The sequence below is a fragment of the Lacrimispora sinapis genome, from assembly GCF_043633585.1.
Classification (GTDB): Bacteria; Bacillota; Clostridia; order Lachnospirales; family Lachnospiraceae; genus Lacrimispora; species Lacrimispora sinapis.
On the sequence record NZ_CP141832.1, the window covers coordinates 1,152,001 to 1,209,671 of the forward strand.

General features: G+C 44.6%; 52 protein-coding genes, 4 tRNA genes and 3 pseudogenes (2 of these 59 only partly in view). 45 read left to right on the plus strand and 14 right to left on the minus strand.

Annotation, left to right across the window (positions count from 1 at the left end):
- The 3 genes in view from VIG27_RS05285 to VIG27_RS05295 are tightly spaced (each overlapping or abutting the next) and all read right to left on the minus strand, a layout consistent with a single transcriptional unit that may run on beyond the window.
- A protein-coding gene (locus VIG27_RS05285) for a manganese catalase family protein (RefSeq protein WP_394525843.1) crosses the window boundary here: on the minus strand, window positions 1-576 show its 5' portion. 45 nt of this gene lie to the left of the window's left edge; the window shows 576 of its 621 coding nt (coding positions 1-576); its start codon is at window positions 574-576; its stop codon lies off the left edge, out of view.
- A complete protein-coding gene (locus VIG27_RS05290; protein ID WP_394527415.1) occupies window positions 576-872 on the minus strand; it encodes a spore coat protein CotJB in 297 nt (98 codons plus the stop codon). The genes VIG27_RS05285 and VIG27_RS05290 overlap by 1 nt, the downstream gene beginning before the upstream one ends.
- A complete protein-coding gene (locus tag VIG27_RS05295; protein ID WP_394525844.1) occupies window positions 872-1,069 on the minus strand; it encodes a spore coat associated protein CotJA in 198 nt (65 codons plus the stop codon). Before VIG27_RS05295 ends, VIG27_RS05290 begins: the two co-directional genes overlap by 1 nt.
- A 197-nt stretch (window positions 1,070-1,266) precedes the next feature.
- On the opposite strand from VIG27_RS05295, the gene VIG27_RS05300 reads away from it, so the two are divergent.
- The 22 genes from VIG27_RS05300 (at window position 1,267) to VIG27_RS05405 (ending at window position 20,115) form a co-directional block, all read left to right on the plus strand.
- On the plus strand, window positions 1,267-2,187 hold the full coding sequence (locus VIG27_RS05300) for an NYN domain-containing protein (protein WP_394525845.1): 921 nt from the start codon (window positions 1,267-1,269) through the stop codon (window positions 2,185-2,187).
- A gap of 231 nt (window positions 2,188-2,418) precedes the next feature.
- Window positions 2,419-2,491, plus strand: a tRNA-Val gene (locus tag VIG27_RS05305).
- Window positions 2,492-2,526: 35 nt separating this feature from the next.
- Window positions 2,527-2,600, plus strand: a tRNA-Met gene (locus VIG27_RS05310).
- A gap of 132 nt (window positions 2,601-2,732) precedes the next feature.
- Entirely contained in the window at window positions 2,733-3,659 is a 927-nt protein-coding gene (locus tag VIG27_RS05315; protein WP_394525846.1) for a diacylglycerol/lipid kinase family protein, read from the plus strand.
- A gap of 35 nt (window positions 3,660-3,694) precedes the next feature.
- The gene (gene ispF / locus VIG27_RS05320) at window positions 3,695-4,237 is read left to right on the plus strand and encodes a 2-C-methyl-D-erythritol 2,4-cyclodiphosphate synthase (protein WP_394525847.1); all 543 of its coding nucleotides are present in this window, start codon (window positions 3,695-3,697) and stop codon (window positions 4,235-4,237) included.
- Between the two features lie 27 nt (window positions 4,238-4,264).
- Window positions 4,265-5,668, plus strand: coding sequence for a cysteine--tRNA ligase (gene cysS, locus VIG27_RS05325; protein WP_394525848.1), 1,404 nt, complete (start codon window positions 4,265-4,267; stop codon window positions 5,666-5,668).
- The gene (locus tag VIG27_RS05330; protein ID WP_394525849.1) at window positions 5,653-6,111 is read left to right on the plus strand and encodes a Mini-ribonuclease 3; all 459 of its coding nucleotides are present in this window, start codon (window positions 5,653-5,655) and stop codon (window positions 6,109-6,111) included. Before cysS ends, VIG27_RS05330 begins: the two co-directional genes overlap by 16 nt.
- Window positions 6,108-6,845: a 23S rRNA (guanosine(2251)-2'-O)-methyltransferase RlmB gene (gene rlmB / locus VIG27_RS05335; RefSeq protein WP_394525850.1), complete on the plus strand. Its 738-nt coding sequence runs from the start codon at window positions 6,108-6,110 to the stop codon at window positions 6,843-6,845. The genes VIG27_RS05330 and rlmB overlap by 4 nt, the downstream gene beginning before the upstream one ends.
- Before the next feature lie 20 nt (window positions 6,846-6,865).
- Complete coding sequence (locus VIG27_RS05340; protein WP_394525851.1) at window positions 6,866-7,849, plus strand: transglutaminase-like domain-containing protein; 984 nt, start codon at window positions 6,866-6,868, stop codon at window positions 7,847-7,849.
- Between the two features lie 31 nt (window positions 7,850-7,880).
- Entirely contained in the window at window positions 7,881-8,933 is a 1,053-nt protein-coding gene (locus VIG27_RS05345; RefSeq protein WP_394525852.1) for a type II secretion system F family protein, read from the plus strand.
- A gap of 11 nt (window positions 8,934-8,944) precedes the next feature.
- Window positions 8,945-9,265: a hypothetical protein gene (locus VIG27_RS05350; RefSeq protein WP_394525853.1), complete on the plus strand. Its 321-nt coding sequence runs from the start codon at window positions 8,945-8,947 to the stop codon at window positions 9,263-9,265.
- A gap of 14 nt (window positions 9,266-9,279) precedes the next feature.
- On the plus strand, window positions 9,280-9,771 hold the full coding sequence (locus tag VIG27_RS05355) for a DUF4860 domain-containing protein (RefSeq protein ID WP_394525854.1): 492 nt from the start codon (window positions 9,280-9,282) through the stop codon (window positions 9,769-9,771).
- Entirely contained in the window at window positions 9,764-10,174 is a 411-nt protein-coding gene (locus VIG27_RS05360) for a hypothetical protein (RefSeq protein WP_394525855.1), read from the plus strand. Before VIG27_RS05355 ends, VIG27_RS05360 begins: the two co-directional genes overlap by 8 nt.
- A gap of 13 nt (window positions 10,175-10,187) precedes the next feature.
- Window positions 10,188-10,682: a short-chain dehydrogenase gene (locus VIG27_RS05365; protein ID WP_394525856.1), complete on the plus strand. Its 495-nt coding sequence runs from the start codon at window positions 10,188-10,190 to the stop codon at window positions 10,680-10,682.
- Window positions 10,679-11,746, plus strand: a complete 1,068-nt coding sequence (locus VIG27_RS05370) for a type IV pilus twitching motility protein PilT (protein WP_394525857.1) — start codon at window positions 10,679-10,681, stop codon at window positions 11,744-11,746. Before VIG27_RS05365 ends, VIG27_RS05370 begins: the two co-directional genes overlap by 4 nt.
- Window positions 11,747-11,809: 63 nt before the next feature.
- Window positions 11,810-12,763: an L-lactate dehydrogenase gene (locus VIG27_RS05375; protein ID WP_394525858.1), complete on the plus strand. Its 954-nt coding sequence runs from the start codon at window positions 11,810-11,812 to the stop codon at window positions 12,761-12,763.
- 158 nt (window positions 12,764-12,921) lie between these two features.
- Window positions 12,922-12,994: transfer RNA gene (locus VIG27_RS05380), tRNA-Thr, on the plus strand.
- Between the two features lie 80 nt (window positions 12,995-13,074).
- Window positions 13,075-15,621: a transglycosylase domain-containing protein gene (locus tag VIG27_RS05385; protein WP_394525859.1), complete on the plus strand. Its 2,547-nt coding sequence runs from the start codon at window positions 13,075-13,077 to the stop codon at window positions 15,619-15,621.
- Window positions 15,622-15,760: 139 nt separating this feature from the next.
- A complete protein-coding gene (gltX, locus tag VIG27_RS05390) occupies window positions 15,761-17,221 on the plus strand; it encodes a glutamate--tRNA ligase (RefSeq protein WP_394525860.1) in 1,461 nt (486 codons plus the stop codon).
- A gap of 74 nt (window positions 17,222-17,295) precedes the next feature.
- Complete coding sequence (locus VIG27_RS05395) at window positions 17,296-19,137, plus strand: ATP-dependent helicase (protein ID WP_394525861.1); 1,842 nt, start codon at window positions 17,296-17,298, stop codon at window positions 19,135-19,137.
- A gap of 18 nt (window positions 19,138-19,155) precedes the next feature.
- Window positions 19,156-19,680, plus strand: a complete 525-nt coding sequence (locus tag VIG27_RS05400; protein WP_394525862.1) for a cob(I)yrinic acid a,c-diamide adenosyltransferase — start codon at window positions 19,156-19,158, stop codon at window positions 19,678-19,680.
- 102 nt (window positions 19,681-19,782) lie between these two features.
- A complete protein-coding gene (locus tag VIG27_RS05405; protein WP_394525863.1) occupies window positions 19,783-20,115 on the plus strand; it encodes a DUF1292 domain-containing protein in 333 nt (110 codons plus the stop codon).
- Window positions 20,116-20,182: 67 nt separating this feature from the next.
- On the opposite strand, the gene VIG27_RS05410 is transcribed toward VIG27_RS05405, so the two are convergent.
- Window positions 20,183-20,746 carry a hypothetical protein gene (locus VIG27_RS05410; RefSeq protein ID WP_394525864.1) on the minus strand — a complete coding sequence of 188 codons (564 nt, stop codon included), beginning with the start codon at window positions 20,744-20,746 and terminating at the stop codon, window positions 20,183-20,185.
- 103 nt (window positions 20,747-20,849) lie between these two features.
- On the opposite strand from VIG27_RS05410, the gene VIG27_RS05415 reads away from it, so the two are divergent.
- Complete coding sequence (locus VIG27_RS05415; RefSeq protein WP_394525865.1) at window positions 20,850-22,253, plus strand: RsmB/NOP family class I SAM-dependent RNA methyltransferase; 1,404 nt, start codon at window positions 20,850-20,852, stop codon at window positions 22,251-22,253.
- Here the strand turns inward: VIG27_RS05415 and VIG27_RS05420 are convergent.
- Window positions 22,216-23,136 (minus strand): RluA family pseudouridine synthase, encoded by a 921-nt coding sequence (locus tag VIG27_RS05420; protein WP_394525866.1) that lies wholly within the window; start codon window positions 23,134-23,136, stop codon window positions 22,216-22,218. The two genes, VIG27_RS05415 and VIG27_RS05420, sit on opposite strands and share 38 nt — an antisense overlap.
- A gap of 88 nt (window positions 23,137-23,224) precedes the next feature.
- Between VIG27_RS05420 and VIG27_RS05425 the strand changes: the two genes are divergently transcribed.
- Both VIG27_RS05425 and VIG27_RS05430 read left to right on the plus strand, forming a co-directional pair.
- The gene (locus VIG27_RS05425; protein ID WP_394525867.1) at window positions 23,225-23,494 is read left to right on the plus strand and encodes a U-box domain-containing protein 56; all 270 of its coding nucleotides are present in this window, start codon (window positions 23,225-23,227) and stop codon (window positions 23,492-23,494) included.
- A gap of 32 nt (window positions 23,495-23,526) precedes the next feature.
- Entirely contained in the window at window positions 23,527-24,402 is an 876-nt protein-coding gene (locus VIG27_RS05430; RefSeq protein WP_394525868.1) for a YitT family protein, read from the plus strand.
- Window positions 24,403-25,152: 750 nt separating this feature from the next.
- Here the strand turns inward: VIG27_RS05430 and VIG27_RS05435 are convergent.
- A complete protein-coding gene (locus VIG27_RS05435) occupies window positions 25,153-26,391 on the minus strand; it encodes a DNA polymerase Y family protein (RefSeq protein WP_394525869.1) in 1,239 nt (412 codons plus the stop codon).
- A gap of 111 nt (window positions 26,392-26,502) precedes the next feature.
- On the opposite strand from VIG27_RS05435, the gene VIG27_RS05440 reads away from it, so the two are divergent.
- Both VIG27_RS05440 and VIG27_RS05445 read left to right on the plus strand, forming a co-directional pair.
- Window positions 26,503-27,819, plus strand: a complete 1,317-nt coding sequence (locus VIG27_RS05440) for a D-alanyl-D-alanine carboxypeptidase family protein (RefSeq protein ID WP_394525870.1) — start codon at window positions 26,503-26,505, stop codon at window positions 27,817-27,819.
- A 69-nt stretch (window positions 27,820-27,888) separates the two neighbouring features.
- The gene (locus VIG27_RS05445) at window positions 27,889-28,731 is read left to right on the plus strand and encodes a tyrosine-protein phosphatase (RefSeq protein WP_394525871.1); all 843 of its coding nucleotides are present in this window, start codon (window positions 27,889-27,891) and stop codon (window positions 28,729-28,731) included.
- A gap of 169 nt (window positions 28,732-28,900) precedes the next feature.
- Here VIG27_RS05445 and VIG27_RS05450 read toward each other — a convergent pair whose 3' ends face one another.
- Window positions 28,901-30,490: a potassium/proton antiporter gene (locus tag VIG27_RS05450; protein WP_394525872.1), complete on the minus strand. Its 1,590-nt coding sequence runs from the start codon at window positions 30,488-30,490 to the stop codon at window positions 28,901-28,903.
- Between the two features lie 141 nt (window positions 30,491-30,631).
- Between VIG27_RS05450 and VIG27_RS05455 the strand changes: the two genes are divergently transcribed.
- The 15 genes from VIG27_RS05455 (at window position 30,632) to VIG27_RS05525 (ending at window position 52,821) form a co-directional block, all read left to right on the plus strand.
- Complete coding sequence (locus VIG27_RS05455) at window positions 30,632-31,477, plus strand: YitT family protein (protein ID WP_394525873.1); 846 nt, start codon at window positions 30,632-30,634, stop codon at window positions 31,475-31,477.
- Between the two features lie 133 nt (window positions 31,478-31,610).
- Entirely contained in the window at window positions 31,611-32,189 is a 579-nt protein-coding gene (locus VIG27_RS05460) for a hypothetical protein (protein ID WP_394525874.1), read from the plus strand.
- Window positions 32,190-32,460: 271 nt separating this feature from the next.
- Entirely contained in the window at window positions 32,461-33,915 is a 1,455-nt protein-coding gene (locus VIG27_RS05465) for an acyl-CoA carboxylase subunit beta (RefSeq protein ID WP_394525875.1), read from the plus strand.
- 17 nt (window positions 33,916-33,932) lie between these two features.
- The gene (locus VIG27_RS05470) at window positions 33,933-34,685 is read left to right on the plus strand and encodes a sodium pump decarboxylase subunit gamma (RefSeq protein WP_394525876.1); all 753 of its coding nucleotides are present in this window, start codon (window positions 33,933-33,935) and stop codon (window positions 34,683-34,685) included.
- A 21-nt stretch (window positions 34,686-34,706) separates the two neighbouring features.
- The gene (locus VIG27_RS05475; RefSeq protein WP_394525877.1) at window positions 34,707-35,117 is read left to right on the plus strand and encodes a biotin/lipoyl-containing protein; all 411 of its coding nucleotides are present in this window, start codon (window positions 34,707-34,709) and stop codon (window positions 35,115-35,117) included.
- 80 nt (window positions 35,118-35,197) lie between these two features.
- On the plus strand, window positions 35,198-36,610 hold the full coding sequence (locus VIG27_RS05480; RefSeq protein ID WP_394525878.1) for an oxaloacetate decarboxylase subunit alpha: 1,413 nt from the start codon (window positions 35,198-35,200) through the stop codon (window positions 36,608-36,610).
- 194 nt (window positions 36,611-36,804) lie between these two features.
- Window positions 36,805-39,081, plus strand: coding sequence for a dockerin type I domain-containing protein (locus tag VIG27_RS05485; protein WP_394525879.1), 2,277 nt, complete (start codon window positions 36,805-36,807; stop codon window positions 39,079-39,081).
- Between the two features lie 24 nt (window positions 39,082-39,105).
- Entirely contained in the window at window positions 39,106-40,875 is a 1,770-nt protein-coding gene (locus VIG27_RS05490) for a cadherin-like beta sandwich domain-containing protein (RefSeq protein WP_394525880.1), read from the plus strand.
- Window positions 40,876-41,199: 324 nt separating this feature from the next.
- Window positions 41,200-41,586 (plus strand): GntR family transcriptional regulator, encoded by a 387-nt coding sequence (locus VIG27_RS05495; protein WP_394525881.1) that lies wholly within the window; start codon window positions 41,200-41,202, stop codon window positions 41,584-41,586.
- Between the two features lie 22 nt (window positions 41,587-41,608).
- Window positions 41,609-42,181, plus strand: coding sequence for a UvrB/UvrC motif-containing protein (locus VIG27_RS05500; protein WP_394525882.1), 573 nt, complete (start codon window positions 41,609-41,611; stop codon window positions 42,179-42,181).
- Entirely contained in the window at window positions 42,174-43,208 is a 1,035-nt protein-coding gene (locus tag VIG27_RS05505) for an ATP--guanido phosphotransferase (RefSeq protein WP_394525883.1), read from the plus strand. The genes VIG27_RS05500 and VIG27_RS05505 overlap by 8 nt, the downstream gene beginning before the upstream one ends.
- Before the next feature lie 16 nt (window positions 43,209-43,224).
- Window positions 43,225-45,675: an ATP-dependent Clp protease ATP-binding subunit gene (locus VIG27_RS05510; protein WP_394525884.1), complete on the plus strand. Its 2,451-nt coding sequence runs from the start codon at window positions 43,225-43,227 to the stop codon at window positions 45,673-45,675.
- A gap of 100 nt (window positions 45,676-45,775) precedes the next feature.
- Window positions 45,776-46,189, plus strand: coding sequence for an endosialidase (locus VIG27_RS05515; protein WP_394525885.1), 414 nt, complete (start codon window positions 45,776-45,778; stop codon window positions 46,187-46,189).
- 67 nt (window positions 46,190-46,256) lie between these two features.
- Window positions 46,257-47,624: a DNA repair protein RadA gene (gene radA, locus VIG27_RS05520; RefSeq protein WP_394525886.1), complete on the plus strand. Its 1,368-nt coding sequence runs from the start codon at window positions 46,257-46,259 to the stop codon at window positions 47,622-47,624.
- Between the two features lie 193 nt (window positions 47,625-47,817).
- Entirely contained in the window at window positions 47,818-52,821 is a 5,004-nt protein-coding gene (locus VIG27_RS05525) for a pectinesterase family protein (RefSeq protein ID WP_394525887.1), read from the plus strand.
- 304 nt (window positions 52,822-53,125) lie between these two features.
- On the opposite strand, the gene VIG27_RS05530 is transcribed toward VIG27_RS05525, so the two are convergent.
- The 3 genes from VIG27_RS05530 to VIG27_RS05540 form a co-directional block, all read right to left on the minus strand.
- On the minus strand, window positions 53,126-53,698 hold the full coding sequence (locus VIG27_RS05530; RefSeq protein WP_394525888.1) for an NAD(P)H-dependent oxidoreductase: 573 nt from the start codon (window positions 53,696-53,698) through the stop codon (window positions 53,126-53,128).
- 2 nt (window positions 53,699-53,700) lie between these two features.
- Window positions 53,701-54,045 carry a flavodoxin family protein gene (locus VIG27_RS05535; RefSeq protein WP_394527417.1) on the minus strand — a complete coding sequence of 115 codons (345 nt, stop codon included), beginning with the start codon at window positions 54,043-54,045 and terminating at the stop codon, window positions 53,701-53,703.
- A 308-nt stretch (window positions 54,046-54,353) separates the two neighbouring features.
- Window positions 54,354-54,692 (minus strand): winged helix-turn-helix domain-containing protein, encoded by a 339-nt coding sequence (locus VIG27_RS05540; RefSeq protein ID WP_394525889.1) that lies wholly within the window; start codon window positions 54,690-54,692, stop codon window positions 54,354-54,356.
- Between the two features lie 260 nt (window positions 54,693-54,952).
- On the opposite strand from VIG27_RS05540, the pseudogene VIG27_RS05545 reads away from it, so the two are divergent.
- The 3 genes and pseudogenes from VIG27_RS05545 to VIG27_RS05555 form a co-directional block, all read left to right on the plus strand.
- Window positions 54,953-55,621 (plus strand): annotated as a pseudogene (locus VIG27_RS05545) (type IV secretory system conjugative DNA transfer family protein); the annotation flags it as partial.
- A gap of 5 nt (window positions 55,622-55,626) precedes the next feature.
- A pseudogene (locus VIG27_RS05550) lies at window positions 55,627-55,767 on the plus strand (IS1182 family transposase); the annotation flags it as partial.
- Between the two features lie 108 nt (window positions 55,768-55,875).
- Window positions 55,876-56,181 (plus strand): transposase, encoded by a 306-nt coding sequence (locus VIG27_RS05555; protein WP_394525890.1) that lies wholly within the window; start codon window positions 55,876-55,878, stop codon window positions 56,179-56,181.
- A 151-nt stretch (window positions 56,182-56,332) separates the two neighbouring features.
- Here VIG27_RS05555 and VIG27_RS05560 read toward each other — a convergent pair whose 3' ends face one another.
- From VIG27_RS05560 to VIG27_RS05575, 4 genes and pseudogenes are all read right to left on the minus strand, one after another.
- The gene (locus VIG27_RS05560) at window positions 56,333-56,530 is read right to left on the minus strand and encodes a hypothetical protein (RefSeq protein ID WP_394527640.1); all 198 of its coding nucleotides are present in this window, start codon (window positions 56,528-56,530) and stop codon (window positions 56,333-56,335) included.
- Window positions 56,433-56,696: pseudogene (locus VIG27_RS05565) on the minus strand (small, acid-soluble spore protein, alpha/beta type); the annotation flags it as partial. The pseudogene VIG27_RS05565 and the gene VIG27_RS05560, both read right to left, overlap by 98 nt.
- 112 nt (window positions 56,697-56,808) lie before the next feature.
- Window positions 56,809-57,411, minus strand: a complete 603-nt coding sequence (locus VIG27_RS05570) for a DUF4397 domain-containing protein (protein WP_394525891.1) — start codon at window positions 57,409-57,411, stop codon at window positions 56,809-56,811.
- A 210-nt stretch (window positions 57,412-57,621) separates the two neighbouring features.
- A tRNA-Trp gene (locus VIG27_RS05575) sits at window positions 57,622-57,671 on the minus strand; it runs 21 nt beyond the window's last position.

Consider the following 57,671-nt stretch of genomic DNA (forward strand, 5'->3'; position numbering starts at 1 on the left):
GAAATAGTAGAAGTTTTTCGCATCTAAATCAGATTTGATTTTTTCAAGGGCCTCTCCAAACCTCTGGAAATGCACCACTTCTCTTGCACGAAGGAATTTCAGTGGTTCCCGTACGTCTGGATCTGTGATGATACGAATTAAGTTATCATAGGTGGTTCTTGCTTTCTGTTCTGCGGCAAGGTCCTCGATCAAATCGGTGATGGCATCGCCTTTGGACTGAAACTCGCATGCATTGAAGGGAACTCCGGCAGCGGCAGTCGGCCAGAGCGCGGTGGTATGATCAATATAATATGCATCAAACCCTGCGGTTTTTGCCTGTTCCGCAGACAAGTTTTTCGTCAGCTGATAGATAATGGAACAAATCATTTCAAGATGACCCAGTTCTTCTGTCCCGATATCGGTCAAAAGTCCTCCCACTTCTTTGCATGGCATGGTATATCTCTGGGAAAGATACCGCATAGAAGCAGCTAATTCTCCGTCAGGACCGCCGAACTGGCTGATGACCAGAGAGGCAGTTTTAGGACAGGTCTCTTTAATGTTTACCGGGAACTGCAGTCTTTTTTCATAACTCCACATTATACATTACCTCCTTCCCACGGCAGGGGACCATCGGCCCAGGTGAAATGCTTCTGCCCTGGGTATTTTGTGTTGATGTCATTTTTGTTATTGGTATCCGGGCAGACACAGTCCATGGTGAGAGGTTCAAAATTTTCTGCGTAGTTTTTTAACAGCTGCTTTCTCTGTTCCATGGCTTGCTTAAATGCAGTCAGCGCTTCCTGATCCACTGGATGAGTATCCAGATACAAGGTTAAGTCGTTGACCGTAAAACTGATTTCTGTAATTTGTTTTAAGAGATTATTGCGGTCTGCCATCATGCCTCACCTCCCGTAACATAGAAGGGAAGATTCAGGCTTGGAAATATGGTGCCGTTTTTTAAAGCTGCTGCCGGGTCATAGGGCTGTTCCCAAGGCTGCATAGGCACAGTAGCAATTGCAAGCTGAACCGTTGCCGATGGTGTTGCAGGACATGGTTTTGTTTTATCATTTCCGCATGAAGTCGTTGAATTCATAAAAACACTCCTTTCAGTTCTGTCATTCATCCTTCTTTTTTATTATGAACATAAGAATGAAAAATACATTGCAAAAATTCTCCCATATTAACCACCGTAATGTTATTGTAATAAATGGAAAAATGAAATATAATGAAATGGAATACGAGGGAAAAGACAGAATATGGAAAAACAAATTAAGACGGGAGAGCAGAGGTTTGAGTGACAAAAAATTTGCAGTATTAATTGATTCTGATAATATATCAGCCAAGTATATTACATGTATTCTGGATGAGATGACACGATATGGTGTCATTACCTACAAACGGATTTACGGTGATTGGACAAGCGCCCAGATGGGCAAATGGAAGATGGAGCTTTTAGAAAATTCCATCACTCCCATTCAGCAGTTTTCCAATACCGTTGGAAAGAACGCAACTGACTCCGCACTTATTATTGATGCGATGGATTTACTTTATACGGACAATGTAGATGGATTCTGCATCGTATCCAGTGACAGCGATTTTACCCGCCTTGCCAGCAGGCTTAGGGAATCCGGAAAAGAAGTCATCGGAATGGGGGAGGAAAAAACACCCAAATCCTTCCGCGCGGCCTGCACGGTTTTCACCAACTTAGAGGTGCTTCTCGATCAGGATGAAGAAGGAACCGGCGGCGGAGCCATTGGAAAACAAGTGATTGAGCAGGATATTGCATCCATTATTTTAGAAAATGACGATAAAAACAAGGCGACCGGACTGGGTGAGATCGGCAACCGACTTGTAAAAAAATATTCTGATTTTGATGTGAGAAATTATGGCTACAGCTCTTTGTCAAAATTTCTGGAAGAGATGGACAGCTTTGAACTGAGAAAATCCAATAATGTGGTGACCGTCCGCATGAAGGATAACCGCACAAAACGGCAGGAGCTTGACGATTATGCGGTGAAGTTAGTCAAAGGCAGCGGCAAAAACGGTATGGAGCTTGCAGCTCTGGGCAATGGAATGCACCGGAAGTTTGCAGATTTTAAAGTTAAGGATTACGGCTATTCCACATTTTCCAAATTTGTACACAGCATTGTGCAGCTGGAAGTGCGGGAGAATAAAAACAATAATAAAGCCGTGTTTTTGAAAAAAGAATAATCACTTGCCATCCGGGAAATCATAATATTTCACGGATGGCTTCTTTTTTAGCTGTAATTCAAAAGGTATAGTTGGAAGATACCGGCAGAAAACCCAGTAACAATCAGGCTTTCAGAGATATGGGGGAAAAAGGAAAAAAATTGACAAAAAAGTGTTGACAATTGATACAATTCATATTATACTAATGAAGCAGTCGGGAACGAGAGAAAAACAAACGTCCGGACAAGCACTGGGATCTTAGCTCAGCTGGGAGAGCATCTGCCTTACAAGCAGAGGGTCACAGGTTCGAGCCCTGTAGGTCCCATTGGTAAACAAAGCGTTTACTTCACAATTTCATATGGCGGAATAGCTCAGTTGGCCAGAGCACACGGTTCATACCCGTGGTGTCGAGAGTTCGAATCTCCCTTCCGCTATTGATAACCCTGTAATCATAAGATTACAGGGTTTTTTGTACGACAGGAAGCGACAGCCTTTTTCCATTTTTTTTATATTCATTTTTGCTGTTTTATGATATACTAACAAATAGCAAAAAGTGGAGGGATTCCATGTATTATTTTATTGTAAACCCCAACTCACGCTGCGGACGTGGACAAACTATATGGAAAAAGCTGGAAGATACGTTAAATGCTTCCGGAGTGGAGTATCAGGCTTTCTTAACAGAGAAGCCGGGAGATGCCAGAATCTTTGCCAGCCGGCTGACAAGCGGCTGTAAAGAATCCATAGTCATCATCGCTGTAGGCGGAGACGGAACAGTGAACGAGATTTTAGATGGGCTTTCCTTCTGTGGTTCTATTACATTAGGGTATATTCCTGCCGGATCAGGTAATGATTTGGCAAGAAGCTTAAAACTGCCGGGGAATCCGGTTCGGTGTTTAAAGAAGATTCTGCATCCAAAATATTATAAGCTGATGGATTACGGGGTTCTGACTTACGGAGACGGAGAAGTCGCCCACAGACGGTTCAGCGTAAGCGCCGGCATCGGAATGGATGCGGCTGTTTGCCATAACATTTTATTTTCAAAAACCAAAAGACTGCTCTATAAGTTCCATGTCGGACGCCTGGCTTATCTCCTGGTGGGGCTCAAGCAGCTAATGCTGGCAAAGCCGTCAAAAGGGTATATTCTTTTGGATGGGGTTCAAAAGGTGGAATTTAACCACGCGTATTTTATATCTGCACATATTCACCCCTATGAAGGGGGAGGATTTAAGCTTGCTCCGGATGCCAGCTTTGAAGATGGGAAACTTACGGTTTGTATGATGAATACCAGGAAAAAGCGGAAGCTTATTCCATTTCTGGCCTGCTCCCTATTAGGCAAAAGATCCTCCAATATGGGGATTCGTTTCTATACCTGTAAAGAGATTATGATTCATATGGAGCAGCCCCTGGCGGTTCATACCGACGGAGAAAGCTGTTTTTGCCAAAAAGATGTACAGATTCACTGTATCAGTAAAAAATTGCGGGTGATTGTATAGCAATGTTTGTATATATATAGAAGAAAGGATAAATTATGAGAATTGGACAGGGATATGATGTTCATAAATTAGTAGAAGGAAGAGATTTGATTATCGGAGGCGTAAAGATTCCGTACGAAAAAGGACTTATGGGCCATTCGGATGCAGACGTATTGATCCATGCGGTCATTGATGCACTGTTTGGTGCGGCCGGATTAGGGGATATCGGAGAGCATTATCCGGATCATGACCCTCAGTATAAAGATGTTTCCAGCATGGAACTGTTAAAGCTGGCAGCAGGACTTTTAGAGGAAAAGGGATATATTGTCGAGAACATTGATGCAACGGTCATTGCTCAGAAGCCAAAGCTTCTGGCTTATCGTCCCCAGATGATGGAGAACATTGCAGATGCGCTCAATCTGCCGGTGGGAAAAGTGAACGTAAAAGCGACTACAGAAGAAGGGCTTGGATTTACGGGAACAGGAGAAGGCATTTCCGCTCAGGCGATCACTCTTCTTACGTCTGTAGAGGATTATTGCTATGATGACAATATCATGAGAGCGGATTGCGGCAGCTGCGGAGGCTGCTGTAAGAAATAGGAACTGGTAAGACAGGAGGGAATTATTATGAAGGTTTTTAATACATTATCCAGACAAAAGGAGGAATTTGTGCCGATAGAGCCATCAAAGGTCAAGATGTACGTCTGTGGCCCTACGGTATACAATTATATACACATCGGCAACGCAAGGCCTATGATCGTATTTGATACGGTGCGGAGATATTTTGAATATAAAGGCTATGAGGTTAATTTTGTCTCCAATTTTACCGATGTAGATGATAAGATCATTAAAAAGGCAATTGAAGAAGGGGTAGATGCAGATGTCATATCAAAACGCTATATTGAAGAATGCAAAAAAGATATGGAAGCCCTGAATGTAAAGCCGGCCACAAGGAATCCTCTGGCAACGGAGGAGATCTGCGGAATGATTGATATGATAAAGGAACTGGTTGATTCCGGTCACGCCTATGCAGCAAAGGACGGAACTGTTTATTTCCGTACCAAAGCGTTTGAAGGTTATGGTAAACTTTCCCATAAGAATCTGGAAGACTTGCAATCCGGTTTCCGGGAAATCAAGGTGACCGGGGAAGACGGCAAGGAGGACCCTTCGGATTTTGTTTTATGGAAGCCGAAAAAAGAGGGGGAGCCTTACTGGGAATCTCCATGGTGTGAAGGCAGACCGGGATGGCATATTGAATGTTCCGTTATGTCAAAGAAATATCTTGGGGATCAGATTGATATCCATGCAGGGGGAGAGGATTTAATATTCCCTCATCATGAGAATGAGATCGCCCAAAGTGAAGCAGCCAATGGAAAAGAATTTGCAAAATACTGGATGCACAATGCATTCTTGAACATAGACAATAAAAAGATGTCCAAATCTCTTGGGAATTTCTTTACGGTCAGAGATATTGGCGAGAAATATGATCTGCGGATTCTGCGTTTCTTTATGCTCAGTGCTCATTACAGAAGTCCTCTTAATTTCAGTGCCGAATTGATGGAAGCTTCCAAGAACGGCCTGGACCGGATTCTGACAGCTGTGGATAAGTTAAAGGATCTTCAGGCCAAAGTAAAGACACAGACTCTTCGTGAAGGCGAGGATAAAAAGCCTGTGGAAGAACTGGTTGTCAAATTCGAGACTGCGATGGATGATGATTTTAACACAGCAGATGCAATATCCGCTATTTTTGAATTAGTAAAGTTAAGCAACTCCACTACCGATGAGAACAGTTCTGCAGAATATGTGAGTTTCTTAAAGGAAACCATTGAAATGCTTTGCGATGTTCTGGGCATCATCACTGAGAAGAAGGAAGAAATTCTTGACGATGAGATCGAGGCCATGATCGAAGCAAGGCAGCAGGCCAGAAAGGATAAGAATTTTGGCCTGGCAGATGAAATTCGCGGAAAATTACTGGATCAAGGAATTGTTCTGGAGGACACCAGGGAAGGTGTAAAATGGAAGAGAATATAATTTCGCTGTCTGGTTTTTCTGATTTATTTAAAGAAACACTGCATTTAAAAGAAGTGGATATAAAAAGCTATTCCCCTCTGGCTCTGGCTTATATCGGAGACGCCGTTTATGAGGTGATCATCCGCACCAAGGTGATGAACCATGGAAGCACTCAGGTCAACAACATGCATAAAAAAAGCGCTAAGCTGGTCAATGCAGGAACACAGGCGGACATCATCCGCCGGCTTTTGGAGGAGGAAGATTTAACGCCGGAAGAGATCGCTGTTTACAAGCGTGGACGCAATGCCAAATCCGTGACCACGGCCAAACATGCCACAATGGCAGATTATCGGACCGCCACCGGATTTGAAGCCCTTTGCGGTTATCTGTATTTAAACGGTGAATTGGAACGGCTCATAGCCGTAGTGGGCAAAGGACTTGAAAGAATAGGAGAACTGGAATGATAGAGGAATTTACCATAGAAGGAAGAAACGCAGTATTGGAGGCGTTCCGTTCCGGAAAGACGATTGATAAGCTTTATGTACAAAAGGGAGTCCAGGATGGCCCCATTCAGTCCATTGTCCGGGAAGCGAAAAAGACGGATACCATCGTCAATTTCGTAGAGCGGGAGCGGTTAGACCAGATGTCAGAGGAAGGCCATCACCAGGGGGTGATCGCTCATGCAGCGGCCTATGAATATGCAGAAGTGGAAGATATGTTAAAGGCTGCAGAAGAAAAAGGGGAACCGCCGTTTCTGTTCCTGCTTGATGGGATTGAAGATCCCCATAATCTGGGTGCCATTATCCGTACCGCCAATTTAGCCGGAGCCCATGGCGTGATTATTCCAAAACGCCGGGCGGTAGGACTGACCGCTACGGTTGCCAAGACTTCTGCCGGCGCCTTAAACTATACACCGGTTGCAAAGGTAACCAATTTAACTGCTGCCATGGAGGAACTGAAGGCAAAAGGTATGTGGTTTGTCTGTGCCGATATGGGGGGAGAGACCATGTACCGCCTGAATTTAAAAGGGCCTATCGGCCTTGTCATCGGCAGTGAAGGAAACGGTGTCGGAAGGCTTGTGAAGGAAAACTGTGATATGGTTGCCTCCATTCCGATGAAAGGGGATATTGATTCTCTGAATGCTTCTGTAGCAGCAGGAGTACTGGCTTATGAGATCGTGAGACAGCGCTTGGGATAACGTACAAGGAGAAAATAAGTATGAAAAAACGAGGTGCGGCTTTTGCGGCAGTTTGTGGGGGTATATTATTAGCCATCAACGGCTGCGGCCCGAAGGGAAGCATTACTGCAGCAGATAATACAAAAGAAAGCATTGAATGGAAAACCGTAGTAAGTATAAAGGATGAAGGGGTTCCTCTATCTTCCAAACCGGAAGGCAAAAGTGTGAAAAAGCCCCAGGCTTCGGGAACCGTAACGTTTAGAAGTAATTCTGTCACCCTTGATGCATCCAATGCAAGCCATGGCTATGTAATGGTACAGTATACAGGAAATGCTTCCAGAATAAAAGTACAGGTCATAAAAAATGGCGGTGAGACTTATACCTATGATTTAAATGCAAGATCCGCCTATGAGGTGTTTCCCCTGACGGAAGGAAACGGAACCTACACGGTCCGTGTTCTGGAACAGGTACAGGGAACCCAGTATGCCATAAAGTCGAGCAATCAGATTCCGGTAAAACTGGTCAATGAGTTTGAACCATTTCTTTATCCGAACCAGTATGTGAATTTTACTTCGGAAAGTGCGGTCGTTAAAAAAGGAGCGGAACTTGCAGCCCCGGCGGCAGATTCTCTTGCCGTTGTCAATAACGTTTATAACTATGTAGTCAATAATTTTACGTATGATACGGCACTGGCCAATTCGGTACAGACCGGGTATCTGCCCAATGTGGATCAGGTGCTGGCGAAGAAAAAAGGGATCTGCTTTGATTATGCGGCAGTGATGACTGCCATGCTCAGATCCCAGGGGATTCCTACAAAGCTTGTGGTAGGCTATACAGGAAGCCTTTACCATGCCTGGGTCAATGTTTATATTGAAGGCCAGGGCTGGGTGGATAACATCATTTATTTTGATGGCAATGACTGGAAGCTCATGGACCCTACCTTTGCTTCATCAGGGGCCAATGATCCGGCGATCAGGGACTACATCACCAACAGCTCCAATTATAAGGGGAAATATACTTACTAAAGAAATTACATAGGAATAGGAGAGACGATATATGGCTAAGGATGCGAAAAAAATATATTCCTCAAGGGAAATTTCCGCTTTCTGCCTTCAGATATCCCTTCTTCTTCATGCTGCAATCCCTCTTGATGAGGGATTGTCTGTTATGGCGGAGGATGCGGTATGGGATGAAGAAAAAAAACTCCTGATGCAGATGGCGGAAGAAGCAGAACTTGGAAGCCCGTTTTCAACCGTGCTGGAACATGCGGGAGTGTATCCTTCTTATGTGGTCCGAATGGCAAGGCTTGGAGAGGAAACCGGCAACTTGGACCAGATCATGGAATCTCTGGCAGATTATTATGAGAAAGAATATTTGCTTTTTAAAAATTTAAAACATGCGGTGACGTATCCTTTGATCATGATTACCATGCTTTTGGTGGTACTGTTTGTCTTGTTTACAAAGGTCATGCCCATATTTGAACGGGTATATGAACAGCTGGGGACAGAGATGTCGCCGGTTTCTCTTGCTGCCACCAGACTGGGAAGTATTTTCTCGGGAGCAGCTCTGATTCTGGGAGGGGTTCTTGCAATCGTGATTTTCCTGGTTTGGAGTTTCGGAAAATACGGAAAGAGAATTCCTGCGGCAGAGCGGTTTTTGCAGTGGATCAAAAGAAAGAATAAGATCGCACTTGCGATAGCTAATCGGCGTTTCACTGCGGTTATGGCACTGACTTTAAAAAGCGGACTGGATCTGGAAAAGGGAATGGAGCTTGCCGGCAGCCTGGTTGAAAATAAGTCTGTGGAGGAAAAGATCAAACATTGCTCCGCAGAAATGGAAGCAGGGACCGACTATTATACGGCTATGAAGAACACGGGAATGTTTAAGGGATTCTATGTGCAGATGATCAAGGTAGGCACAAAGAGCGGGCGGCTGGACAGCGTGATGGAAGAGATTTCAAAAAATTATGAAGAAGAAGCGGATATGGCCATAGAACATCTGGTCAGCCGGTTTGAACCGACCGCAGTTGCCGTTCTTGCAGTAGCAGTGGGACTGATCCTCCTGTCTGTTATGCTGCCGCTTGTGGGTGTTTTATCTGCCATCGGTTAGGAGGCGTTTCAATGAGGAATGGAAATTCTCTAAAGGAAATGATTGGAAGTGTGATCCCTCTGGCTGTATTTGCGGGGATGATCGCTTTATTTATCTCTGGAATCCTATTATTTTCCCGTAAAACGGATTTAAAAGGTGCTGAAACTCTGCGGGATGCCCTTCGGAGAGCATCGGTCCAGTGTTATGCCATAGAAGGAAGATATCCGCCCAGTGTGGAATATCTGGAAGAAAATTACGGAATACAGATTGACAAAGAACGATATGATGTGTTTTACAACGGCTTTGCCTCAAACTTCATGCCGGATATTACCGTCAATCTCCATGAACAATGACCGGGAGGTGGAAAATGAGCGGGAGAGAAGATCAAAGAGGCCGGCTGGCAGGTGCTCTTTTTACCCTTTTACTGTTTTTAGTATTTGTATTAAGCGCTCTTTTTCTGGTGCTCATCGGAGGAAGGGTTTATGAGAATATTAATACACGGGCGGAGAATACCTACCGGGAAGATGTGGCATTAAGCTATATTGCCAACAAAGTGAGACAGGGAGATAAAGAAGGGGCCGTCTCTTTAAAGGAAGAGTCAGGAAGAACCATTTTAGAACTGAAACAGACCATCAACGGAGCTGTTTATGTGACAGACATTTATTATCAGGATGGTAAATTATGGGAATTATTTACCGATGGTCAAAGCGGGCTTTCCGTAGGAGATGGCAATGCGATCCTCTCATGCAGTCCGGTTTCCATGAAGATGGAAGGAAAGCTTCTCTATATAAAGACAGAAGGAGATTTTGGAAGCTCTGTCTGGTTATCCTTAAGAAGCGGAGGATATGAAGATGAATAGAAAAAGCCATTCCGGAGTATTTATGATGGAGATGACAGCGGTTGTCTTTTTCTTTATCCTTTGTGCGGGAATCTGTATTCAGACTTTTGTTAAGGCGGATTCCATAAGCCGGGAGGCAGCGGACCTAAACCGGGCGGTTTTTCTTGCTCAAAGCACAGGAGAGGTTTTTAAAGCAAACGGCAGACAAGGGCTTATGGATACATTTTCTGTCTATGGGCAGAAGCATGATGGAAAATCTCTTTCCCTGGGATTTGATAAAAACGGGAATCCATGTGAAGAAGATCAGGCGGTATTCATTGCAGACGCAGAGTTTCCTTTGGATACGGAACTGGCACTGACCGTTAAAAAGGGAAGAAAAGAATTGTATACCCTTACGGTAAAACGGCATGAGAGCAAAGATTGACGGAGGTGGATTCATGGCGAAACAGGAAAACGGTTACAGAGCCAATATAGGAGGTCCTTCCCTTATTCTGATCTTCATTGTCATGTGTCTTGTGACATTTGGAATGCTGTCTTTGAGCACTGCAAAAAGCGAACATAATATGGCAGAGCGAAATGCCTCTGCCATAACCGAATATTACCGGGCAGACGGGAAAGGGGAAGCCTTTTATCAGATGGTCCTTAATAAAGTCAGGGAGGTGAAGGAGAAGGGACAGGGACAAACTGGAACTCAGGATATGCTGGCTCAGGAACTGGGGAATTACTACCATAAAGAAGAGCAAACGGTGGTTACCCAGATTCCCATGCCCCATTCCCAGGCCCTTTTCATCGAGCTGGTTCCTAGCTTTGAAGGAAAAGGAGAGGTACGAATTTCCAAATGGAATGTGATACCGTCTGAAGATTATGAGATTGATCATTCCATGGCAGTGTGGACTGGGGAAGATTTAAAAAAGCAGGAGACGGGAAAATGAAGGTAGAGGATTTGTTAAGTGCTGCTGTGGCACAGAATGCATCGGATATTTTTCTGGTGCCGGGGATGCCCTTTTCTTATAAAATCGGAAGCAGGATCGTTTATCAAAACGAAGAAAAGCTGTTCCCTGCACAGATGGAAGCGTTGATTGAGGAATTGTATGTACTGGCGGGTAATAGAAGCATGGATAAAGTAAGGGAACATGGTGATGATGATTTTTCCTTTGCACTTTCCGGTGTTTCCAGATTCCGTTCCAGTGTTTTTCGCCAGAGAGGTTCCCTGGCAGCTGTGATCCGGGTGGTCACCTTTGATCTGCCGGATTACAAAGAACTGCACATTCCTGAAACGGTTATGGGCATTTCCAAAATGACAAAGGGATTCGTGCTGGTGACAGGCCCTGCGGGAAGCGGAAAGACAACTACCCTGGCCTGTATCATTGATAAAATAAATAACACCAGGAATGCTCATGTAATTACTCTGGAAGATCCTCTGGAATACCTGCACCGCCATAAACAGAGCGTGGTGACCCAAAGAGAGATCACAACGGATACGGACAGCTATGTGACCGGACTGCGGGCGGCTTTAAGACAGGCTCCCGATGTGATCCTGGTGGGAGAGATGAGAGATTACGAGACCATCCGCATCGCCATGACGGCTGCGGAAACCGGCCATCTGGTGATCTCCACCCTTCACACCGTTGGGGCTGCCAATACCATTGACCGGATCATCGACAGTTTTCCTCCCAATCAGCAGCAGCAGATCCGGATGCAGCTTTCCATGGTGGTTCAGGCAGTGGTTTCCCAGCAATTGATTCCCACACTCGACGGAGGCGTTGAGCCGGCATTTGAGATTATGTTTTTCAACAATGCCATCCGGAATATGATCCGTGAAGCAAAGACCCATCAAATTGATTCTGTCATAGCTACCGGACAGGCAGAAGGTATGGTCTCCATGGACTCCAGCCTTTTAAACCTGTATAAAGAAGGAAAGATCACCAGAGAAAACGCTGTAATATACAGCAGCAACAGTGAATTGATGGTTAAAAAAATAGAACGGGGAATATAAATGTGCATAGTTTCCCTGCCGCAAGATAAAATAACTATATTAATGACAGGAGTGTGATTGATTATGAGAACAGATAAAAGAAAAGTTGCATTGGTCGGTACCGGTATGGTGGGAATGAGTTATGCCTATTCCATGTTGAATCAGGGCGTTTGTGATGAACTTGTTTTAATTGATATTAACCGGAAGAGGGCGGAAGGGGAGGCCATGGATTTAAATCATGGACTGGCTTTTTCCGGTTCCCACATGAAGATCTATGCCGGGGAGTACAAAGACTGTACGGATGCGGATATCGTAGTGATCTGCGCCGGAGTGGCTCAGAAGCCTGGAGAAACAAGGCTTGATTTATTGAAACGCAATGCATCCGTATTCCGTTCCATTGTCCAGCCTATCACAGAGTCAGGATTTAATGGATTGTTCCTGGTGGCAACCAATCCTGTGGACATTATGACAAGAATTACTTATGAGATATCCGGTTTCAATCCAAAGAGGGTAATTGGAAGCGGGACCACTTTAGATACGGCAAGACTTCGGTATCTGCTTGGGGAATCTCTACGGGTGGATCCGCGAAATGTCCATGCTTATGTAATCGGAGAGCACGGGGACAGTGAGTTTGTGCCATGGAGCCAGGCAATGATTGCGACAAAGCCCATCCTATCCCTTTGCGGAACCGGAGGAGAAGAGGATATGGTGAGCCGGCAGGAATTAAAGCGGATTGAAGAAGAGGTACGTACAGCTGCATACAAAATCATAGAAGCCAAGCAAGCCACTTATTATGGGATCGGTATGTCTCTTACCAGAATCACCAGAGCTATTTTCGGAGATGAAAACAGCGTCTTTACCGTATCGGCCATGTTAAAGGGAGAGTATGGACAGACCGATGTATATGCAGGAGTTCCATGTATCGTAAACCAAAACGGAATTCAGCGTGTGCTTCCATTAACTCTGACAGAAGAAGAGGCGAACCGGTTTAACAGTTCCTGCCAGACCCTAAAGGAAAGCTTTGAAGGTATTTTATAAAAAAGCTTCCAATCAGGCCAAAGTTACCGGCGGTTCAGCAGGCAGAATTTTGAAGTTTTTGCTATTGTGTACATTTTAGTAAATAATTTAAAAAAATGTTGACAAACAGATTTTCCCATGCTATGATATACGAGGTTCAAGCGAGGAACCATTCATAAGCTGATGTGGCACAGATGGTAGCGCACCTCATTGGTAGTGAGGAGGTCACGGGTCCGATTCCCGTCATCAGCTTTGAAAAACAAACGGGAAGTCTTAGTTAAGAGACTTCCCGTTTTTGTCATATGCAAAGAATAAGAAGGAGGCACATCGAAATGGAGAAACGAAAAAAGAAGAAGAAAAGTATGTGGTCTGTATTTTTTAAGCCCATAAAAATCATTCTTTTCGTGTTTCTGGCGGTTATGGTTTTAGGGTGCCTGGCCGGCGGTGCCGTATTTTTAAAATATCAGGATGAGATCCTGGCCTGTAAAGAAAAGGCCGATTCCATTATGAGTAAGACAAGCAAGACCGACTTTTCCCAGCCTACGGATACGAGAATCTTTGATTCTTCCGGGAATTTAATCGGAACCATCAATTCCGGCCATTATGAGTATGTTCCTATTTCGGAGATCAGTGAAAATCTCCAGAAAGCTTATGTGGCACAGGAGGACAGAAGATTCTATAAGCACCATGGCATTGATTATCAAGGCCTGCTTCGTGCAGGTCTGGTATATATTAAGAACAAGGGGACCATTACCCAGGGCGGCAGTACCATTACCCAGCAGGTAATTAAGAATACCTATCTGACGCAGGAACGGACCTTTCAGAGAAAGCTGACCGAATTTTTTGCGGCCCCTCAGATGGAGAAAAAGTATACAAAGTCAGAGATTTTAGAATTTTACTGCAACACCAATTTTTATGCCAACCGCTGTTACGGCGTATCGGAGGCCAGCCGCTATTATTTCGACAAAGATGCCAAGGATTTAACCATATGGGAAGCGGCGACACTGGCCGGCATCAGCAACAATCCTTCCAAGTATGATCCGGTGGCCCATCCTGAGACTTCTCAGAAAAAAAGAGACCAGATCATCAACAATATGGCAAAAAACAAGATGATCACGGAAGAAGAAAGAGATTATGCATTGGCCCAGCCCTTAACCGTTGCAAAGATTTATGAGCCTGGCACAAAAGAGAATTACCAGACCAGTTATGCCATTCATGCAGCCACGTTAGAGCTGATGAAGAACGATGGTTTTGTATTTAAATATGTGTTTGCAAACAAAGCTGCATATGATGCATACAAAGAGCAGTATCAGGAAATTTACCAGTCCAAAAGTGATATGATAAGGAACGGTGGATTTGAAATACATACAAGCCTTGATTCCGACATACAGAATTCTCTGCAGAGCACCATTGATGAGCGTTTGAAAGGTTTTAAAGACGTTCAGAAAAATGGAAAATTCGCATTGCAGGGAGCCGCTGTCTGCATTGATAACCGGACCGGCTACGTGGTCGCCATCGTAGGAGGCCGGGGAACTGATGATGAATACAACAGAGGCTTTTTGAGCAAACGCCAGCCAGGTTCCACCATTAAGCCATTGATTGACTATGCGCCCGCCTTTGAAACTGGATTTTATTATCCTTCCAGGCTGATGAATGACCACTTATTTGATAAAGGACCTAAAAACAGCGGAGGAAAGTATTATGGTGCTGTTTCCGTCAGAGAGGCATTGAACCGAAGCTTAAATACGGTGGCATGGCAGGTGCTTGCAGATATCGGGGTGGATAAGGGAATCGGATATCTGGGGAAAATGCATTTTACCGGATTGAGCTACATGGATAACGGCAATTTCAGTATGAGCATCGGAGGTTTTACAGAAGGTGCCCGTGTGATTGACATGGCAAAAGGATATTCTGTTTTGGCTAATAAGGGAATGTACAGCAACCGGTCCTGCATCACCAGTATTAAAAGCCAGTATGACGGAGAAATCTATAATGAAAGCCAGGCCGATGAAAGGATCTTTACCGAAGATACCGCTTATATGATTACGGATGTGTTAAAAGGAACGCTGGAGAAACCTTACGGTACCGGTTACGGCCTTGGCCTTTCCGTTCCGGCTGCAGGCAAGACCGGTACGACCAACAGCAGTAAGGATACCTGGTTCTGCGGGTATACCAAGTATTATACCACCGCCATTTGGGTAGGATATGATACACCGAAGGCAATGCCAGGGGTATATGGAAAGACCTATTCGGGAAGAATCTGGCATGATTTTATGAAGAACATCAATAAAGACCTTCCGCCCTTAGACTGGGATATGCCGTCCACGGTCTATCTGTCCAATGTGGATTCCAGAGGAGAGAAGACCACCAGTGAAACCGGAGTCAAAGATCTGTTTTCTTCCGTGGCAGAGGCCGCGGCAAAAGCCGATGCGGTAAAATGGAGGGAAGAGGAAGAACGGAAAAAGCTGGAATCCCAGTCCCAGAAAAATCTGGAAGATTCTGTGGCTGCACAGCAGGCTGTGGAACAGGCAGCTGCCTCTCTCCAGTCACTGATTGGAGAGCTTAACGGTCTGAAATACCGGGACAGCACGACAGCGGAAAAGGTAAACACCGCTCAGTCCCTGCTTGCCCAGTTGAACGGAACCCAGTATTATGACAGTCTGAAACCGCAGCTTGATGAGGCGGTCAGCTATGTATCCTCCCTTCCGGAGAAAGAGGATTCCACCAAGCCTCAGGAGATCGGTCCGGGAATGACAAAGCCTTCGGAGACTGCACCTGCAGTATTCCCCGGTGATATTGATTCGGGAGTGGGGGCAGAGCCGGGCTTTAGCCCCGGAGATTTTGAAGATGGTGTCCAGTCCGCAGGACCTGGCATGTAATCGTAAGATAATTTCCCCAAATCATTGTTTTTTTAAGTGGTTCGGTATATAATGGGCTATGCGGCTTTGGGATTTTGCCGCATGGCTGGTACTTTTTATCAGCCCATCATAAGAAAGAAGATATAGGAGTGTGTTCACAATGAGTAAAATAAGAACAAGATACGCACCGAGTCCTACAGGCCGCATGCATGTAGGGAATTTGAGAACCGCAATGTACGCGTACCTGATAGCTAAACATGAAGGCGGTGATTTTCTTCTCCGCATTGAAGATACAGATCAGGAGCGTTACGTGGAAGGCGCTGTCGAGATTATTTACAGAACCCTGGCAGAGACAGGTTTGATCCATGACGAAGGTCCTGATAAGGATGGCGGTGTGGGACCATATGTCCAAAGTGAGCGCCAGGCCTCCGGTATCTATTTGGATTATGCGAAAAAGCTGATCGAAAAAGGAGAAGCATATTACTGCTTCTGCAGCCAGGAAAGACTGGAATCGTTAAAAAAGACCGTAGATGGACAGGAAATCATGACTTATGACAAGCACTGTCTCCATCTTTCAAAAGAAGAAATAGAAGCAAATCTGGCAGCAGGTATCCCTTATGTCATCCGCCAGAATAACCCAACCGAAGGAACAACCACGTTCCATGATGAGATTTACGGCACTATTTCCGTAGATAACTCAGAACTGGATGATATGGTACTGATAAAATCCGACGGATATCCTACCTATAATTTTGCAAACGTTGTGGATGATCATTTGATGGGGATCACCCATGTGGTAAGAGGCAATGAGTATTTATCCTCTTCCCCTAAATATAACCGCCTTTATGAAGCCTTTGGCTGGGAGGTGCCGGTCTATGTCCATTGTCCTCTCATCACCAATGAGGAGCATAAGAAGCTGAGCAAGAGAAGCGGACATGCCTCCTATGAGGATCTGATCGAGCAGGGCTTTATCTCGGAAGCGGTCGTTAATTATGTGGCTTTGCTTGGCTGGTCTCCGGAGAGCAATCAGGAGATATTCTCTCTTCAGGATCTGATAAGAGAGTTTAATTACCATAACTTAAGCAAATCTCCGGCTGTCTTTGATATGGCAAAGCTTCGGTGGATGAACAGTGAATATATGAAATCCATGGATTTTGATAAATTCTATCAATTGGCTGAGCCTTATTTAAAGGCAGTGATTAAGAAGGATCTGGATTTAAAGAAGATCGCAGCTATGGTAAAGACGAGAATCGAAATTTTCCCGGATATTGCGGACCAGGTTGATTTCTTTGAGACGCTGCCGGAATATGATATTTCCATGTATACCAATAAAAAGATGAAGACAAACAGCGAGACGGCTCTTTCTTTACTGCAGGATATCCTTCCCATTCTGGAAGCACAGGAGGATTACAGCAATGATGCACTTTATAGTACTCTGTCCAAATATGTGGCAGAGAAAGAGTGTAAGACCGGCTTTGTGATGTGGCCGATCCGTACGGCGGTATCCGGCAAGCAGATGACTCCTGCCGGCGCAACGGAGATCATGGAAGTCCTGGGAAAAGAAGAATCCTTAAATCGAATCAGAAAGGGAATCCATCTTTTGAGCAATGGGGCTTTATAAGAGAAAGAAAGAGAAAAGCAGAGGCTCCGGCAGTGACCGGGTCTCTGCTTTTCTTGTGCACAATGGAGGAAGGAATGAAGGAATTTACATACGAAGGAGCGCAGAAAGAGGCCATCCTTCACCAAAAAGGCCCTATGCTGGTTCTGGCAGGACCGGGATCAGGAAAAACATTTACCATCACTCACCGAATTTGTTATCTGATCGAACATTATGGCGTAAATCCATCCAATATTCTGGTCATCACATTTACAAAAGCGGCGGCATCGGAGATGAAGGACCGTTTTGAAAAGCTGATGGAAGGGAAAGCAGCATCCGTCAGCTTTGGGACGTTCCATGCCATATTTTTCCGTATTTTAAAATTTGCCTACCGGTACGATGCCCGTAGCATTGTGAGAGAGGAACAGAGGATTCAATATATTAAGGAAGAAATGGACCAGTGTAAGATGGAAGTGGAGGATGAAGCGGATTTTGTCAGTTCCATTTTGTCAGAAATCAGTTCTGTGAAAGGGGAAATGATCGGGCTTAATCATTATTACTCCAAAAACTGTTCGGAAGAACTGTTCAAGCAGCTTTATTGCGGTTATGAAGACAGGCTTCGGCGGGCAGGACTGATTGATTTTGATGATATGCTTGTAATGTGTTATGAATTATTTACGCAGAGAAAGGATATTTTGCAGGCATGGCAGAAAAAATATCAGTATATCCTTATTGATGAGTTCCAGGATATCAACCGGGTGCAGTATGAGATCGTTCGGATGCTGGCGGCACCGGAAAATAATTTATTTATTGTAGGAGATGACGATCAGTCCATTTACCGGTTCCGGGGAGCCAGACCTGAAATCATGCTGGGATTTGAAAAGGATTATAAGGATGCAAAAAAAGTACTGCTGAACATTAATTTCAGAAGCACCAGGGAAATTGTAGAGACAGCCGGAAGACTGATCGTTCATAATGAGATGCGGTTTCCGAAAAATATCGTAACCAAAAAGGGAACCGGAAAACCGGTGATCACCAGAATGTGGCAGGATCCGAAAGAAGAGACCATGGAGATCGTACAGGAGATCATGGATTATAAAAAGGCCGGATTTGCCTGGAAAGACATGGCAGTTCTTTACCGCACCAACCTTGGCCCCAGAATGCTCATTGAAAAGCTGATGGAATACAACATCCCATTTTCCATGAAAGATTCGGTTCCCAACTTATATGACCACTGGATCTGTAAAAATATCACCGCCTATATCAAAGGGGCCATGGGGGATTTAAGCAGAGGGAACGTATTCCAGTTCTTAAACCGTCCCAACCGTTATGTGAGCCGGGATGCGCTTGATGGAACCACGGTCAGCTGGGAGTCTGTGAAGTCCTTTTATCAGGATAAAGGATTTATGGTGGAAAGAATCGAACAGCTGGAATATGATCTTAAAATGATTCGGAATATGGCACCGGTTGCCGCCGTAAATTATATCAGAAAAGCAGTGGGCTATGATGATTACATCCGGGAATATGCACAGTACCGCCGGATGAAGCCGGAGGATCTGTTAGAGATATTGGATCAGTTAAAGGAAAGTGCGGCAAACTATCCCACCTTTGATGAGTGGTTTCGTCATATGAAGGAGTATGGGGAAGAACTGAAGGCCCAGGTACAGGCAAAGGAACGCAGCACCGACGGAGTTGCCCTTATGACCATGCACAGCTCCAAGGGTCTGGAATACCGGATCGTATATATTTTAGATGCCAATGAGGGGGTAACGCCCCACCACAAGGCAGTCCTGCCTGCGGATATAGAGGAGGAACGGCGGATGTTTTATGTTGCCATGACAAGAGCCAAAGAACGTCTTCATGTCAATTATGTCCGTGAGCGGTACAGCAAAAAACAGGAGGTCTCCCGTTTCGTCCGGGAGTATCTGGAACGGGATTAACAGGAGGGAGAGATGATTATGAAATCCTGCATACACATTTACTGTGGAGATGGAAAGGGAAAAACGACTGCGGCCGTTGGATTGTCAGTGCGTGCCTGCGGAAGCGGAAAGAACGTCCTTATTACCCGTTTTTTAAAAACCGATCATTCGGGAGAGGTGAAGGCATTACAGGCATTGCCTGGAATTACGGTCACTCCCTGTGAACGGAGCTTCGGTTTTTTTACAAAAATGTCGGAAGCTCAAAAAGCAGAGGCAAAGGTCTATTATTCAGAATTGCTTGAAACCACCTTGCAAAAGGCGGTTGAGGGAGCGTATGATCTTCTTGTAATGGATGAAATCATGGCGGTATGCAATTATGGTTTGGTGGAGGAAAAAGTTGTCCTTGATTTTTTAACCAGCCGGCCAGAAGGACTTGAAGTCGTTCTCACAGGAAGAAATCCTTCGGATAAGCTGATGGAAATGGCAGATTACGTGTCTGAAATAAAAAAAATCAAGCACCCCTACGACCGGGGAATTGCTGCAAGACGGGGAATTGAATATTGAACGCGAAATCCCTTGATTTTTGACGAATTGTTTGATAGAGTGGAGAAAGGCATACAAAGTACGCCATGACAACTAGATTAATTTAAAAAGAGAGGTATCAGGATGGCACAGGATCCTAATTTAGAGCGCGATGAGATGGAACCCCAGGAGGAGATGACAGTTACACTGACCCTTGATGACGGATCAGAGCTGGAATGTGTGGTACTTACCATTTTCACGGCAGGCGAAAGGGACTATATTGCCCTGCTTCCCATGGATGGCCCTGAGGCAGAAGAAGGCGAGGTTTATCTGTATCGTTATTCTGAGAAAGAGGACGGACAACCGGATCTTGAGAATATCGAAGATGATGATGAATATGAAATCGTTGCAGATGCCTTTGATCAATTACTGGATGAAGCAGAATATGATGAGCTGGTAGGCGAAGACGAGGAATAAGCAGTTGAGAGCCGGGGCAGGCCCTTTTAAGGGCAGGTCCCGGTTTTGGATTATATAGAATCTAATGCTATCGGAATATAAGTCTGTAGGCGTATAATTTGCCGTAGAGTTTTTGCAGCAGAATGGCACAGGAGAGGACAAAGAATATTTCCAGTGCGGTGCTTACAATGCCTGTGAAAAGAAAGAGCAGAGCGGATAACAAAGTTATTCCCACAAGGCCCAGCAGGTATGGACCATAAGCAATATGATTCATGCAGTACAGTTTCCAGATGATCATATAAAGGCAGATAAGAAGAGAAATTGATGACATAAAGGATAACACCACATGCAGAACTGATTGAAGAGGCTGGGAATCGGGGAGATAAGGAGTCAATACCCCCATGGCCAGGAACAAAAGGGCAAAGATACTGATAGCCTTTTCTTTTTCGTTCCGGGGCAGGCTGTATATGATCTGCTTCAGAACATAATAAAAGTAAGTCCCTACAATAATACCCCAAATGAGGAATAAGTTTTTCCGGCTGGATATATTCCCCAGTACGGAAAAATTCAATGCAAACCAATCAGTCCCCCAGGCAAAGAGGATGGTATAGAGGGGGATGATAATGTAAGCGGTAATGGTTATTAAGAGCATGCTACACCTCCCAAAGATTATCTCTTACTATTCTGTCAATATCCTGGGAAAATAACAGTAGAATTTGATATTTTATAAAAAATTTAAAGTCAGAGGAAAAACAATGATTCAATTACCGGATGCATTCAGCGAAAAAATGAAACATCTTTTAGGAGATGAATATGATTCTTTTATAAGCAGCTATGAAAAAGAGCGGGTTCAGGGGCTTAGAAGAAACCCATTAAAGGTTTCAGAAGAAGAATTTGACCGGATGTGCCCCTTTGAACTTAAAAAAATTCCATGGGTCAGAGAAGGATATTACTATCACGCAGGAGATCGTCCGGGAAAGCATCCTTACCATGAAGCCGGTCTGTATTACATTCAGGAGCCAAGTGCCATGGCGGTGGTAGAGCTGTTAGATCCCCAACCTGGAGAGCGGATTCTTGACTTATGTGCGGCACCGGGAGGAAAGACCACCCACATCGCGGGCAGAATGGAAGGAAAGGGCTTTCTGGTAAGCAATGAGATTCATCCTGCCAGGGCGAAAATCCTCTCTCAGAATGTGGAACGCTTTGGAATCGGCAATGGGGTGGTGACTAATGAAGATTCCGGCCGTTTATCAGCACGCTTTCCCTTGTTTTTTGACCGGATCGTGGTGGATGCACCCTGTTCCGGGGAAGGCATGTTCCGAAAGGATGAGGCAGCAAGGCTCCAGTGGTCCCCCGAACACGTTGCTATCTGCGCCAGACGGCAGGAAGAGATCCTGTCAAATGCAGCGGCTATGTTAAAGCCTGGAGGAACCATGGTCTACTCCACCTGTACATTTTCTCCGGAAGAGAATGAACAGGTGATAGAAGCATTTTTACTTGCAAATCCTGAATTTTCCATTCTGGATATGGGAGAACGCCAGGGGCTTTCCAACGGACGCCCGGAATGGAGCAAAACCGGGCGCAGCGATCTAAGCGGGACCTATCGGATATGGCCCCATCAATCAGACGGAGAGGGACATTACCTTGCAGTATTAAAAAAAGAAGGAACCTGTGACGGCCCGTTAAAGCGCACCGATCCTTCCTACTGTACGGACCCGTCCGTAAGAAAAGAGGCGGAAGGATTCCTGAAAGAATTTTTGGTTGAGCCAGACCAATATCTAACGCGGAAAGAGTACATTCTTTTCGGGGAACAGCTTTACTTAATCCCGCCGGAAATGATAGATTTCAAAGGCATGAAAATCGTCCGCCCCGGCCTTCACATAGGTACCATAAAAAAGAACCGGTTTGAACCTTCCCATGCTCTGGCACTTTTCCTGAAAAAGGAAGAAGTAAAGCAATGGGCTGATTTTCCAGCTGATGGAGTGGAAATGGTCAAATACTTAAAAGGAGAGACACTCTCTGAAGAAGCCTCTCCCCGTTCCCAGCTTTCAAAAAAAGGCTGGGTCTTAATGAACACGGACGGTTTTTCCATTGGCTTTGCCAAATTGTCGGGCGGAATTTTTAAAAATCACTATCCCAAAGGCCTTCGGTGGATGTGATTCCGATGAACTGCATATCATTTGGTAGGGGTGCCTCAAAGGAAAGAGGCACCTTTTTTATGGGGTGAAGAAAATCAAGGCGGAAAGAATGAAGTGCCTGCCTTTTAATATACCGGTAATCCGGATGATAAAGAAAATCTCCAGGCAGAGGAAATCCAAGGAATTTTAAATGAACCCGGATCTGATGGGTGCGCCCGGTCTCCAGGCAAAGCCCGGCAAGAGAATGTCCGGTAACAGGGTCATAATAAAGCCGTTTATAGTGAGTACGGGCTTCCTCCCCATTTCCATCCACACACCGTTCAATGGTGGAGCCCTCCACTCTCTTGATCGGCATGTCAATGGTCCCTTTTTCCGGCAGTTTCCCGCAGACGACGGCCAGGTATCTGCGGTGGATCTCCCTCCGTTTCACCATGTCGGAAAGGATGCATGCGCTTAAAGGATTTTTAGCCAGGATCAATAGTCCGGTCGTATCCCGGTCCAGCCGGTTAATGGCCCGGTAAACAAAACTTTCTCCTTTTTCTTTGAAATAATGGGCAACTCCATTGGCCAGAGTATGGTCAAAATTTCCCTGTGATGGATGAATCGGAACACCGGCTTCCTTGTTCACAACTAACAGATGTTCATCCTCATAAACGATATGAAGCGGCATAGGAGTGGCAACAATATGCTTTGAGCTTTCCTCCTCATTTAAAAGAACCGTAAGAGTCTCTCCACACTCCAGCCGATGTGTGGTATAAACCAGTTTCCCGTCAATGGTCAGCCCATTTTCCGTATTTCTCAAATGCCGGATCAGCCCCCGGGAATATCCCTGATCGAAAAGATATTGTTCCACGGTCATTTCTATCTGTGGTTGTGTTATGCGGTAAGTCATTGTCATTTTCATAAAGGGATTCTATCATGGCGTTATGGGATTGACAAGAAAAAACGAAAGGTTATAATTAGCTAGTAGAAAATAAAGGAGGACATAAATCATGTTTAATCAGGATATTTATGAATCAATAGAAAAAGAATTTGAAAAAAATCGGATAGAAGAAGATGTAGAAGAAGTTTTATTGGATCTGTCAGAAGCTTTGGCCGATCAAGGAATTATGGATAAAGAAGTGACTTTAAAGGAATCCTATGGAAGGACACCGATTGAAGTGACAGGAATCTGTTCCGAAGATGAAGGAGAAGAAACGGTTCTGATAAAGACCTTAAAAATCGGCAAAAAAGAATTTGTAATTGAAGATTATTTTCTCTGATAGGAAAATCAGAAAATGGAGGCCGTATACGTATGAAAGCAATCAGACAGGAATACCCGCCGAAAGAATTGGGAATGGATCTGCTATTTGATCTGGTGGGAGCATTATTATTCAATATTGGAATTTATAACTTTGCGGTAAATGCGGAGTTTGCACCTGTAGGAGTATCAGGTATTGCCTTAATCCTTCGCTTTCTTTTCGGAATTCCCATGGGAATTATGTCCATCGTCTTAAACATTCCTATCATTTTAGTAAGCTATAAGCTTTTAGGAAAGCGTTTTTTGCTTCGCTCTATGAAAAGTATGTTGATTTTTGCTCTTGTACTCGATTATGTGGTACCCCTGTTTCCCGTTTACCATGGAAACCCTCTGTACGCGTCGGCATGTACGGGAATATTCTCCGGATTAGGCTTGACCATCGTCTATTTAAGAAACTGCTCTACCGGGGGAACCGATTTCCTGGTCATGGCAATCCGCAAGATATTCCCTCATTTCACCATCGGACAGATATCCCTGGTCATCGACGCCATTGTCATTTTAGCCGGCGGACTGGTTTTCCGCAACGTAGATGCAGTTATTCTGGGTTTAATATCCTCTCTCGTAACAACCATGGTAATTGATAAAATCATGTACGGACTGGGTGCCGGAAAACTGGTCTTTGTCGTGACCTCCCATGAAAAAGAAGTGGCTCATCAAATTGAAGAAGCCACCGGACGAGGCTGTACCTTTATAAAAGGCCAGGGGTCCTATTCCCTGGCTGAAAAGAATATCGTTCTGTGCGCATGCAACAACAGCCAGGTTGTACCAATTAGACGGGCCATTCATCAGGTGGATGAAGAGGCATTCCTGATTATAACGGATTCTAATGAAGTTTATGGGGAAGGGTTTAAGTCGATTGGGGGGATGTGATGTGAGGAAATGGAAAGGGGAGTTGCTGGGGAAAATGAGGGAAGGGTTCCGGTTACGCTCATGTTTCGGACGGGATAGGTGTAAGGGAGATGGCACGGAAAAATGAGGGCACCGACACCATTCATCGAGTTTTCTTTATGAAAACTCGATTCAGGGCGTCTAAAAAACGGACTTTGTGTGTCCGTTTTTTACCCTCATTTTCCCGTACCATCTCCCTAACGCCTATCGACGTCCTGCAAAATTCGCTGTAACCGGAACCCTTCCCTCATTTTCAGCTGGGTTGTGTCGTTCCATTTCCGCTGAGCGTGTTGGCGGGGGAGAAAAGCTAAAGACGTAAAAACATAAAGACGTAAAAACATAAAGACTAAAGACTAAAGATTAAAGACTAAAGACATTAGTCAATAGTACATGAATCATACAGCTTTTGCTTTTTCTTTTCTTCTCCATGCCTTTCTAAGTTTTTTATAAAGCTAGCCGGAAAGAAGGGGGAGGGGGAGTTGGGGAGGGTGGTTTGCAGGCAGATATGGAACTTCTTAGGTCGGAAGGGTGCAAAAAATATGGGTGCAGGTTGGCTTCAAAGCCAACCTGTAAGGAAACCCGGAGCGCGAATTTCTTTCAGAAATTCGGGCGGAGTTTTCCGGTCCCATATTTTTTGTGCCCTTCCGGCCTTAGAAGTTCATCTGCCGAAACCCCGCCCTCCCCAACTCCCCCTCCCCCTTCTTTCTCACAACCTCCCCCAACAAAAAAATCTCACAAATGCTTCCCCTTCCCTGTCACATGCTCCACAATCTTATCCTCCTTCAAAAAACTCGCCCTCATCACACTATCCATCCCAAATTTGTTCCGTATATGGTCCACAGCCTTTTCCATCTCCTTCATCTTCCGCGACTGTTCCGATTCAAACAGGCTTAGCTGGCTGTACCCGTCTTCGGTGATCTTTGTGGCCCGCACACCAATGAGCCGCAAAGGCGTCCCGTCCCAGAATTCTTTTAGAAGTTTGCAGGCATGTTCGTAAATGATAGCGGTGGAATCGGTAGGGTTGTTTAAGGTCGTCTGGTGAGACTGGCTGTGAAAATCCCAGTCTTTGATTTCCACGCATACGCAGTCGCAGAGAACATGGTCGTGGCGAAGCCTTGCGCCTACGGTTTCACATAGGGAAAGCAGGACCTGGCGGGCAGCATCATAGTCATCAATGTCCCGGGAGAGGGTGGTGCTGTTTCCGTATCCTTTGTATATGGGGTCCCGTTCACCTACCGGGGAGTTGTCGATGCCGCAGGCATAATCGTGGATGAGGAGGGCATATTTCTCGCCCAGGAGATGTTTTAAGTAATTTACGTCACAGGCGGCTAAGTCTCCGATGGTATGGATGCCAATGCTTTTCATCTTGTTTTTGGCGGAATGGCCTACAAAAAACAGTTCTCCGATGGGAAGCGGCCACATTTTTTTTGCTATCTCATCGGCGAATAAGGTGTGGCATAGATTGGGCTTTTTAAAATCGGAGGCCATTTTTGCCAGCAGCTTGTTGGGAGCAAGGCCCACGTTTACCGTAAAACCAAGCTCTGATAAGACCCTTTCCCGGATCTGGTTTGCCACCGTTAAGGGAGGACCGAAAAGATGGATGGTGGAGGTCATATCAAGAAAAGCTTCATCAATGCTGAACTTTTCAATATCAGGGGTGTAATCGGATAAAATTGCCATTAACTGCCGGGATTTTTCTGTGTAAATTTGAAAATTGGCTGGTACTACGGTTAGCCCGGGGCATTTTTTTAAGGCCTGGACAATGGGCTCGCCGGTGGTTATTCCGAACTTTTTGGCCGGAGTGGATTTGGCTAAAACAATTCCGTGTCTTGAGGCGGCATCTCCCCCTACCGCCGATGGGATGGTTCTTAGATCCAGCGCTTTTGGGTCTTTTTCCAGACGGTAGACAGATTCCCAGCTTAAAAATGCAGAATTTACATCAATATGAAAAATCAGTCGTTGAGGTTCCATGATATTCTCCTTTCGTTTTTTTATTATACCGAAAATACGTTCGGAAAGTAAAGGGAATAATTAAAAAAACTACGGAATAGGATAAAATAAAGTCAAGCGGGAGGCTCTTTCATGAGGCATGTCATAGGGGGTTTTCTGGCAGTGATAGCCTTTGTCCTGGTTTTTAAGACGGGGACATGGGTATTTCGGCTGGCAGAAGGAGAGACTGTCAATGGGAAAGTAACGGTAGAAGAAGAAAAAGATAAAAACCAACCGGTCCAGACAAAGGATGAATTAAATCTTCATGCTCAGTCAGCGGTTTTGATGGATGCCCTGACCGGCCGCATTCTATATGGGAAAAATGAGGATCTGGTACGCCCCATGGCCAGTACTACAAAGATCATGACCTGTATCATAGCACTGGAACATGGAAATCTCTCCGATACGGTGACAGCCAGTCAGAAAGCAGCGTCTCAGCCCAAGGTCCATCTTGGGGTCTATAAAGGGGAAACATTCCTCTTGAAGGATTTGCTTTACAGCCTGATGCTGGAATCCCATAACGATTCAGCCATGATGATTGCCGAGCATGTGGGGGGAAGCATGGAGGGCTTTGCAGCCCTGATGAATCAAAAGGCAAGAGATTTGGGATGCAGCAATACATATTTCATTACGCCAAACGGACTGGATGCCAAGGAAGAAAAAGATGGACAGGTGAAGGAACACGCCACCACAGCAGCAGATTTAGCCAGGATCATGAATTACTGCATCGGCCAGTCTCCCAAGAAAGACGAATTTCTGGAAATAACAGGAACCCAGAATTATTCGTTTCAGGATCTGGAAGGAAAACGTTCCTTTGGATGCAACAACCATAATGCTTTACTGACTTCTATGAGCGGCGCATTTTCCGGAAAAACAGGATTTACCGGAGGGGCCGGATATTCTTATGTGGGTGCATTAAAAAATGAAGGAAGAGTTTACACCATTGCCTTGTTGGGCTGTGGCTGGCCTCCTCATAAAACATATAAATGGTCGGATGCAAGGAAATTGTTTCAATATGGTCTGGATCGTTTCCATTATAGAGAGGTATACCAGGAAACAAAGTTTGGGGACATTCTTATAAAAAATGGAATTCCGCCTTCCGGCAGACTGGAAGATCCGGTGATGGTGCCCTGTGATATCGGCAAGTCGGAAGAACGAAGCTTAAAAGTTCTCCTGGCAGATGATGAAAAAGTAACGGTAGATATAGAACTTCCAAAAGAATTAAAAGCTCCGGTAAAAAAAGGGCAGACCGTTGGAACCGTAATTTACCGGCTGAACGGGGAGGTGTTAAAAACCTATCCGGTTTCTTTGCTGGAAGGGGCAGACCGAATCACCCCATTGTGGTATGTAAAGACCATCATCAAGAATTATCTTTCCATGCCGGGAATTGGGTGCATATTTTCTTCCTAATAACGAATCCGTATGTTATACTGGAGAAAGTTACTGGCTTTGTATTTGCATGAGGAGGTCAACAGAAAGATGAAAGAAACAATGAGCAGCATCGGGCGTATTCCTTTAGAGAAGCTTCCCAATACCAGAGACTTGGGAGGATTGAAAACCACAGACGGCAGATCCATTCTTCCCAACAGGCTGATCCGCAGCGGAGCTTTATTTGGAGCCACGGATAACGATATTAAAATACTGACGGAGCAGTACGGTCTGGGAACTGTGATTGATTTCCGCACAGATACGGAACGCAGACAAAAACCCGATCCTGAGATTCCTGGGGTTATCAATATTTTCAATCCCATACTTGATGAAAAGACCGTAGGGATCACGTTTGAAGAGGAAGAGAGAAGAGAGAGGGAAGAACCGAAAGAAATTTTTGCAGGTATCATGGATCATGCAGTGACTCTTGGGGGAAAACCGGAGCAATACATAAAGAAGCTTTATGAGGACCTTGCACTCAGTGACTTTGCAGCCAGACAGTACGGACGATTTTTTGATCTCCTGCTGGAAGCGGATGAGAGAGCGGTGCTGTGGCACTGCAGTGCAGGGAAGGACCGGGTCGGCATTGGAACCGCACTGCTTCTTTCTGCACTTTCAGTGGACCGTGACACCGTTATCAATGATTTTGTAGTGACCAATACCTATGTTACGGATGGAGCAGAAAAGATTTCTTTGCTGGTAAAAGAAAAAACCGGGGATCATACCCTTGCGGAATGTGTGCGGGTGCTTTTAACCGTTTCAGAGGATTATATCCTTCATGCATTTTCAGCAATGGAGAAATGTTCCGGAACCATAGATGCTTACCTGACGGAACGCATTGGCCTGTCCACGGATAAAAAACATAGGCTGAGAAGAAAGTTCTTAACAGAATGAGCTGGACCTCTCTCTATAGGGGCTGTGGCAAAATGAATCGGTGATAGCAATTTGTACAAAATAATCCTATGAATCGCATAAAAATGCGCCTTGAAACAGCTTTTAAAGCTTAGTCAAGACGCATTTTTTGTGCAATATTTTCCAGCAAGTCTTTTTTGCGACAGCCCCTTTATGCATTCAGGATAAGACAATCCCCGTCTTTCACATAGGTCTGGCCGTCAGGGATTAAGGAACTTCCCGCCCTTTGAATGAGGAAGATCAGAGTATCCTGGGGCAGGGTAAGGTCGCTGATTTTCTGATTCACCCAAGGATGGTACGGACCGATCTGGACTTCTCTCAGCTTCAAGGTGTTATCCGTATAGGGGGTACTGTTTAAGACGACCACATCATCCGCCAGCACCATGGTATCGCCTCTGGGAATCAATGTTTTGCCGTTTCTCAAAATCATAACTGCCATCATTCCATCCGGAATAATAATATCTTTAAAAGTATGGTTGATCCAGGGATGACCCTTTGGCAGCCGCATTTCCGTCAGATGGACAGACGGGTCTTCGCTGTAATCATTAAAGGTCCTGAAAATGTTGTCCGTAGGCCCGATCACATTCAGTTTTTTTGCCATCCAAGGCAGTAAAGATCCCTGAATGGATACGGAAAGCAGACAGACACAAAAAACAATATGGAAAATGTCAAGTTCAAGTGCAGAGGGACTTAAAACAGCCAGTATGGCAAAGACAATGGATACTGCCCCGCGCAGGCCCGCCCATGATATCAAAAGCTGCTGACGGAAAGGAACTTTAAAGGGAGTAAGGATGAGAGACACAACGATTGGACGTGCTACAAGCAGCATAAAAGCCCAGATGCCCACCGATGGTAAGATCACCGGAATGATTCTGGAAGGAAAACAGAGCAGTCCCAACAGGAAAAACAGTACGATCTGCATCATACCCGAGATTCCATCAAAAAAGTGAACCATTTCCGCTTTGTAATGAATCTTGCTGTTCCCAATGATGATCCCTGCTATGTAAACGCTTAAAAACCCGTTTCCTCCCACGGAATTGGAAAGTCCATAAGTCAACAGAGCTATGGACATGCCAAGAATGGGAAGCAGCTCCCTGGATCTGAAATGGTCGATCCGGAAAATGAAATATCCGGCACAACCGGCAGCCGCACCAAAAAGAAGGCCAAACACCACTTCCTCTCCGAAAATAATGCCGATGCTGGCTGCAGAAGACTTTCCGCTCATAATTCCAAGAACAATAAGGGTGAGCATATAAGAGACCGGGTCATTGCTTCCGCTTTCCACTTCAAGAACAGAAGCCATACCATTAACCAGATTTAATTTTTTAACTCTTAATATAGAAAAAACGCTTGCGGCATCCGTAGAACTTAAAATAGAGCCGATGAGAAATCCTTCAAGCAAAGATGTTTTTAATATGTAATAGCAGAAGAATCCAGTGATAACGGCAGTGAGGATAACGCCTAAGGTGGATAAGATAATCGACTTGGCTGCTACTGGCTTTGCTTCATGCCAGTTGGTACAAAACCCGCCGTAAAACATGATAAAGATCAGAGCAATGGAGCAGATGGTCTCAGCAAGAGCATAATTTGAAAAATTAATCCGGAAAATGCCATCCGTTCCAAACATCATGCCTAAAAGAATGAAAAGAAGCAGTGACGGAACGCCGATTCGGTAAGACAGGTTACTGGCTAAAATACAGAGAATGCAGATGATAGCGGCTACAATTAGATATAGTTCCATGAATTTCCTCCTTGTTTACGATGTCAAAATAAGTATAACACAAAATTCCAACACAGGAAAATAAGAAATTAAATTGAACAAAATATTAACCCGTGCTATAGTATTTATGTTTGTTTACTGCAGGAAAGGAAGTTTTATTCAATGAATATAAAAAAGATTGCAACGGTACTGGCAGGCAATACGGTCTATGCACTGGCAGTATCACTGTTTATATTACCAGGAGGTTTGATTACCGGAGGGACAACGGGACTTGCCCTGGTGTTCCAGCACCAGCTGGGCATTCCCATAGCGGCTTTTGTGGCAGTTTTTAATATTCTTATGTTTGCGGCAGGAGTCCTGGTATTAGGAAAGGCATTTGCATTTACCACCATGATCAGTACGTTTTATTATCCCTTTATTTTAGGGATTTTTGAAAGGGTGTTCGGAAATACCGGGATTACCGGTGACCGGATGCTGGCGACGGTGTTTGCAGGACTATTGATCGGAGCCGGAATCGGAATGGTGATCCGGGCCGGAGCATCTACGGGAGGTATGGATATCCCTCCGCTGATTCTTAATAAAAAGAGAAATTTATCCGTATCCATAACCATGTCCGTGTTTGACAGCATCATCCTTCTTTCTCAGATGATTTTTTCCGACAAAGAGCAGATTCTTTACGGAATTTTGCTTGTGCTCATCTATACGGTGGTGCTCGATAAAGTGCTTTTAATCGGAAGGAATCAGATGCAGGTAAAGATCATCAGCGAAAAATTTGAAGAAATCAATCAATGCATCCAGGAAAAAATGGACCGGGGAACCACGCTGTTAGCCAGTGAAGGCGGACATTTGAGACAGGCATCTTTTGCCGTTTTAACTGTAATTTCAGGCAGACAGCTTTCAAAGCTTAACGAAATGGTCATGGGAATAGATCCTCAGGCATTTATGATCATCAATCAGGTAAATGAAGTCCGGGGAAGAGGATTTACGCTTCATAAAGAATACAAATAACAGAACAAAAAATAACAGATTCTTACAGAAATCAGTCTAAGGTTTACGGTTTTAGAAAGTCTATTGACTTACGATCTTTTCAGGTGCTATACTGTGGCCGAAGCAAAGAATGGACGCAGGGAGGAACCAGGAAATGAGGAAGAAAAAAATCAGTTGCATATGTTTTGCCATATTAGTGGCGGCGCTTTTAACGGCTGGCTGTGGCAGAAAGGAAGCTTCGGATTCCAGCGGTACTCCTATAGAGACAACGGAATCGGAGATGGGAGACAGCCCTATGAAAAGAGCTGGGATACAGGAAGAAACATCTGAAAGCCCCAAAGAAGAGGAAGCAGAAGTTATGGGCGAGGCAGGCCCGGGAGCAATGGAAAGCAGCGAAAGCCAGGGACCGGACAAAAAGGTAGAAGCGTTTGCGGAAAAGGTTCAGGAGGCTGTTTCAGACCGGGATCTGGAGGCGTTGGCAGATTTAATTTCATATCCATGTGTTTTCATAACCGGAGACCAGGAAAAGATCATTCTTAAAAACAGCGGAGACTTAACAAAGCAGAATCCGGATATGGTATTTGGTGATGATTTGATGGTAGCAGTAGCCAATGTTGATACCGGTACGCTGAAGGAAACACAAAAAGGAGTAGTTCTCGGAGAGGGAGATTCCAATATTACATTTCAGGTAAAACCGGATGGTACGATTGGAATTATTGAAATCATAGAATAGCTATGTGAATATTTAACTAAATTTTGAGACAAAAATATACAAAACGACGGATATCTCGACACATTACATCAAAATGTTCATTTGTGGTAAGAATAGGAATCTACTGATTGTGAAAAATCAATAGATTTCTGTTCTTTTTTTGTTAAAAACAGCTTGAAATTCGTAAAATTTAATTATACAATTATAATCGGCAGAATTTAGTGTTATTCTATAATCCAACCGCCTGGTGCGGACAGGATTATATATTTATTACAAAATGGAGGATTGCAAAATGAGTAATTCAACACAAACATCAGCAAGTAATCGGATTCATGCTTTGCTTGATGAGAATAGTTTTGTTGAAGTTGGCAGCTATGTAACTGCAAGGAGCACAGACTTTAACATGTCAGCAAAGGAAACTCCGGCTGACGGTGTTGTTACTGGCTATGGTACGATTGAAGGCTGTCTTGTCTATGTATACAGTCAGGATGCATCAGTTCTTGGCGGTTCCGTAGGGGAGATGCATGCGAAAAAGATCACCAAACTTTACAATATGGCTATGAAAACAGGAGCACCTGTGATTGGCTTAGTTGATTGTGCAGGATTGAGACTTCAGGAAGCAACCGATGCTTTGAATGGCTTTGGCGAGGTTTATTTGAGCCAGACTCTGGCATCCGGTGTAATTCCCCAGATAACAGCAGTATTCGGGGCATGCGGCGGCGGTATGGCTGTTTCCGCAGCTATGGCAGATTTTACTTTTATGGAGACCAAGGGCGGAAAGCTGTTTGTGAATGCGCCCAATGCCATTGCAGAAAATTACGCGGAGAAATGCAACACAGCTTCCGCTGATTTCCAGAGCAAAGAAGCCGGCATGGTGGACTTTACAGGAGAAGGTGAGGAGATCTTATCAAAGATCAGAACTCTTGTTTCCATTCTTCCTGCCAACAATCAGGATGACTTATCTTACAGTGAATGCAAGGACGATTTGAACCGTGTATGTTCTGACCTGGCTAATTACGTTGGAGATACAGCGGTTGCACTTACCCAGATTTCCGATGATCATTTCTTTATGGAGACTAAGAAGGAATATGCTCCTTCCATGGTGACTGGATTTATCCGTTTAAACGGCGCAACCGTAGGCTGTGTTGCGAACAGAACGGAATCTTATGATGAAAGCGGTGTTAAGACAGCTGGCTATGAGGCTCTTCTCACAGCAGACGGATGTGAAAAAGCGGCAGAATTCGTTCATTTCTGTAATGCATTTGATATTCCTCTTTTAACACTTGTGAATGTGAGAGGCTATGAAGCGACCAAATGTGCAGAAAAGCGCATTGCAAAAGCATCAGCAAAATTAACTTATGCATTTGCCAATGCAACAGTACCTAAGGTAACGGTTGTGATCGGAGAAGCATTGGGAACCGCATACTTAACCATGAACAGCAAGTCCATCGGTTCCGATGTGGTATATGCATGGGAAAAAGCCTCCATCGGCATGATGGACGCAGAGGAAGCAGCAAAGATCATGTATGCAGATGAGATTGCAAAAGCAGATGACGCAAAAGCGCTCATTCATGAGAAAGCGGAAAGCTATAAGCTTCTTCAGTCCAGTGCTGTTTCTGCAGCAAAGAGAGGATATGTTGATGATATCATCGATGCCAGCGAGACAAGAGCCAGAGTAATTGCTGCATTTGAGATGTTATTTACAAAAAATGAGGATCGTCCCGCAAAAAAACATGGCACGATTTAGAATGAGGTGACAGGGATATGAAACTGAATTTGAAACGAGTAGCATTGGGACTTACAATGGCAGTCTGCCTCTTTTCATTCACGATAAACAGTAAGGCTGAAACCGCACCAACCGAGATCGATGCCAATATTGAGAAACAGATGGAACAGTTTCCGGAACCTTATCTGAAGGCGTTTGTGGATTTAAAAGACGAAGATGTGCAGGCATTCAAAGCCAAGATGGAGAGCGATGAGAGCGTTGCAGCACTTTCAGCAACGGCAGATTCCTGGCAGAGTATCAAAGGGGATTTAGGAGCTCTGGTATCCATTGGAAAAGATGTCACAGTAAAGGCTACAGAAGAAGGATACAGCGCAACCGTAAATGCTGTATTTGAAAAACAGAACCTGGATTTTACCGTCACAATTGATCCCCGGATGACAAAGGTAGTGAGTGCAACCTTTCATCCGGAAAAGACCGCAAACAGTCAGGAAGACTTATATGGCTGGCTGGCAGTAGGTGCTATCGTACTTGCGGCGGTGATCGTTGCTGTGCGTAAATACAACGGGGCATCAGACGGCAGCTCTGAAGAGGGCAATGCCAATGCAGCAGCTTTTGTTCCGGCTGAGTCCGTAGCGGATTCTGTCAGTGCAGAACCGGCAAACCTTGTAGATGATCTGGAACTGGTGGCTGTCATTACTGCTGCGATTGCTGCAAGTACAGGAAGTTCACCAAGCGGCCTGGTTGTCCGCTCAATCAGACGTGCACCAGCCGGTAAATGGAAAAACGCTTAAATAATCAGGAGGATTTTCATCATGAAAAATTATACAATTACAGTTAATGGTAATGTTTATGACGTAACCGTAGAAGAGGGCGGCTCCCATGCAGCAGCTCCAAGAGCAGCGGCACCAGCACCAGCACCGAGAGCAGCAGCTCCGGCACCTGCAGCAGCACCTGCTCAGGAAGCAGCACCTGCTCCAGCTCCTGCAGCAGCACCTGCAGGCACACAGGGTTCCGTAACCGTTTCCGCTCCAATGCCAGGAAAGATCCTGGGTATTAAGGTCAGCCCAGGCCAGGCAGTGAAAAAGGGAGAGGTACTGGTTATTCTTGAAGCTATGAAGATGGAAAATGAAATCGTATCACCTTCTGACGGAACTGTTGCAAGTATCAATGTAACCACCGGCGAAGCTGTTAATTCCGGTGCAACATTAGCTACTTTAAACTAGGATAAAAGACCGGTGCAACCAGCCGGTATAGGAAAAGGCTCTTAACAGAGCAGATTGAACAATAACCAGGAGGTAAGACAATGGCAGATATAGAGAAAAAGCCGGTCAAGATTGTAGAGACAGCCCTTCGTGATGCTCATCAGTCTTTGATTGCTACAAGAATGACAACCGAACAGATGCTTCCGATTGTGGAGAAGATGGATAAGGTTGGTTATCATGCAGTAGAATGCTGGGGCGGCGCTACCTTTGATGCGTGCCTTCGCTTTTTAAAGGAAGATCCCTGGATGAGACTTAGAAAATTAAGGGATGGCTTTAAGAACACAAAGCTGCAGATGCTGTTCCGCGGACAGAACATCTTAGGTTACAATCATTATGCTGATGATGTGGTAGAGTACTTTGTTCAGAAATCTCTGGCAAATGGTATTGACATCATCCGTATCTTTGACTGTCTGAATGATATGCGTAACTTACAGACTGCTGTAAGCGCATGTAATAAAGAAAAAGGTCATGCTCAGGTGGCATTAAGCTATACCCTGGGTGATGCATATACTTTGGATTACTGGAAAGATATTGCAAAAAGAATCGAAGACATGGGTGCTTCTTCTATCTGCATCAAGGATATGGCAGGTCTTTTGATTCCTTACAAAGCAGAAGAGCTGGTGAGCGCACTGAAAGAATCCACCAGTCTTCCGATTGATGTTCACACGCACTACACTTCCGGTGTTGCTTCCATGACCTATTTAAAGGCAGTGGAGGCTGGTGCTGATATCATTGATACAGCAATGTCACCCCTTGCACTTGGAACCAGCCAGCCGGCTACTGAGGTTATGGTTGAGACTTTCCGCGGCACTCCATATGATACAGGCTTTGACCAGAATCTTCTGGCAGAAATCTGTGCTTATTTACAGCCAATCCGTGAGGAAGCATTAAAGAGCGGACTCTTAAATCCAAAAGTGCTTGGTGTTGATATTAAGACTCTGCAGTATCAGGTACCTGGCGGAATGCTTTCCAACCTGGTGAACCAGCTGAAGGAAGCCGGACAGGAAGACAAATATATGGAAGTTCTTCAGGAAATCCCAAGAGTCAGAAAAGACCTTGGAGAAGCACCTCTTGTTACACCTTCCTCTCAGATCGTTGGTACACAGGCAGTTTTAAATGTCATCAGCGGGGAACGTTATAAGATGGTTACCAAAGAGACAAAGAAGATGTTCTTAGGTGAATTCGGACAGACCGTAAAACCGTTTAATGCAGAAGTGCAGAAGAAGATCATCGGAGATGAAACTCCTATTACCTGCCGTCCGGCAGATAAGATCGAGCCTCAGCTTCCTAAATTCGAGAAAGAATGTGCCCAGTGGAAACAGCAGGATGAAGATGTATTGTCCTATGCACTGTTCCCGGCTGTTGCAAAAGATTTCTTTGAATACCGTGCTGCGCAGCAGACCGGTGTGGATCAGACGGTTGCAGATAAAGAAAGCAAAGCATATCCGGTATAACCGGACTTCAGGCCTCCCAGATCGGGAGGCCTTTTTTAATAAACTTTAAAGTTTTTCTTACAAATAATTCCAATTGCCTGAACTTTAACTGATTCAGTTGACACATGGTATGATTTGTCATTATAATAAAGAAATGGATAATTTACATATAATTGTAAGTTTTTAAAATACATAGGGCATATTGGGAGAAACAGATGAAAAAGTATAAAAAAGCTCGTAAGATGGCCGCGATTCTGGCCAGTGTCCTGGTGCTGGACTCCAGTTTGGGGGTAGTTTCACCATACATCAATGCGTATGCATACACAGAAAGGTCGGCTACGGTGAATGCAACTTCACTAAATGTGAGGAGCGGCCCTGGTACGACCTATTCTATCGTAACAAAATTGACCAACGGCGCTGCTGTTACAGTAACGGATGAAAAAAACGCTTCAGACGGGGCACTGTGGTATCAGATCCGCATTTCCGGTACGGGTGGTAAGTCCGTCACTGGGTATGTTTCCAAAAGTTTTCTTAAATTTCCGGTATCTTACACCCAGGATGGCAATTTTGAATCCCATCTCACTGCAGAAGGGTTTCCGGAAAGTTATAAAGTACGTCTGCGTCAGCTCCATGCTCAGTATCCCCAGTGGGTATTCCGTGCACAAAAGACCAATCTGGACTGGAATACAGCAGTAAAGGAGGAGAGCCAGGTAGGGAAGACACTGGTGCATACCAGCAGTATTAGCTCCTGGAAGTCCATGCTGAACGGCGCATATAACTGGGATACCAGCACCTGGGTCGGCTTTGACGGGAGCAGCTGGGTCACGGCTTCGGAAGATATTGTGAAGTATTATATGGATCCGAGAAACTTTCTTGATGAGACCAATGTTTTTCAGTTTTTAAGCCATTCCTATGACAGCAGCAAGCAAACCATGGATGGTCTTCAGACCATGATCAAGGGAACCTTTTTGGCCGGAGGTTCTAAAAGCGGGGGAAGTACAACCGAAACCACCGGAGGCTCTGGCAAAGCCAGTGAAGTAGGACCGGGCGGGGCGGTCAGTCCTTCCAAAGGAGGAAGTACGGAAAGCTCCGGATCCGGTAATGTAAGCCTGGAAGCACCCCATGCCTCCATCACCCCCAAAAATCCACGGGTTCTTATGGAATATGGGCCGGGTGCCAGTCTTACCGGTCCGTCTTCCTCTAACACCACCGGAACGGTGTCCGGAAGCGGTTCTTATGCCAGTATGATCATGAATGCGGCTACCCAGTCGGGAGTCAATCCTTATGTTTTGGCAGCAATGATCATTCAGGAACAGGGTTCTGCAGGTAACGGCAAAAGTGTTTCCGGTAATGAACCCGGCTACGAAGGATATTACAACTTTTTTAATATAGAAGCATACCAGTCCGGCAGTATGTCGGCCGTACAGAGAGGCTTATGGTGGGCTTCCCAGGCAGGCAATTACGAAAGACCGTGGAATACTCCTGAAAAATCAATTTTGGGCGGAGCACTATATTATGGTAATAACTATGTAAAAGTTGGGCAGGATACATTTTATCTGAAGAAATTTAATGTTCAGGGTTCAAATCTGTATAAGCATCAGTATATGACCAATGTACAGGGGGCTGCCTCAGAGGGAGCTGTTTTCTCGAAAGCCTATAACGCGGATATGAAGAAAACGGCCCTGGAGTTTAAGATACCGGTATACAATAACATGCCTGAGACTCCAGCCAGCCAGCCAACCGGCAACGGCAATCCGAACAATATGCTTTCAAGTTTAAATGTGGAAGGCTTTGTTATGACACCTACGTTCCGCAGAGATACGCTGGAATACAATTTAATTGTTGATCCAACGGTATCCAACATCAAAGTGTCTGCCTCTCCATTGAATTCCGCATCCTCTGTCAGCGGAACCGGTACCATTGCCCTTCAGAGCGGCAACAATGATATCAAGGTAACGGTGACAGCCCAGAATGGAAATGTGAGAGAATATGTTCTCCACGTAGTCCGTCAGAACAATGGACCTACCTATACCTCCGGTGTAGGAACTGAGAACAGCAGTTCAGGCTCCAACTCCGGAAGCAGCTATGGTCCGGGAGTAAGCCGTACCAAAGAAGAAGAGAACAAAGGAACGCCGGGAGGAAGCAATGTTACCATTGCCCCGGTGGGTAATAGTAATATTTCCGTGCAGACTTCCAACGGAGTCATTTTACAGGGACCGGGAGCGAGTGCTCAAGTGACGGAGCATGCACCAGAGACTGTGAAACAGATACAGCCCCAGGAAAGCACTTCCGCTCAAAAAGCCTCCCATTCCCTGGGAGATATTAACGGAGACGGAAAAGTCAACAGCCAGGATGTTTTAAAACTTCAGCGTTACATTCTTGGACTGGAAAAATTCTCGGATCATGAGAAAAAAGCAGCTGATTTAAACGGAGACGGCAAAGCCGATTCTAAGGATATTCTGCTTTTAAAAAAGAATATCCTGGGACTCTAAAGATTTGCAGAAATAGGAGACAATATGAATAGGAAACTAAAAAAACTCATAGTCAGTGTGCTGGCTGTCTGTATGATAGCTGTGGTGATGCCCTTTGGACAGATGGTTTCCTGGGCCTCCAATACAAAAATTGCTTTTTCAGACCCATCGGTCATGGTGGGGAATGAAGTGACCGTAACCATGAAGGTAACCAGTGACACGCCGCTGGGAACAGCGGAAATCATGCTGGCTTATGACCCGAATATTCTGGAATTTGTAAGCGGTAGCAATGCCAACGGCGGTGCAGGTGCCATCAAGATTCTGGGAACCATGGATTCAGCCGATCAGAAGTCATTTCAATTCTCATTGAAATTTAAGACCCTGCAGGCAGGAAATGCGAAAATTAATGTGACCTCCCAGGAGATTTACGATGTGAATTCCCAGCCTCTTACGGTAAGCAGGCAGGGAAGTTCTACGGTCAAGGTGACTTCACCGGCCACCTATTCCAAGGATGCCACCTTAAAATCTTTGAAAATATCTCCAGGAACATTAACTCCCGCATTTTCCCCTTCTGTGGATCAGTATACGGCTGAAGTAGATGCCAACACGGCGGATCTGGTGGTCAATGCAGTGGCAGCCAATGCGGGTGCCCATGTCACGCTTCAGGGGGAAAAAGGGTTAAAGGCCGGAGAAAACCAGGTGGTTGTAAAGGTTACTGCAGAGGACGGCCAGACCGTTAAGAATTACACCATAAAGGTAACAAAGCCGGAAGGCGGAGAGACCGTTCCCGCTACCAATGAGAACGGGGAAACGAAGGAAGCAGAATTTGGGGATCTTAAGGTAACCGTCAACGGAACGGAATACCGCATTGCCACCTCATTTGATGAGTCCACGCTTCCGGAAGGATTTGAGTCTTCCACGTATTCCTATAAGGGAACCGAGGTGATGTCGGGCAAGGGACTGGAAAAAGACCTTCTGCTGCTCTATTTAAAGGATGCGGGTGGAAATGGAGGGTTCTTTATTTACAATGAAAGTGCGGACTCCTGGTCCCAGTTCGTTCAGGTTGAGACCAGCTCCAAGGCCATCGTTGTGATTCCCATTGATTCCGATGCCAAGATACCCGAAGGCTTTACCGAACGGCAGGTGGATATTGACGGAGTGCGGGTGACCGGCTGGGTTGCAAAAACTGAGGCAGAACCGGAATATTGTGTCTTTTACGCCATGAACTGGAATGGGGAGAAGAGCTTCTACCGTTATGATCTGAAAGAAAAAACGATTCAGAGATATTTCGCTTCAGGAGTATCCGGGGAGGAATATGCGCAACTGACCAAAACCTACAACTCCCTGACCAAAGATTACCGCATACAGTTTTACATTCTGATTGTGGTAAGCGTAATAGCTCTGGCGCTTCTTGTGGCAGTGATCCTTCTGTTGAGAAGGGGAAAGGATTCCGGTAATGGAAGCAAACCCACACCAGAAGGCAATCAAAATTACCACGAGCCGGAAGAAGAACTTCCCTCAAGCAGGATAAAAAGGTACAGCCGGGAAGAGTTTGATAAAACGTCTCCTGAGATTCAGCCAGTATCCGGGGAGCCGGAAATCACCATGGACAAGCCGGAAGAGGATGATTTTATTGTAGAATCCAGTTTAGAAGACGTGGAACGGGCTTTGGGCTCTCATAAGGCGGAACGTCCGGCAGTGAAAAAAGAAGCACAAATGGAAAGGTCAGGCCGGCAGGAAAACGTCAGACAGCCCAAGCAGGATGAGTCCTCCGGGGATGAAGATGATTTTGAATTTTTGGATATCGATGACTGATTTAAAATTTCTGTGCCAGACATAACCTTAAAACGATAGAAATTTTTGAACGAACAGAGTTGCTGTGTGGGGCTGGAGATCAGTTTTCATGCAGCAGCTCTTTTTTGCAATAAGAGTAATTTCATGAAACGTTATATGCTTATACGGGAAAAGATACAAAATCAGTAGTAAATTATGGGAAAGCACCTGAATAAAATATAAAAAGATAAAAGGATAAATTTTATAATGAGAAAAGTTTGAAATCTGGTAAGGATATGAGTATTGAAAAAATTAGTGATGTGTGCTAATATTCATATAACAGATATAACGAAAGATGGTGAAAATATGTTTTTGCAAATTGATTTTAACAGTGATGAAGCAATCTACATTCAGCTTCGGAACCAGATAATCATAGGAATCGCCACAGAAAGTATCAGAGAAGGGGATCCCCTGCCTTCCGTACGCCAGATGGCCGACAACATAGGGATTAATATGCATACGGTAAATAAGGCGTACTCTGTGCTGAAACAGGAAGGATTTGTGAAGCTTGACCGCCGCAAAGGTGCCGTTGTATCTCTAGATGTGGATAAAATCCAGGTCCTAAGCGAGATGCGCAAGGATCTAAGTGTTGTGTTGGCCAGAGGTGTCTGTAAAAATGTGACATGTGAAGAAGTACACCAGCTGGTTGATGAGATATTTCAGTCATTTTTAAAAAGCCAGAGGGAAGATTGATTCACTGGATTGGAGGTTCATTATGTTATGCGAGAGATGTAAAATCCGCGAAGCAAATATTCAATATACAGAAGTTGTGAACGGAGTAAAGAAGGAGCACCATTTTTGTGCACAGTGTGCAAAAGAGATGGATTTTGGGGTGTACGCCGCCATCTTTGACGGAGAGTTTCCTTTGGGGAAGCTGCTTTCGGGGCTGTTAGGAGTTGAGGAAACCGATGAAGGTCCGGATAAACTCCATCAGATCGTATGTCCGACCTGCGGCACCACTTACGATGCTTTTGTAAGGGACAGCAGGTTCGGATGTGCGGATTGCTACAGCGTATTCGGTCCTTTAATGGAAGACAGTTTAAAACAGCTTCAGGGTAATTTAATCCATACTGGAAAAACACCGGTTTATCAGCATTCAGAAGATGGTTCCGGCAATGGACAGAAAAAAGGGAAATCCATTACGGAAGAAGCTTCTGTTGAGGAAAAAGAGTTGTATGAGTTGGATTCAAAATTAAAAGAAGCTCTTCGCTTTGAGGATTATGAAACTGCCGCTGTGTGTCGCGACAGGATACGGGAGCTTAAGAAAGGAAATGAGACGAATGCATAGGTGGTTTGAGGAGACTGATGCCTGCCGGCCGGGCATAATCAGCAGCCGGATACGCCTGGCTAGAAATTTGCAGGAATTTCGGTTTCCTGTAAAGCTGGATGAAAAAGAAAGCGGTGAGATGGTTCATCGTCTGGAATTTGGTTTAAAGGACCTGGGGGAATCAGAGGGAAAGACCTTTGAATTTGCCATGTTGGGAGATTTGGAAGAGCTTGATAAAGTAGCGCTGAAAGAGCGGCGGGTATTGAATTCAGCTGCTGTTACAAAGAAATATCCTGCCGGTCTTCTTCTTTCCGAAGAAGAAGACACGGGAATTGTACTTAACTGTGATGATCATATCCGGATCCAGCTTCTTGGAACCGGATTATGCTTAGAGGAATTATGGACGAGGGCAGACCGGATCGATAATTACGTCAATGAACGTTTCCCGTATGCATTTGATGACCGGTATGGGTATCTGACTTCCTTTCCTACAAATGTTGGAACAGGACTGAGGGCTTCCGTAGTGGTTCATCTGCCGATGCTGTCCCAGGGAAGAAGGTTTTCAAGTCTGATCGGGGACATGAGCCGTTTTGGAGCGGCCATCCGGGGGGCATTTGGAGAAGGGGAAGAGAATTTTGGGTCCCTTTATGAAATATCCAATCAAAAGACGCTTGGACAGACCGAACGGGAAATCATAGATACGGTCACAAAAGCTGCCATCCAGCTGACGAACCAGGAGATGCAGGTGAGGAAATTATTGCTCCAGAGACAAAAAATCGAGCGGGAAGATGAGGTTTACAAGTCTTACGGTGTTTTAAAATATGCCAGAAGGCTGACCTTCAGAGATGCTATGATTTTTCTTTCCCAGTTATTGGCTGCACGGACGGACAGTTTGATCCAGACGAAAGAAGATGTTTCGATTTACCGTCTGATGCTTGGAATACAGCCGGCGAACTTGCAAAAGATATCTGACCGACCCCTTAATAAGGAAGAGCTGGATGTGGCCAGAGCAGAGTTTATCCGCAGGGAGTTGCCGGAAATAAATTGACAGGAGGATTGGATTTATGATAGACAGATTTACGACAAAAGCCAGGACGGCAATCAATCTGGCCGTACAGGCAGCAGAGCGTCTGGGTCACAGCTATGTGGGAACCGAGCATTTGCTGATTGGACTTCTGGAAGAAGGCACCGGAGTGGCTGCCAAGGTTTTGGAAGAAAACGGAGTAAAGGAAGAAAAGGTCTTAAACCTGATCAGCCAGTTGATCGCTCCTGACCAGGCAGTCCGTCTTCAGGAAGACGGCGGATATACGCCGGGTGCCAGAAGAGTCCTGGAGAACAGTTACCGGGAAGCGGTACGGTTTAAAGCGAATTTAATCGGAACCGAACATTTACTGATTTCGATTATCCGTGACAATGACTGTGTTGCTTCCAGGCTGTTGAATACCATCGGAATCAGCATTCAAAAATTATACATTGATGTACTTGCAGCCATGGGAGAAGATGCTCCTGCCAATAAAGAAGAACTGATGAAATCCCAGAAGACCAAGGGAAACACGCCTACCCTGGACAGCTACAGCAGAGATTTAACCGAGCTTGCATCAAAAGGAAAGCTGGACCCGGTGATCGGAAGAGAGTCGGAGATCAAGCGCCTCATTCAGATTTTAAGCCGAAGAACCAAGAACAATCCTTGTCTGATCGGTGAGCCGGGAGTGGGAAAGACTGCAGTGGTGGAAGGTCTGGCACAGATGATCACCGCCGGGGATGTGCCGGAAACCATTGCCGGAAAGCGGCTTTTGACTCTTGATTTATCCGGTATGGTGGCTGGTTCCAAATACCGGGGAGAGTTTGAAGAAAGAATTAAAAAGGTCATCGCTGAGGTCATCGAGGATGGGGAGGTGCTTCTGTTTATTGATGAGATTCATACCATTATCGGAGCCGGAGGTGCGGAGGGAGCCATTGATGCTTCTAATATTTTAAAGCCTTCCCTGGCAAGAGGAGAGCTTCAGTTAATCGGAGCCACCACCATTGAGGAGTACCGGAAATACATTGAAAAGGATTCTGCTCTGGAGCGCCGTTTCCAGCCTGTAACGGTGGAAGAACCTGGGGAAGAGGCGGCCATCGGCATTTTAAGAGGGTTAAAGGGCCGTTATGAAGACCATCATAAGGTGACCATCACAGATGAAGCCTTGAAGGCTGCGGTAAAATTATCTTCCCGGTACATTAACGACCGGTTCCTTCCGGATAAAGCCATTGATGTGATCGACGAAGCATCTTCCAAGGTCCGCTTAACCACATATGTGGAACCGGCGGAGATCAAGGAACTGGAAGCGGAAATTGAACAGATGGAAGACCAGAAAGAGGCTGCCATCAAAGCGGAAGCTTATGAAAAAGCCGGAGTAATCAAAAAACGGCAGGAAAAGAAACGGGAAAAAATCGAAAAGATCCGTGAAAAGTGGCAGAAGGAAAAGTCAAGCAAAAGCCTGATGGTCGATGAGGGCGAGATTGCGGATGTAATCTCAAGCTGGACCAAGATTCCGGTGAGAAAGCTGGAGGAAGAGGAAAGCGAGCGTTTAAGAAACTTGGAAAAGATCCTGCATGAAAGAGTCATCGGCCAGGAGGAAGCGGTAACAGCAGTGGCAAAGGCCATCCGGAGAGGACGGGTTGGCTTAAAAGATCCAAAGCGTCCCATTGGCTCGTTCCTGTTCTTAGGACCTACGGGAGTCGGTAAAACAGAATTGTCCAAAGCGCTTTCTGAGTCCATGTTTGGAACGGAAAATGCACTGATCCGGGTTGATATGTCCGAATATATGGAAAAGCACAGCGTTTCCAAGATGATTGGTTCCCCGCCAGGATATGTTGGTTATGATGAGGGCGGACAGTTAAGTGAAAAGGTAAGAAGAAATCCTTATTCCGTAATCCTCTTTGATGAGATCGAAAAAGCTCATCCGGATGTATTTAATATTTTGCTGCAGGTCTTGGATGACGGACATATCACAGATGCACAGGGCCGGAAGATTGATTTTAAGAATACGATCATTATTATGACCTCCAATGCGGGGGCACAAAATATCATATCTCCGAAACGTTTGGGGTTTGGTGCGGCTGCTGATGAAAAAGCGGATTATAAGCTCATGAAGGACCGGGTGATGGAGGAAGTAAAGCGGCTATTTAAGCCGGAGTTCATCAACCGTATTGATGAGATCATCGTCTTCCATCCATTGAACAAGGATCATATGAAGGATATCGTCACCATTATGATGAAGGATATCATGAAGCGGACGTCTGAACAGATGAACATTACCTTAAACGTGGAAGAGGCTGCAAAGGAATATCTGATCCAGAAAGGGTATGATGAGAAATACGGGGCAAGGCCCTTAAGACGAACCATTCAGAACTGTCTGGAGGATAGACTGGCAGAAGAAATTTTAAGCGGTGCTGTTAAGAAAGGCGATGAAGTCGTTGTGACAGCCGATGCGGAGGGGCTTAAATTTTCTGTAAGAGAACTGGTAAAATAGCTGGTCATTTTACTGTGATTCGTGTATAATAGCTACAAGCGAAAGGATCTGTTCTTCGCAAAAAAAGGATAAGTAAACAAAATACTAGGAGGGCAAACCGATGCCGGTAATTGAAGAGTTAATCCGCACTGAACAAGACGGAACAATCAGTTTTGGTAATTACAAATTAGGAACAAAGTCAAAATTACAGGATTTTGAGCACCAAGGTGATTTATATAAAGTCAAGACATTCTATGAGATAACCAAGCTGGAACGAAACGGCATGTTTGTATACGAATCCGTACCGGGAACTGCGGTAGAGAATTTTACCGTCTCCAATGATGGAGTGGAATTTTTGGTCGAAGGTGATAAGGATGCACAGCTGACGGTTCAACTGGCAGAAGATACCGAATATGAGGTATATGTGGAAGGGGCAGCAGCCGGAAGCATGAGAACCAACAGAAGCGGTAAGCTTTACGTTAGCGTAGAACTGAATGAAGGAACACCGGTATCTGTGAAGATCAACCGTAAATAACAGGAATCAAAGATGGGTTCGGCTCTTAAATCAGGAGCCGGACCCGCTTTTTTAAGGAGGAAACCAGATGGCAAAGGCAAAAGCGACTGCATTTTTCTGTAAGGAATGTGGATATGAATCAGCAAAATGGCTGGGACAGTGCCCGGGATGCAGGGAATGGAATACATTTGTGGAAGAACCGGTGGGCAAAAAGGAGCCTGTATCACAACGAGGGATGGGTGCTGGCAAAGCGAAGCCTGCCAGGCTTTCGGAAATCCATTTGGATGAGCAGGACCGCATGAAAACCGGGTATGAGGAACTGGACCGGGTCCTTGGCGGCGGCGTGGTGAAGGGGTCTCTGGTATTGGTAGGCGGTGATCCGGGAATCGGAAAATCCACTCTGCTTTTGCAGGTATGCCGCAATCTGGCGGCATCCGGGAAAAAGGTACTTTACATATCAGGAGAGGAATCCTTAAAGCAGATCAAGCTCCGGGCCAACCGGATCGGAGAAGTGACCGGGGATCTGCTGTTTCTTTGTGAGACAAGTCTGGAACTGATTGAAGGAGCCATTAAAGAAGAAAAACCGGATGTGGTCATTATTGACTCCATTCAGACCATGTTCCGGGAAGAAATTTCTTCTGCGCCGGGAAGCGTAAGCCAGGTGCGGGAATCCACCAACATCCTTTTACAGATAGCAAAAGGTTCCGGGATCGCTGTATTTATTGTAGGTCACGTGACAAAGGAAGGGGTGGTGGCCGGCCCCAGAGTGCTGGAACATATGGTTGATACGGTGCTTTACTTTGAAGGAGAAAGAAGTGCATCTTACCGGATCATCCGGGGAGTCAAAAACCGGTTTGGTTCTACCAATGAGATCGGTGTGTTTGAGATGATCGAAAGCGGGCTTGCAGAGGTTTTAAATCCGTCGGAGTATATGCTGAGCGGCAGGCCGGAGGACGCTTCCGGGGCAGTGGTGGCCTGTTCCATGGAAGGGACAAGACCCATGCTTTTAGAGGTACAGGCACTGATTACTCCAACGGCTTTTGGTATGCCGAGGCGTACCGCAGCCGGTACGGATTATAACCGGGTAAATTTATTGATGGCAGTTTTAGAAAAAAGGTGTCATTATGATCTGTCTCACTTTGATGCGTATGTAAACATTACAGGCGGCTTGCGGATGAATGAACCGGCTTTGGATCTTGCCATCTTAATGGCCATTGTATCCAGTATGAAGGACCGGGCCGTAGATTCCAAAACCATTATCTTTGGAGAGGTTGGCTTATCCGGGGAAGTACGAGCCGTTTCCATGGCCCAGCAGAGAGTGAATGAAGCGAAAAAGCTGGGATTTAAAACCTGCATACTGCCCCAGATCTGTATGGAAAAGATGAGTAATGTAGATGGGATTCGTCTGGTTGGAGTTGGAAATGTGAGAGATGCCATTATAGGTTTAACGGATTGATAGAAGTAAATCCTGCCGCCCCTCTTCCTTTTGTGATCACTTGTACTAAATATTCCCCTCAACCGATATATTTATAATACGGGGGTTTTATTTCATGAATGGTATCCAATGATATGTCCGGTTATGTTTTCGGTTTTTAAAACTTAACCGCAGCATATAGAACTACTTATTTATGAAAAGGAGGGGTATTAAAATGAATGGGAGAGGGTGTAGAACACAAAAATGGAAGAGGGGAAAGGTTTTTGTTGAAAAAAGAGGAATCTCCTTATTGATGGCGGCAACGATGGCGTTTTCACTGGTTCCGTTTCCTGTGGCGGTCAATGGGGCCACCGGGAATGGATCGGAACTCTCTGCCGAGGTGGAGAAGGACGGAGGGGGAAGCAGTACTTCTTTTAACAAAGGCGGTATTTTGGCATTTCCGGGAGCCGAAGGAGGCGGCCGGTTCGCCAGCGGGGGCCGCGGGCAGGAAGTGTACACCGTAACTAATTTAAAAGATTATGGAGTTGGTGAGACGCCTGTTTTGGGTTCTCTGCGCTACGGTCTGAAAAGCAACCGGACCATTGTATTTGCGGTGGCAGGTACGATAGAACTGAAGCAAAACCTATCCTTTAAGGGACTGAAAAATCTCACACTTGCAGGACAGACGGCTCCGGGAGACGGCATTACTCTTTCCGGCTGGTCAACGGATATAAGCAATTCTGAGAACCTGATCATCCGTTATCTCCGTTTTCGTCCGGGAGCTGCCAATATCTATAATGGTGCAGATTCCATGGACTCTCTCTGGGGCAGGGATAACCGCACGTTTATCATTGATCATTGTTCAATGAGCTTTTCTACGGATGAATGTCTGTCCACATACCGGGGGGAAGACGGGACCGTACAGTGGAGCATTGTGTCAGAAAGCCTGACATTATCAGGTCATTCCAAAGGCAGACATGGCTATGGAGGGATTTTTGGCGGAAACAACGTAACGTTTCATCATAACCTGATTGCAAATCATACTTCAAGAAACCCCAGAATCGGGGGAGGCTATGGGGGAGCGGCAGATGCCAATCACGTTGCCACGGTGCAGGTAAGCAATAATGTTTTATATAATTGGGGTTATTATTCCTTCTATGGAGGGGGATTTGCCAATACTAATTATATCAACAACTATTTAAAGGCAGGACCCGGAACCCGTGATAGGGTGGCAGACCGTGTGGCTGATGCAGGAGAAGTTTCAAAAGTCGGCGGGTTTTATATCAATGGAAATTATATGGAAGGAAATAAAAAGGTTTCTGAGGATAACCGTCTGGGCATTCAATTTTCCGGCGAAAAGGAAGGAGAACATAAAACAACCATTGCAAGTGTGCCTTATTCCAGTGAAGGAATTGATTCCCTGGCAGTAGAGCCTGCAGTCAATGTATATGAGAAGGTTCTAAAGAAAGCAGGTGCCACTTATCCCAGACGGGATGCCATTGATGCCAGGATCACATATGAGGTTCGGAATGGAAAAGGAAAATACATCAATACAGAAGAAGAGATCGGAGGATATCCCGCATTAGAAGAAGCCAGAGCGGCGGATTTTGACCGGGATCAGGATGGAATGGAAGATGGCTGGGAGCTGAAACATGGTCTGGACCCAACGGATAAAGAAGACGGCAGGACCATTGGGGAGGACGGCTACTCTAATTTGGAGCATTATTTGAATTCATTGGTTACGATGGAGAAGGAAGCGGAAAATCCAACAGCAGAATTAAGTCTTCCGGAGAATGCCCAATTTATCCTTGGCCAACCGGTGGAGGTTGAAGTACAAGCTTCCTCTGCCTACGGACACCCCATTGTGAAAGCGGAGTTTTTCAATGGAGCGCAAAAAATAGGAGAAGACTGGGAAGCCCCATATTCCTTTTCTATTTCCGGCTTAGAAGATGGTTCCTATGATATCTCTGCAAAGGTGACAGATTCGGAAGGGAATGCAACACAAACCTCTCCCTCCCGGATCCATATCAATACGCCTAACGGTGCAAAAGAAACAGGAGATCTGGGAAATTGGTCCTCAATGGATATCGGGCATCCCTTAGTTCCCGGCTCTGGAAGTCTGGTAAATGGAACGCTTACGGTTAAAGGCAGCGGGAAATTAGGAAGAGAAGAGGGAAGTGTAAAGGGCACTGACAGCTACGATGCAGGCAAAGATGATTTTCATTATGTCTATCAGGAAGTTAAGGGAGATGTGGAAATTACTGCCAGGTTAAATTCCGTTACATCCGTGGATAATCATGCTTTTTCCGGAATCATGATCCGGGAAGATTTGACGGATGGTGCAAAAACAGCGGCTTTGGGCTTATCCTGGGTGAAATATACAAAGACTACCTGGTCCGCCTATTTAACCGGAAGAAATAAGACCGGAGGTGCCTTTGATTATCTTGGAGAAAGTCTTGACAGCGTATCGGCAGCCGAAAAAAAGGGCATTTCTCTTGTTTGCGACATCCCTTTTAAAAGCGGAAGGAAAGAAAACGGATACTGGATGAAGCTGGTTCGATCCGGTGATGCGTTTACGGCCTATGGCTCTGAGGATGGAAAGGAGTGGATCAAAATCGGCACAAGAGTGATCCCCATGAAGGAACAGGTCTATGTTGGTTTTGCAGCCGATGCAAATCAGGTGGCAAATAAGCTTTATCAACTGAACACGGCCAGATTTACCAACGTATCCGTCAATGCGTCCTCTTTGCCGGACACTTATGCGTTGGAAATTACAGATCCCGGCAATTTATTGAAAACGTCTGCATTTGGTTCGGCAATGCTACTGACACAGACAGCCACCAAAGGAGCTATGCCCCAAAGTGCCGGAGACCCTGGCTCTCATGTAAGTTATCTGGGATTTCCGGAAACTGCCGAAGCACAGACCATGAGCCTGGATTTAAAAATCAAGAATTATTCCATAACCGGAGAGGACGCAACAAGGACCGGCTTGTTTGTGGGGGTATTTCAAAAACCGGAAAAGGGAGGGCTGTATGCCAGCCTGGGATTCCGGGGGTATGACAGCACCGTAGGGTCCGATTCCTTATCAGGCTATTGGATCAAGGGGACAGGAAACGCAGGAAACGGAAGTCCCAAATATACGGTAAGCGTAGGGACCAGATATCATGTTGTATTTGAAAAAAATGCTTCCGGCTATCGGGCCGTGTTTACCAATATGGCTGATAAAACAACGGATTCCAAGCAATTCAAAACAACGGAAATGCTTTTGACCCCGGAGATGGAAGTGTCTTATGGGCTGGCACTCATTGGTGTGTCTGCGGAAATCAAAAATCTGACCCTGAAAAACGAAAACGGCACAGTTCTTTACGATCAGAATCATACTTACAAAGAAGAAGGCATCCCGCCGATTGTAACTGGGATCACAAAAACTGAAATTTCCGGGGACAGAAGCAGTATTTTATTGGCCTGGACCGGAAAAGGGGCGGCTGGAGACGGAAGATATGTGTTAGAAGTATCAGAGGATGGAGGAAACACCTATCAATTACTGGAGGAAACGGAGGAGACTTCTTACACGTTTTCCCCGGCAAAAAATGGGGGATACCGTTTTAAAATCTACGGAATATGCAAAGGAGAACGGACAACGGCAGTTATTTCCGAAGCCGTGGAGTTTGTCCTTCCTCTAACCGCCCCGACCGTCACCGCTGAAAGCAGGAACGGAGCCATAATGCTCAATTGGGACCCGGTTCCAGAGGCCGCAGCATATGAGATATACCGTTCCAAGATTAAAGCAGGAGCCTTTAATTTTGTTGCTTCCACTTCAGAACACAGCTATACGGATACGGTGGAAAATGAGCGGCCTTATTATTACCAGGTGATTGCAAAAAGTGATACCAATTCAAGCAATCCGTCGTCTCCGGTTTTTAGCATGGCGACTGCCGGACACCAAGGGACTTATGCGTATGGAACGGAAGCGGCTGTCTTTACGGTGACCAAAAAATCGAATGACACCATATTGTCTGAAAAAAATGTGAGTTTAAAAGGCACCGTAGACCGGGCGGGCACTGTCTGGCTGACCGTTAATGGAAATACCGTAAAAAGTGATGAGATAAAAGCCGGGAAAAAGTTCAATTATCGTTTTTCCATTGAGAATGGCAGCAATGATGTAGTATTATATCATAAGGATGAAAGAGGACGCATATCCCGAAAACCATTTCATTTTGTAGGACTTCAAAGCTATGATATGTTGGTGGATTCTTCTTACAGCGGAACGGACGGACAGACAAAGAGCGGCATCCCTACCTTTAAAACAGTTCAGGCAGCGGTTTCGGCAGTACCGGGCAATAACAAGAAACCAATCGTTATTTTTATCCGGAACGGAAGCTATTATGAAAAGGTGGATGTTACGTCACCATATGTCAGTCTGATCGGAGAGGACAGCGAAAAAACCGTATTGTATTTCGATAAGGCAAGTGGAAGCAAACGGCCGGACGGGAAAGACTACGGTACAGGAGGAAGCTCCAGCGTTACGGTAGCTTCGTCGGCGGCCGGCTTTACGGCAGAAAACATGACCATTGCAAATACGTTTGATTATGTAAATTCTACGATCAACGGAAAGCAAGCCGTTGCATTTTATAACAATGCCGATCAGAGTATCATTTCCAACGTCAGGTTTTTGGGATACCAGGATACGTTATGTGCCGATGGAGCCAGTAGGCTGGGAGGCAGGCAATACTACCGGCAATGTTATGTGGAAGGGAATGTTGATTTTATTTTCGGCAGGGCGCAGGCCGTGTTTGAAGATTGTGATATCGTATCCCTGCTTCCTGGGTACATCACCGCACCAAGTACGGAATCCACAAGGGTTTTTGGATATGTATTTTTGGATTGCAGATTATACGCGGCAGAGGAAGTGGGAAATGGGAAAGTATACCTGGGACGTCCATGGGGAGCTACGGCTTCGGCAGTCTATCTCAACTGCTATATGGGACCGCAGATTTCAGATGCAGGGTATACGAATATGGGAAGCAGCAAATATCAGAATGCCCGCTTCGCAGAATACGGTTCTTACGGTCCTGGGTTTCAAGTAACAAGCAGCCGCATTCAGCTATCCAAAGAGGAGGCGGAAGCTTATACATTAAAAAATATTTTTGCGGCAGATGTAGAAACCGGCGGCTTCCTCAGTGCCTGGGATGCACAAGAGGCAAGGAAGGCTTTGTCAAAAAAATATGGTGGCTTATAAATGGCGGACGTTATGATAAGCAGCCGTTCAAAAAAAGAGGGGCTGTAAAAAAACTCCCCTACAAGAAAAATCGCTGAGGTCGTGAGACTTCAGCGATTTTTTGGTATAATTAATTATGCGAATAAATAATAACACCAATGATAATTATATAGTATGACAGCTGAAATCGCGGCTGATTGAAAGTTTTACGGGGCTGCGCACCCCGCATCCGCGACCTCTTCCAAAAGAACAGAATAAAGGCAAAGGCGAATCCCGTAGTATGCTTATACTCTGTTTCCATCATAAAGCTTAAATAGTGTATAAGCTAAATGCTTACATTCTTAATCTTTTTCAAAAATAACTTTCTCTTTTGTAAAGATTCTTTTTTGGTATCTCCGCAATGAAGCCATGAAACGTTTTTTATGCCCATTCCTTTTAAATTGGTCTTGATAAGCAAGCCTTTAATGGGGTTGCCAGCAAAATATTGTACGTACCATTTAGGTGAATTTGATGTTGTTATAACCGTTGTTTTCTTTATATTCGTCAATAGTCCTTTTAATCCTGTACTTGTTTCAACATAAGCAAAATTTTTTAGCATGACTTTATCAAAAAAGCCTTTAAGTATTGCAGGCGTATCATACCACCAAATTGGAAATAAAATAAACAATTCATCTGTTTTTTTTAGTATGCCTTGATATTTTTCCACAAGAGGGTCTTTATACTCGCCTTTTGAAAACAATGCAAGCTCTTCTTCTTTTAAAACAGGATTAAATCCATCCTTGTTTAAATCTATTACAGTATAACTTTTTTTGTGTTCATCCAAGCTTTTTGTGATGGTATCCATAATGCCTTTATTAAAACTTCCGTGCCATGGGTGTGCCAATATAATTGTTTTCATTTTCATTCTCCTTGTTCTTTATTTACGAGATTTTTACCCAAAATATAAGCTTTTTCATTTTTAGTAATTGGAGCCGAATATGTGCTGATATTCAGTGTTTGCACTAAATCCATCTCCAGCATTTGTGCAGTCATCCTAATTGATTTAATGACATTTTGGACGCCGGAGTGTTCCTCTTCATTATCACCATACGTTGTTAATAATACTATTTTTTTACCCTTAAAGACTCTATAATCAACAGCATGTAAACGGTCTAAAAAAACTTTTAGTTGAGCAGACATATTGAAAACATATACAGGTGTTGTAAGAATCATAATATCAGCATTATTAACGGGAGGATATATAATATATTGTGCATTTCATCTTGTTTAATACATTTTCTCTTACCACTTTGACAGGCATTGCAGCCTTTGCAGTTTTTGATAGCCCTATCGTGCAAAAAAATCTGATTAATATTAATATCAACATGATGATTATTAACACCTTATAGATTTAATTTAGTAAATGACCTGTATTTCCGTTTTCTCTTGGACTACCTAAGACTGCTAAAATATTCATATCTTGTTCTCCCTTTAATTTGTTGTAAATACGGCAGTCTGATTGTTTATGTGTGCATTTATGCACTCTTTAGTTGATAAAAAAAAGGCATTTCTGCCTATTTTTTAACTGATTTTTTTAAGCTGTTGGTAGTGGATTCAAATTTTTCAATGACATAACTATTGTTTAAATCATATAATGTACTTCTGTTTAGCTTTGTCTTGCTAACAATGCCATAACGATTCATCAATTCAAGATGCCTTGAAATAACTGAACGGTCTTGCGTAAAGTTCTCAGCAATTTCCTTAATGCTTTTTAAACCGTTTACAGCAAGATATTTCATAATTTCGCTTCTTACAGGCTCGAATAAAATTTTGTAAAATTCAAAATCAATTGCCTGTTCTATTTCTTTTGAGGACTCATCGTTTTTAATTGGCAATTTACATTTTGCATTCATAACATCACCTCATTTGAATTATATATGCACACATATGCATTTGTCAACTGAAAGCTTTATCTATAAAAATCACTTTTTGAAGTCTGAGGGATAATACAACACCCACCCACGAAAACGGCTTTTAAGCATCCACATGAGCAAAATTGCGTCAATAAACAAAAATAACACTTGACAAAACGCTTCATGGGAGACGCAAAAGGACATAAAGCCCTTTATCGACCCCAAATTCAGCAACAATGTGATACTCACAGGCACAGGGGTATAAAATAAAGGTGTTCAATAGTGTGGATTTTTCAAAATCCATGCAATATAACCCACTTTCCTACATCAAGACGGAAAGCGATATTTTAAAGTTCGTCAACGCTTTAATCGAAAACACAAAGGGGGACGGCAAGGAGGGCGACCCGTTCTGGACAAAATCAGAACCCTTTTGTACTGTGCTTTAATTGGCTATATCGTATTTGAGGGGCCGGAGGAAGAACGCAATATCAATACCCTTGTGGATATGATTAACAGCATGGAAACAAAGGTAGATGATGAAAATTTCAAAAATGCCGTGGACTATATGTTTATGGGCTTGGAAAAACGGACCCCCCACCACTTCGCCGTAAGGCAGTATAAAAGTTCAAATTAGCAAGCGGCAAGACCACAAAATCCATTTTGATTAGCTGTGGCGCACGTTTGGCCCCTTTTGACATTGGGGAGCTTCGAGAGCAAGCTACGATGAAATGAAATTAGACCGCGTGATTTTTCTTGGTGGAAGGGAACATAGTACCATCAAGGAGCTTTCGGAGGTTTTGGGGAAAGAAACCATTTCCATGCAGACGGAAAGCCGAACACGGAGCCAGTCGGAAAGCTATGGACAGAATATGCAGCGGCTTGGCAAAAAGCTTATGACAATGGACGAACTTACCACCATGCCGGGAAATTTCACATGCTTACGATAGAAGATCTTGTGCCGGAGAATCATTTCCTGCGAAAGTTAGAGCAATTGGTCGTTTTCTCATTTATCTATGAGGAAACAAAAGAGTTTTACTGCCATAATAACGGACGTCCTAGTATTGATCCAGTTATCTAAGTGAAATACTTATTGATTGGATTTCGGATTAGATTTGGATGAACGGGTCCCCGATCACTCCACTATCTCACAAAAACCTCACGCAAATCGGAACAGGTGATAGAGGTGGAGTATGATGCTTTCTATAAAAACAAATATGGAAGAACCGAAGAACTCTATGAATGCGAATCGTGTGAAGGCTGCCAATTAAAAAACGATTGTTGTCCTAAGGCAAGCAAAAACAGAACCATTCAGATGAATCGTAGTATTCAGGCAGAAGGGGCATTTGGAATTTTAAAATGGGATAAATCCTACAAAAGATTATTTCGAAGAGGTGAGAAAAACGTAATTCTTGAACTCACACTGATTTCTTGTGGGTTTAATCTTTATAAATATCATAATAAAAAGCAGAGAAACAAGTCGCCTGCTTAAAATCCAAGAACTATATTCATAGCTTTATTAAGCGTACGCTTTTTTTGAAAAAATCAATCATTATCATAAAAAGTAGATAAAAAAACGAAAAATCACCAGAACCGGCATTTGCCGGAACTGGCGATTCTTTAAGGACTTATTTTACAGCCCCTTAATCTTTTCTGTTTGTGGCTATCGTTGATTCCACGTATTCCAGCATCTCATTTTTTGACTTTATGGTATGGACATGGTTAATGATCTGCTGTTTGGTTTCAGTTGGTAAGGAGAAAAAATAGTCCAATGCATGATATTGTTCCAATGCCAGACCAAAGCCTACCGGTAATTCCGCACCACTTGTAAATTTTTCCATCGAAATCCTCTTTTAACCTTATGTTTGCTATCGTCTGTTTTTTCTGCTCTTTAATCATTTTATTAACCATATAACCGTATTGGTTCAAAGTCATTCCTCTGTAATCGTTATTCTTTACAGGGATTCCAGTTTCATTGGCAATTTCAGACTTTAATTGATTGAGAGCTGCCTCAGCTTCCTAACACTTCAGTCCATTTTATAGGATATTATATATTATTTTATTTTTTCTAAATAATATTCAAAACAGAGATAATAAATATTTTCTTTTCAATGTTTCATTATTGATACTCCCCATCTACAGCAACAATCGCTTCTAATGGCGGCGTTTCTCCAACAAGGCCAACCGCAAAGACACTATAAATTGCGCCGGGCATCAGATACAGGTCTGGTATGGTCAATACAACCTGATTGCTTCCCGCCGGTCTGACTTGAAGGGTATAGGTTCCCGGAGTGACGCCAATGTAGTCAGTAAATTGTGTATAGGAAACATCTTCAAAGAGTACGGTTCCGTCTGGAAGTGTGATGTCTACGGAAGGAGCGTTTGGGGACAAATGTACAAACCGTACATAGGAATAATTTCCCATTCCCATTGGCATATTAGGTGTAAATATTTCAGGAATAGGCATTAAACTTATATTTGCTAATTCGCCTGCAGCTGCTACCGTAAATGCGCTGTCCGGAGGAATGGTTATATTTGTATCTATGACAGCGTTCATCTGATTTCCTTCCGGAAACACCTGTATCTGATAATTCCCAGGTACGAGTGGAAGGTAATTGGTCATTTGTTTATAGGAAAGTCCTTCTGCAATGAGATTGTTATTTGCATAAATGTCCACCGCGGGAGCATCAGGAGAAGCGTGAAGAATTCGTATGAAAGACATCTGATATGTCTGCTGCATGGAAAAGTAAGAGTTGCCTTGATGGGTATACATATACATCGTTTTTAACCTTAAGACTTTTGATATATACTATGAAATCGGATTGGCATTGTTGCCATTAAAACGAAGTATTCCCCCTCAATGAGGGAGAAAGAGCCTGAAAAACAAAAAATCCCAAAACCTTGATTTTACAAGAATTTGAGATAATGAAAACAGGGGAAGAGGGGCTCGAACCCCCATTTACGGTTTTGGAGACCGTTGCT

Bases quoted from the DNA above. Each gene is read 5' to 3' on its own strand.
- VIG27_RS05425 (WP_394525867.1), top strand. From the start codon at position 23,225: ATGTTTAATCAGGATATTTATGAATCAATAGAAAAAGAATTTGAAAAA.
- VIG27_RS05465 (WP_394525875.1), top strand. From the start codon at position 32,461: ATGAGTAATTCAACACAAACATCAGCAAGTAATCGGATTCATGCTTTG.
- VIG27_RS05415 (WP_394525865.1), top strand. From the start codon at position 20,850: ATGATTCAATTACCGGATGCATTCAGCGAAAAAATGAAACATCTTTTA.
- VIG27_RS05295 (WP_394525844.1), bottom strand. From the start codon at position 1,069: ATGAATTCAACGACTTCATGCGGAAATGATAAAACAAAACCATGTCCT.
- VIG27_RS05395 (WP_394525861.1), top strand. From the start codon at position 17,296: ATGAAGGAATTTACATACGAAGGAGCGCAGAAAGAGGCCATCCTTCAC.
- VIG27_RS05430 (WP_394525868.1), top strand. From the start codon at position 23,527: ATGAAAGCAATCAGACAGGAATACCCGCCGAAAGAATTGGGAATGGAT.
- VIG27_RS05355 (WP_394525854.1), top strand. From the start codon at position 9,280: ATGAGCGGGAGAGAAGATCAAAGAGGCCGGCTGGCAGGTGCTCTTTTT.
- gltX (WP_394525860.1), top strand. From the start codon at position 15,761: ATGAGTAAAATAAGAACAAGATACGCACCGAGTCCTACAGGCCGCATG.
- VIG27_RS05475 (WP_394525877.1), top strand. From the start codon at position 34,707: ATGAAAAATTATACAATTACAGTTAATGGTAATGTTTATGACGTAACC.
- rlmB (WP_394525850.1), top strand. From the start codon at position 6,108: ATGATAGAGGAATTTACCATAGAAGGAAGAAACGCAGTATTGGAGGCG.
- VIG27_RS05515 (WP_394525885.1), top strand. From the start codon at position 45,776: ATGCCGGTAATTGAAGAGTTAATCCGCACTGAACAAGACGGAACAATC.
- VIG27_RS05560 (WP_394527640.1), bottom strand. From the start codon at position 56,530: ATGGAAAAATTTACAAGTGGTGCGGAATTACCGGTAGGCTTTGGTCTG.
- cysS (WP_394525848.1), top strand. From the start codon at position 4,265: ATGAAGGTTTTTAATACATTATCCAGACAAAAGGAGGAATTTGTGCCG.
- VIG27_RS05455 (WP_394525873.1), top strand. From the start codon at position 30,632: ATGAATATAAAAAAGATTGCAACGGTACTGGCAGGCAATACGGTCTAT.
- VIG27_RS05330 (WP_394525849.1), top strand. From the start codon at position 5,653: ATGGAAGAGAATATAATTTCGCTGTCTGGTTTTTCTGATTTATTTAAA.
- VIG27_RS05370 (WP_394525857.1), top strand. From the start codon at position 10,679: ATGAAGGTAGAGGATTTGTTAAGTGCTGCTGTGGCACAGAATGCATCG.
- VIG27_RS05500 (WP_394525882.1), top strand. From the start codon at position 41,609: ATGTTATGCGAGAGATGTAAAATCCGCGAAGCAAATATTCAATATACA.
- radA (WP_394525886.1), top strand. From the start codon at position 46,257: ATGGCAAAGGCAAAAGCGACTGCATTTTTCTGTAAGGAATGTGGATAT.
- VIG27_RS05470 (WP_394525876.1), top strand. From the start codon at position 33,933: ATGAAACTGAATTTGAAACGAGTAGCATTGGGACTTACAATGGCAGTC.
- VIG27_RS05445 (WP_394525871.1), top strand. From the start codon at position 27,889: ATGAAAGAAACAATGAGCAGCATCGGGCGTATTCCTTTAGAGAAGCTT.
- VIG27_RS05570 (WP_394525891.1), bottom strand. From the start codon at position 57,411: ATGTCTTTCATACGAATTCTTCACGCTTCTCCTGATGCTCCCGCGGTG.
- VIG27_RS05490 (WP_394525880.1), top strand. From the start codon at position 39,106: ATGAATAGGAAACTAAAAAAACTCATAGTCAGTGTGCTGGCTGTCTGT.
- VIG27_RS05480 (WP_394525878.1), top strand. From the start codon at position 35,198: ATGGCAGATATAGAGAAAAAGCCGGTCAAGATTGTAGAGACAGCCCTT.
- VIG27_RS05315 (WP_394525846.1), top strand. From the start codon at position 2,733: ATGTATTATTTTATTGTAAACCCCAACTCACGCTGCGGACGTGGACAA.
- VIG27_RS05505 (WP_394525883.1), top strand. From the start codon at position 42,174: ATGCATAGGTGGTTTGAGGAGACTGATGCCTGCCGGCCGGGCATAATC.
- VIG27_RS05530 (WP_394525888.1), bottom strand. From the start codon at position 53,698: ATGAAAACAATTATATTGGCACACCCATGGCACGGAAGTTTTAATAAA.
- VIG27_RS05365 (WP_394525856.1), top strand. From the start codon at position 10,188: ATGGCGAAACAGGAAAACGGTTACAGAGCCAATATAGGAGGTCCTTCC.
- VIG27_RS05435 (WP_394525869.1), bottom strand. From the start codon at position 26,391: ATGGAACCTCAACGACTGATTTTTCATATTGATGTAAATTCTGCATTT.
- VIG27_RS05525 (WP_394525887.1), top strand. From the start codon at position 47,818: ATGAATGGGAGAGGGTGTAGAACACAAAAATGGAAGAGGGGAAAGGTT.
- VIG27_RS05540 (WP_394525889.1), bottom strand. From the start codon at position 54,692: ATGAATGCAAAATGTAAATTGCCAATTAAAAACGATGAGTCCTCAAAA.
- VIG27_RS05440 (WP_394525870.1), top strand. From the start codon at position 26,503: ATGAGGCATGTCATAGGGGGTTTTCTGGCAGTGATAGCCTTTGTCCTG.
- VIG27_RS05510 (WP_394525884.1), top strand. From the start codon at position 43,225: ATGATAGACAGATTTACGACAAAAGCCAGGACGGCAATCAATCTGGCC.
- VIG27_RS05350 (WP_394525853.1), top strand. From the start codon at position 8,945: ATGAGGAATGGAAATTCTCTAAAGGAAATGATTGGAAGTGTGATCCCT.
- VIG27_RS05460 (WP_394525874.1), top strand. From the start codon at position 31,611: ATGAGGAAGAAAAAAATCAGTTGCATATGTTTTGCCATATTAGTGGCG.
- VIG27_RS05420 (WP_394525866.1), bottom strand. From the start codon at position 23,136: ATGAAAATGACAATGACTTACCGCATAACACAACCACAGATAGAAATG.
- VIG27_RS05405 (WP_394525863.1), top strand. From the start codon at position 19,783: ATGGCACAGGATCCTAATTTAGAGCGCGATGAGATGGAACCCCAGGAG.
- VIG27_RS05485 (WP_394525879.1), top strand. From the start codon at position 36,805: ATGAAAAAGTATAAAAAAGCTCGTAAGATGGCCGCGATTCTGGCCAGT.
- VIG27_RS05290 (WP_394527415.1), bottom strand. From the start codon at position 872: ATGGCAGACCGCAATAATCTCTTAAAACAAATTACAGAAATCAGTTTT.
- VIG27_RS05385 (WP_394525859.1), top strand. From the start codon at position 13,075: ATGGAGAAACGAAAAAAGAAGAAGAAAAGTATGTGGTCTGTATTTTTT.
- VIG27_RS05340 (WP_394525851.1), top strand. From the start codon at position 6,866: ATGAAAAAACGAGGTGCGGCTTTTGCGGCAGTTTGTGGGGGTATATTA.
- VIG27_RS05410 (WP_394525864.1), bottom strand. From the start codon at position 20,746: ATGCTCTTAATAACCATTACCGCTTACATTATCATCCCCCTCTATACC.
- VIG27_RS05400 (WP_394525862.1), top strand. From the start codon at position 19,156: ATGAAATCCTGCATACACATTTACTGTGGAGATGGAAAGGGAAAAACG.
- VIG27_RS05375 (WP_394525858.1), top strand. From the start codon at position 11,810: ATGAGAACAGATAAAAGAAAAGTTGCATTGGTCGGTACCGGTATGGTG.
- VIG27_RS05495 (WP_394525881.1), top strand. From the start codon at position 41,200: ATGTTTTTGCAAATTGATTTTAACAGTGATGAAGCAATCTACATTCAG.
- VIG27_RS05345 (WP_394525852.1), top strand. From the start codon at position 7,881: ATGGCTAAGGATGCGAAAAAAATATATTCCTCAAGGGAAATTTCCGCT.
- VIG27_RS05450 (WP_394525872.1), bottom strand. From the start codon at position 30,490: ATGGAACTATATCTAATTGTAGCCGCTATCATCTGCATTCTCTGTATT.
- ispF (WP_394525847.1), top strand. From the start codon at position 3,695: ATGAGAATTGGACAGGGATATGATGTTCATAAATTAGTAGAAGGAAGA.
- VIG27_RS05360 (WP_394525855.1), top strand. From the start codon at position 9,764: ATGAATAGAAAAAGCCATTCCGGAGTATTTATGATGGAGATGACAGCG.